Annotated in this window: 44 protein-coding genes and 1 pseudogene (1 of these 45 running past the window's edge); 31 read left to right on the top strand and 14 right to left on the bottom strand. The window is 70.2% G+C overall.

Annotation, left to right across the window (positions count from 1 at the left end; translation table 11 throughout):
- The 9 genes from ACAG20_RS14265 to ACAG20_RS14225 all read left to right on the top strand — a co-directional run.
- Positions 1 to 1,268, top strand: the 3' portion of a protein-coding gene (locus tag ACAG20_RS14265) for an ROK family protein (protein ID WP_370493001.1). It extends 1 nt beyond the left edge of the window; only the last 1,268 of its 1,269 coding nucleotides appear in the window; only part of the start codon is in view: it crosses the left edge, with 2 bases visible at positions 1 to 2; it ends in the stop codon at positions 1,266 to 1,268.
- Positions 1,269 to 1,290: 22 nt separating this feature from the next.
- Positions 1,291 to 2,619, top strand: coding sequence for a D-inositol-3-phosphate glycosyltransferase (mshA, locus tag ACAG20_RS14260; RefSeq protein ID WP_370493000.1), 1,329 nt, complete (start codon positions 1,291 to 1,293; stop codon positions 2,617 to 2,619).
- Entirely contained in the window at positions 2,616 to 3,143 is a 528-nt protein-coding gene (locus ACAG20_RS14255) for a YbjN domain-containing protein (protein WP_370492999.1), read from the top strand. The genes mshA and ACAG20_RS14255 overlap by 4 nt, the downstream gene beginning before the upstream one ends.
- A gap of 43 nt (positions 3,144 to 3,186) precedes the next feature.
- Positions 3,187 to 3,936 (top strand): phosphoglyceromutase, encoded by a 750-nt coding sequence (locus ACAG20_RS14250; protein ID WP_112686053.1) that lies wholly within the window; start codon positions 3,187 to 3,189, stop codon positions 3,934 to 3,936.
- 186 nt (positions 3,937 to 4,122) lie between these two features.
- Complete coding sequence (locus ACAG20_RS14245) at positions 4,123 to 5,304, top strand: sensor histidine kinase (RefSeq protein ID WP_370492998.1); 1,182 nt, start codon at positions 4,123 to 4,125, stop codon at positions 5,302 to 5,304.
- A 40-nt stretch (positions 5,305 to 5,344) separates the two neighbouring features.
- A complete protein-coding gene (locus ACAG20_RS14240) occupies positions 5,345 to 6,028 on the top strand; it encodes a response regulator (RefSeq protein ID WP_370492997.1) in 684 nt (227 codons plus the stop codon).
- 174 nt (positions 6,029 to 6,202) lie between these two features.
- A complete protein-coding gene (locus ACAG20_RS14235; protein WP_370492996.1) occupies positions 6,203 to 13,342 on the top strand; it encodes an SDR family NAD(P)-dependent oxidoreductase in 7,140 nt (2,379 codons plus the stop codon).
- Positions 13,339 to 18,732, top strand: a complete 5,394-nt coding sequence (locus ACAG20_RS14230; RefSeq protein WP_370492995.1) for an amino acid adenylation domain-containing protein — start codon at positions 13,339 to 13,341, stop codon at positions 18,730 to 18,732. The genes ACAG20_RS14235 and ACAG20_RS14230 overlap by 4 nt, the downstream gene beginning before the upstream one ends.
- Before the next feature lie 4 nt (positions 18,733 to 18,736).
- Entirely contained in the window at positions 18,737 to 19,729 is a 993-nt protein-coding gene (locus ACAG20_RS14225) for an SDR family oxidoreductase (RefSeq protein ID WP_370492994.1), read from the top strand.
- Positions 19,730 to 19,750: 21 nt separating this feature from the next.
- Here the strand turns inward: ACAG20_RS14225 and ACAG20_RS14220 are convergent, their stop codons facing one another.
- Entirely contained in the window at positions 19,751 to 21,304 is a 1,554-nt protein-coding gene (locus ACAG20_RS14220) for an HNH endonuclease signature motif containing protein (RefSeq protein ID WP_112686043.1), read from the bottom strand.
- Between the two features lie 116 nt (positions 21,305 to 21,420).
- Between ACAG20_RS14220 and ACAG20_RS14215 the strand changes: the two are divergent.
- Positions 21,421 to 21,552, top strand: a pseudogene (locus tag ACAG20_RS14215) (dimethyladenosine transferase); the annotation flags it as partial.
- Positions 21,553 to 21,566: 14 nt separating this feature from the next.
- On the opposite strand, the gene ACAG20_RS14210 reads toward ACAG20_RS14215, so the two are convergent.
- The 5 genes from ACAG20_RS14210 to ACAG20_RS14190 form a co-directional block, all read right to left on the bottom strand.
- The gene (locus tag ACAG20_RS14210; RefSeq protein WP_165825012.1) at positions 21,567 to 23,024 is read right to left on the bottom strand and encodes an amidase family protein; all 1,458 of its coding nucleotides are present in this window, start codon (positions 23,022 to 23,024) and stop codon (positions 21,567 to 21,569) included.
- Positions 23,025 to 23,114: 90 nt separating this feature from the next.
- Positions 23,115 to 24,476 (bottom strand): FAD-binding oxidoreductase, encoded by a 1,362-nt coding sequence (locus tag ACAG20_RS14205; RefSeq protein WP_370492993.1) that lies wholly within the window; start codon positions 24,474 to 24,476, stop codon positions 23,115 to 23,117.
- Between the two features lie 25 nt (positions 24,477 to 24,501).
- Positions 24,502 to 27,042: an FtsX-like permease family protein gene (locus ACAG20_RS14200; protein ID WP_370492992.1), complete on the bottom strand. Its 2,541-nt coding sequence runs from the start codon at positions 27,040 to 27,042 to the stop codon at positions 24,502 to 24,504.
- The gene (locus ACAG20_RS14195) at positions 27,024 to 27,815 is read right to left on the bottom strand and encodes an ABC transporter ATP-binding protein (protein ID WP_370492991.1); all 792 of its coding nucleotides are present in this window, start codon (positions 27,813 to 27,815) and stop codon (positions 27,024 to 27,026) included. Before ACAG20_RS14195 ends, ACAG20_RS14200 begins: the two co-directional genes overlap by 19 nt.
- 308 nt (positions 27,816 to 28,123) lie before the next feature.
- Positions 28,124 to 28,912, bottom strand: coding sequence for a hypothetical protein (locus tag ACAG20_RS14190; protein WP_370492990.1), 789 nt, complete (start codon positions 28,910 to 28,912; stop codon positions 28,124 to 28,126).
- Between the two features lie 72 nt (positions 28,913 to 28,984).
- Between ACAG20_RS14190 and ACAG20_RS14185 the strand changes: the two genes are divergently transcribed.
- From ACAG20_RS14185 to ACAG20_RS14145, 9 genes are all read left to right on the top strand, one after another.
- The gene (locus tag ACAG20_RS14185; RefSeq protein WP_370492989.1) at positions 28,985 to 29,974 is read left to right on the top strand and encodes a hypothetical protein; all 990 of its coding nucleotides are present in this window, start codon (positions 28,985 to 28,987) and stop codon (positions 29,972 to 29,974) included.
- Positions 29,971 to 31,041 (top strand): hypothetical protein, encoded by a 1,071-nt coding sequence (locus ACAG20_RS14180; protein WP_370492988.1) that lies wholly within the window; start codon positions 29,971 to 29,973, stop codon positions 31,039 to 31,041. The genes ACAG20_RS14185 and ACAG20_RS14180 overlap by 4 nt, the downstream gene beginning before the upstream one ends.
- Before the next feature lie 17 nt (positions 31,042 to 31,058).
- Positions 31,059 to 31,901 (top strand): sugar phosphate isomerase/epimerase, encoded by an 843-nt coding sequence (locus ACAG20_RS14175; protein WP_112688875.1) that lies wholly within the window; start codon positions 31,059 to 31,061, stop codon positions 31,899 to 31,901.
- 35 nt (positions 31,902 to 31,936) lie between these two features.
- Positions 31,937 to 32,797 carry a thioesterase family protein gene (locus ACAG20_RS14170; protein WP_112688873.1) on the top strand — a complete coding sequence of 287 codons (861 nt, stop codon included), beginning with the start codon at positions 31,937 to 31,939 and terminating at the stop codon, positions 32,795 to 32,797.
- A gap of 27 nt (positions 32,798 to 32,824) precedes the next feature.
- Positions 32,825 to 33,685, top strand: a complete 861-nt coding sequence (gene proC / locus ACAG20_RS14165) for a pyrroline-5-carboxylate reductase (RefSeq protein ID WP_370492987.1) — start codon at positions 32,825 to 32,827, stop codon at positions 33,683 to 33,685.
- Between the two features lie 139 nt (positions 33,686 to 33,824).
- Positions 33,825 to 34,082 carry a helix-turn-helix domain-containing protein gene (locus tag ACAG20_RS14160; protein ID WP_041316921.1) on the top strand — a complete coding sequence of 86 codons (258 nt, stop codon included), beginning with the start codon at positions 33,825 to 33,827 and terminating at the stop codon, positions 34,080 to 34,082.
- A 185-nt stretch (positions 34,083 to 34,267) separates the two neighbouring features.
- Entirely contained in the window at positions 34,268 to 34,369 is a 102-nt protein-coding gene (locus tag ACAG20_RS14155) for a 30S ribosomal protein bS22 (RefSeq protein WP_003402602.1), read from the top strand.
- Between the two features lie 87 nt (positions 34,370 to 34,456).
- A complete protein-coding gene (locus tag ACAG20_RS14150; protein ID WP_370492986.1) occupies positions 34,457 to 35,572 on the top strand; it encodes an SDR family oxidoreductase in 1,116 nt (371 codons plus the stop codon).
- A gap of 4 nt (positions 35,573 to 35,576) precedes the next feature.
- Positions 35,577 to 36,605: a lysophospholipid acyltransferase family protein gene (locus tag ACAG20_RS14145; protein ID WP_370492985.1), complete on the top strand. Its 1,029-nt coding sequence runs from the start codon at positions 35,577 to 35,579 to the stop codon at positions 36,603 to 36,605.
- 87 nt (positions 36,606 to 36,692) lie between these two features.
- On the opposite strand, the gene ACAG20_RS14140 is transcribed toward ACAG20_RS14145, so the two are convergent.
- From ACAG20_RS14140 to ACAG20_RS14130, 3 genes are all read right to left on the bottom strand, one after another.
- Positions 36,693 to 37,220, bottom strand: coding sequence for a MaoC family dehydratase N-terminal domain-containing protein (locus ACAG20_RS14140; RefSeq protein ID WP_370492984.1), 528 nt, complete (start codon positions 37,218 to 37,220; stop codon positions 36,693 to 36,695).
- A gap of 103 nt (positions 37,221 to 37,323) precedes the next feature.
- On the bottom strand, positions 37,324 to 38,220 hold the full coding sequence (locus tag ACAG20_RS14135; protein WP_370492983.1) for an HAD family hydrolase: 897 nt from the start codon (positions 38,218 to 38,220) through the stop codon (positions 37,324 to 37,326).
- A gap of 62 nt (positions 38,221 to 38,282) precedes the next feature.
- Entirely contained in the window at positions 38,283 to 38,732 is a 450-nt protein-coding gene (locus ACAG20_RS14130; protein ID WP_370492982.1) for a nuclear transport factor 2 family protein, read from the bottom strand.
- 36 nt (positions 38,733 to 38,768) lie between these two features.
- Here ACAG20_RS14130 and ACAG20_RS14125 point away from each other — a divergent pair, with 36 nt between their 5' ends.
- From ACAG20_RS14125 to ACAG20_RS14080, 10 genes are all read left to right on the top strand, one after another.
- Positions 38,769 to 39,029 (top strand): glutaredoxin family protein, encoded by a 261-nt coding sequence (locus ACAG20_RS14125; RefSeq protein WP_370492981.1) that lies wholly within the window; start codon positions 38,769 to 38,771, stop codon positions 39,027 to 39,029.
- A 179-nt stretch (positions 39,030 to 39,208) separates the two neighbouring features.
- The gene (locus ACAG20_RS14120; RefSeq protein WP_370492980.1) at positions 39,209 to 40,588 is read left to right on the top strand and encodes a glutamyl-tRNA reductase; all 1,380 of its coding nucleotides are present in this window, start codon (positions 39,209 to 39,211) and stop codon (positions 40,586 to 40,588) included.
- Between the two features lie 5 nt (positions 40,589 to 40,593).
- The gene (gene hemC, locus ACAG20_RS14115) at positions 40,594 to 41,529 is read left to right on the top strand and encodes a hydroxymethylbilane synthase (protein WP_112687478.1); all 936 of its coding nucleotides are present in this window, start codon (positions 40,594 to 40,596) and stop codon (positions 41,527 to 41,529) included.
- 44 nt (positions 41,530 to 41,573) lie between these two features.
- Positions 41,574 to 43,271 (top strand): uroporphyrinogen-III synthase, encoded by a 1,698-nt coding sequence (locus tag ACAG20_RS14110; RefSeq protein ID WP_370492979.1) that lies wholly within the window; start codon positions 41,574 to 41,576, stop codon positions 43,269 to 43,271.
- A 91-nt stretch (positions 43,272 to 43,362) separates the two neighbouring features.
- Entirely contained in the window at positions 43,363 to 44,334 is a 972-nt protein-coding gene (hemB, locus tag ACAG20_RS14105; RefSeq protein ID WP_370492978.1) for a porphobilinogen synthase, read from the top strand.
- Positions 44,331 to 44,762: a hypothetical protein gene (locus ACAG20_RS14100; protein ID WP_370492977.1), complete on the top strand. Its 432-nt coding sequence runs from the start codon at positions 44,331 to 44,333 to the stop codon at positions 44,760 to 44,762. Before hemB ends, ACAG20_RS14100 begins: the two co-directional genes overlap by 4 nt.
- 56 nt (positions 44,763 to 44,818) lie before the next feature.
- Entirely contained in the window at positions 44,819 to 45,823 is a 1,005-nt protein-coding gene (locus tag ACAG20_RS14095; RefSeq protein ID WP_112687470.1) for a PHP domain-containing protein, read from the top strand.
- Positions 45,824 to 45,874: 51 nt separating this feature from the next.
- Complete coding sequence (locus tag ACAG20_RS14090; RefSeq protein ID WP_370492976.1) at positions 45,875 to 46,429, top strand: hypothetical protein; 555 nt, start codon at positions 45,875 to 45,877, stop codon at positions 46,427 to 46,429.
- Positions 46,423 to 46,713: a hypothetical protein gene (locus ACAG20_RS14085; RefSeq protein ID WP_370492975.1), complete on the top strand. Its 291-nt coding sequence runs from the start codon at positions 46,423 to 46,425 to the stop codon at positions 46,711 to 46,713. The genes ACAG20_RS14090 and ACAG20_RS14085 overlap by 7 nt, the downstream gene beginning before the upstream one ends.
- Positions 46,714 to 46,739: 26 nt before the next feature.
- Positions 46,740 to 48,821, top strand: coding sequence for a heavy metal translocating P-type ATPase (locus ACAG20_RS14080; RefSeq protein ID WP_370493119.1), 2,082 nt, complete (start codon positions 46,740 to 46,742; stop codon positions 48,819 to 48,821).
- Positions 48,822 to 48,884: 63 nt separating this feature from the next.
- Here ACAG20_RS14080 and ACAG20_RS14075 read toward each other — a convergent pair whose 3' ends face one another.
- Genes ACAG20_RS14075 through ACAG20_RS14065 form a run of 3 tightly spaced genes read right to left on the bottom strand, consistent with a single transcriptional unit; the run spans position 48,885 to position 51,796 of the window.
- Positions 48,885 to 49,715, bottom strand: a complete 831-nt coding sequence (locus ACAG20_RS14075) for an alpha/beta hydrolase (protein WP_370492974.1) — start codon at positions 49,713 to 49,715, stop codon at positions 48,885 to 48,887.
- 47 nt (positions 49,716 to 49,762) lie between these two features.
- Positions 49,763 to 50,749, bottom strand: a complete 987-nt coding sequence (locus ACAG20_RS14070; RefSeq protein ID WP_112687464.1) for an ATP-binding cassette domain-containing protein — start codon at positions 50,747 to 50,749, stop codon at positions 49,763 to 49,765.
- Positions 50,750 to 50,752: 3 nt separating this feature from the next.
- Positions 50,753 to 51,796 (bottom strand): ABC transporter permease, encoded by a 1,044-nt coding sequence (locus ACAG20_RS14065; protein ID WP_083037781.1) that lies wholly within the window; start codon positions 51,794 to 51,796, stop codon positions 50,753 to 50,755.
- 165 nt (positions 51,797 to 51,961) lie between these two features.
- Between ACAG20_RS14065 and ACAG20_RS14060 the strand changes: the two genes are divergently transcribed.
- Positions 51,962 to 53,350 carry a PPE domain-containing protein gene (locus ACAG20_RS14060; protein WP_370492973.1) on the top strand — a complete coding sequence of 463 codons (1,389 nt, stop codon included), beginning with the start codon at positions 51,962 to 51,964 and terminating at the stop codon, positions 53,348 to 53,350.
- 4 nt (positions 53,351 to 53,354) lie between these two features.
- Here ACAG20_RS14060 and ACAG20_RS14055 read toward each other — a convergent pair whose 3' ends face one another.
- Positions 53,355 to 54,788, bottom strand: a complete 1,434-nt coding sequence (locus tag ACAG20_RS14055) for a PPE domain-containing protein (protein ID WP_370492972.1) — start codon at positions 54,786 to 54,788, stop codon at positions 53,355 to 53,357.
- A gap of 108 nt (positions 54,789 to 54,896) precedes the next feature.
- Positions 54,897 to 56,126, bottom strand: coding sequence for a JmjC domain-containing protein (locus tag ACAG20_RS14050; protein ID WP_370492971.1), 1,230 nt, complete (start codon positions 56,124 to 56,126; stop codon positions 54,897 to 54,899).
- Between the two features lie 137 nt (positions 56,127 to 56,263).
- On the opposite strand from ACAG20_RS14050, the gene ACAG20_RS14045 reads away from it, so the two are divergent.
- Positions 56,264 to 57,671: PGRS repeat-containing protein (locus tag ACAG20_RS14045; RefSeq protein WP_370492970.1), on the top strand; the 1,408-nt coding region annotated here is incomplete at its 3' end.

Raw genomic sequence — 57,671 nt, 5'->3', positions numbered from 1 at the left:
TGCGCACTTCCCTCACCTCCGTCTCTCATCACCGCCCCCGCTCGCATCCGCGTGTGGTGGCTCCGTCGCTGCAATTGCCGGACAACGCAGGCGCCGCGGTTTTCGCCGCCGTTCGGCAGCGCGGCCCGATCGCACGTGAGGCCATCGCCGGTGCCACCTCACTGAGCGTCGCCACCGTCAATCGACAGGTCAGTGCATTGCTGGAGGCCGGGCTGCTGCTCGAGCGCGCCGACCTGGCGACCTCCGGGGCGATCGGACGACCGCGCCGGCCGGTGGTGGTCAACCACGAGCCGTTCCTGGCGCTGGGTCTGCACATCGGGGCCAAGACCACCAGCATCGTGGCCACCGACCTGCTCGGGCGCACCCTGGACGTCGTCGAGATCCCCACCCCGGCCAACGGTGCGGCGCCGGCGCTGGCGTCACTGGCCGCCAGTGCCCGCCGCTATCTGACCCGCTGGAGCAAGCGGCGCCCGCTGTGGGTCGGGGTGGCGACCGGCGGGGCGGTGGACGGCGCCACCGGCTACGTCGATCACCCGCGGCTGGGCTGGACGGCCGCACCGGTCGGGCCGGTGCTGGCCGAGGAACTGCGCCTGCCGGTGTCGGTGGCCTCTCACGTCGACGCAATGGCCGGCGCCGAACTGTTGCTGGGGGTGCGGCGCCCGGTCGCGGACAGCTCCACCAGCCTCTACGTGTACGCCCGTGAGACGGTCGGCTACGCGCTGGTGATCGGCGGGCGGGTGCACAGTCCGGCCAGTGGTCCGGGGACCATCGCCGGCCTGCCGGTGTCCTCGGAGCTGCTCGGTGGCTCCGGTCAGCTGGAATCCACTGTCAGCGACGAGGCGGTGCTGGCCGCGGCCCGTCGGCTGCAGATCCTGTCCGCCGGAACCGGCGCCGCGTCGGCCGCGGTGACCGGCCTGGTGCGGGAGGCGCGGGCCGGCGACGAGCGGGCGACCGCGCTGCTGACCGAACGGGCCCGGGCGCTCGGCGAGGCCGTCGCGTTGCTGCGCGACGTTCTCAACCCCGACGACCTGGTGGTCGGCGGCCAGGGCTTCACCGAATACCCGGAGGGCATGGTCGAGGTGGAGCGGGCGATTGCGGAGCGCTCGGTGCTGGCCGGCCGCACCATCCGAGTCACCGCGTTCGGCAACCGGGTCCAGGAGGCCGGCGCCGGCACGGTGTCGCTGGGCGGGCTGTACGCCGATCCGGTCGGCGCGATGCGCCGCTCGCGCGGACCCGCCGTAGCGGCGGTCCCGGAAGTGCCCGCCTGAGCAGAACTGCAAAGATGACGGGGTGGGGCGAGGAATCGGAACCGATGTGCGCCGGGTAGCGGTGCTGTCGGTACACACCTCGCCGCTGGCCCAGCCCGGCACGGGTGACGCCGGGGGGATGAACGTCTACGTGCTGCAGAGCGCGCTGCACCTGGCCCGCCGCGGGGTGGCCGTGGAGATCTTCACCCGGGCCACGTCATCGGCCGACCCGCCGGTGGCCCATGTCGCCCCCGGTGTGCTGGTGCGCAACGTGGTGGCCGGCCCGTTCGAAGGCCTGGACAAGAACGACCTGCCCACCCAGCTGTGCGCGTTCGCCGCGGGGGTGCTGCGCGCCGAGGCGGCCCACGAGCCCGGCTACTACGACGTGGTGCACTCGCACTATTGGCTCTCCGGTCAGGTCGGCTGGCTGGCCGCCGACCGCTGGGCGGTGCCGCTGGTGCACACCGCGCACACCCTGGCCGGGGTGAAGAACGCCGCGCTTGCCGTCGGGGACAGCCCCGAACCGCCGTTGCGGGCGGTCGGTGAGCAGCAGGTGGTCGACGAGGCGGACCGGTTGATAGTCAACACCGACGACGAAGCGCAGCAACTCGTCGCGCTGCACCGGGCCGACCCGGACCGAATCGACGTGGCACATCCCGGCGTCGACCTGGAGGTCTTTCGCCCGGGGGACAAGCAGCAGGCCCGCGCCGCGCTGGGACTGTCACCGGGCGAGCCGATCGTGGCGTTCGTCGGGCGCATCCAGCCGCTCAAGGCCCCCGACATTCTGCTGCGGGCGGCAGCCGCGCTGCCCGGGGTGCGCGTGGTGGTGGCCGGTGGCCCGTCGGGCAGCAGCGGGCTGGCCGCACCCGGCGGTCTGGTTCGGCTGGCCGGGGAACTGGGTATCAGCGATCGCGTGACGTTCCTGCCGCCGCAGTCCCGGGAGAATCTTGCCGCGTTGTTCCGGGCCGCCGATCTGGTGGCGGTGCCGAGCTACTCCGAATCATTCGGCCTGGTCGCCCTGGAAGCGCAGGCCTGCGGAACGCCGGTGGTGGCCGCGGCGGTCGGCGGATTGCCGGTGGCGGTGCGCGACGGCGTCACCGGGGCGCTGGTCGCCGGACACGACATCGACCAGTGGTCGAGCGCGATCGGCGGCCTGCTGCGGCTGGGTTCCGGGCCGCGCGGCTGGGCGATGCGCCGGGCCGCGGTCGCCCACGCGGCGACGTTCTCCTGGGAGCGCACCGTGGATGCCCAGCTGGCCAGCTACACCACCGCGATCGAAGAGTTCGCCGCGGCGCGCGGTGAGCGGATGCGGGTGGTCGGGTCGCCGCGGCGGCCCCGGCGCTGGCCGGCGCGACACGGGGCCCGGGCGTGAACCGCAGCAGCGATGTCCGGCAGCTCATCGAGGACACCCTGCAGGGCGCCGAGCTGACCTATTCGGAATTCCCGGGCTCACACGGCGGGCTGCCCGGGCTGGTCGTCGAACTTCCCGGCGAGCGCAAGCTCAAGACCAACACGATCCTCAGCGTCGGGGAGCACTCCGTGCGCGTCGAGGCGTTCGTCTGCCGCAAGCCCGACGAGAACCACGCCGGGGTCTACCGGTATCTGCTCAAGCGCAACCGCCGGCTCTACGGGGTGGCCTACACGCTGGACAACCTCGGCGACATCTACCTGGTCGGCCGGATGGCGCTGGCCACGGTGACCGCCGACGAGATCGACCGGGTGCTCGGGCAGGTGCTCGAAGCCGTCGACTTCGACTTCAACACCTTGCTGGAGTTGGGATTCGCCTCCTCCATCCAGAAGGAGTGGGAGTGGCGGGTCTCCACCGGCCAGTCGCTGAAGAACCTGCGGGCCTTCGAGCATTTGATCGACCAGGACGGCAAGGACGACGACGACTAGGACGACGACGAGTGACCCCGGAGCCCGTGAGACACTGACGCCCATGTCTGACACTGCCACGCTGGTGCTGCTGCGCCACGGCGAGAGCGAATGGAACGCCAGCAACCAGTTCACCGGCTGGATGGACGTCAACCTGACCGACAAGGGCCGCACCGAGGCGGTGCGCGCCGGTCACCTGCTCGTCGAGCACGATCTGCTGCCCGACGTGGTCTACACCTCGCTATTGCGCCGGGCGATCACCACCGCCAACCTGGCACTGGACGCGGCCGACCGGCACTGGATTGGCGTACACCGCACCTGGCGGCTCAACGAACGCCACTACGGCGCGCTGCAGGGCCTGGACAAGGCCGCGACCAAGGCCCGCTACGGCGACGAACAGTTCATGACGTGGCGGCGCAGCTACGACACCCCGCCGCCGCCGATCGAGCCGGGCAGCCGCTACAGCCAGGACACCGACCCCCGCTACGCCGACATCGGCGGCGGCCCGCTGACCGAATGCCTGGCCGACGTGGTGGCGCGTTTCCTGCCCTACTACACCGACGTCATCATCCCGGAGCTGCGCTCGGGCAAGACCGTGCTGATCGCGGCGCACGGCAACTCGTTGCGGGCCCTGGTGAAGTACCTCGACGGCATGTCGGATGAGGCCGTGGTGGGTTTGAACATCCCCACGGGCATCCCGCTGCGTTATGACCTGGACTCCGAGCTGCGTCCGAAGCTGGCCGGCGGCGTCTACCTGGACCCGGAGGCGGCCGCCGCCGGAGCGGCCGCGGTGGCCAGCCAGGGCGCCAAATAGCGGCGTTCCTGCGGCGGTCCCAGCTTCACCTCTCCTGCGTCGAGCCTCGCTGAACCGCCGGCCCGGCTCGTCCAGTGTGAATTCCGGGTGGAAATCCGGTGAAATCTTCGCCCTGAATTCACGTTCGGCGCACGTCATGGTCGATCGCTGGCCAACCGTCGGTCCCGGACTGCGTACGATTTTGCCGTGGCTGCGACTTCGGCGCTGACGCTCGCTGCTGCGTCGGCACTGCCGGCGCTCATCGTGGGCGTCGCGGCCGGTTTTTGGTTATCGCCCCGGTTTGCCGAGCGGCGCCGACGGGTCCACACCGAACGAGCCGGGATCACCGTCTCGCAAATGCTGCAGCAGATCGTGGCGCACGCATCGTTGGGGATCGTCGTCGTCGACAGCCACCGCGATGTCGTCTATCTCAACGAGCGGGCCACCGAATTGGGGCTGGTGCACGGCCGGCTCCTCGATGACGACGCCTGGGCGGCCGCGGAGCTCGCCCTGGACGGTGAGCAGCAGGTCGATTTCGACCTCTCGGGGGCCAAGCGGGCCGCCGGGGCCACCCGATCGGAGTTCTCGGCGGTGCGCGGCTACGCCCGGTTGCTGTCCGAGGAGGATCGCCGGTTCGCGGTGGTGATCGTCGACGACCAATCCGAACAGGCCCGGATGGAAGCCAGCCGGCGCGACTTCGTGGCCAACGTCAGCCATGAGCTCAAAACTCCGGTGGGGGCGATGGGCCTGCTCGCCGAAGCGCTGCTGGCCTCTGCCGACGACCCCGAGGCGGTACGGCCGTTCGCGGAGAAGGTGTTGCTGGAGGCGAACCGGCTGGCCAACATGATCGGCGAGCTGATCGAGCTGTCCCGGCTGCAGGGGGCCGACCCGCTGCCGGACCTGGGCGCCGTCGATGTCGACAGTGTGGTGCACGAGGCGATCTCGCGGCACAAGGTGGCGGCCGACAACGCGGAGATCACCATCACCACCGACGCTCCGAGTGGCTTCCGGGTGCTCGGCAACGAACCGCTACTGGTCACCGCGCTGGCCAACCTGGTGTCCAACGCCATCGCGTACTCCCCGCACGGGGCGCCGGTGTCGATCAGCCGGCGGAGCCACGACGGCTTCATCGAGATCGCCGTCACCGACCGTGGGATCGGCATCGCGCGCAAGGATCAGCAACGGGTCTTCGAACGGTTCTTCCGCGGTGACAAGGCCCGGTCGCGGGCGACCGGCGGCAGCGGGCTCGGTCTGGCGATCGTCAAGCACGTGGCGGCCAACCACAACGGCACCATCTCGCTGTGGAGCCAGCCGGGTACCGGTTCGACGTTCACCTTGGCGATTCCCGCCTACCAGGGCAATGTGGACCATGAGAAGGAGGAACAGTGATCACACCCGTCGTCGGTCACCCAGAGGAGGAGCAGCGGCGATGACACACGTCTTGATCGTTGAGGACGAGGAGTCGCTGGCCGATCCGCTGGCGTTCCTGTTGCGCAAGGAGGGGTTCGAGGCGACCGTGGTCACCGACGGAACGGCGGCGCTGGCCGAGTTCGACCGCTCCGGCGCCGACATCGTGCTGTTGGACCTGATGCTTCCGGGGATGTCGGGCACCGACGTCTGCAAGCAACTGCGGGCCCGCTCCAGCGTGCCGGTGATTATGGTCACTGCCCGCGACAGCGAGATCGACAAGGTCGTCGGTCTGGAACTCGGCGCCGACGACTACGTGACCAAGCCCTATTCGGCCCGCGAGTTGATCGCGCGGATCCGGGCGGTGCTGCGCCGTGGCGGCGACGACGAGGGCGGCGTCGGCGAGGGCGTGCTGGAATCGGGTCCGGTGCGCATGGACGTCGAACGCCATGTCGTCATGGTCAACGGCGAGCAGATCACCTTGCCCCTCAAGGAGTTCGACCTGCTCGAATACCTGATGCGCAACACCGGCCGGGTGCTCACCCGCGGCCAGTTGATCGACCGGGTCTGGGGTGCCGACTACGTCGGCGACACCAAGACCTTGGATGTCCACGTCAAACGACTACGGTCCAAGATCGAGGTCGATCCGGCCAATCCGGTGCACTTGGTTACCGTGCGGGGACTGGGGTACAAGCTGGAGGGCTGAGCTTCGCGCCGTCACCGCGGCTGGGTGATCTAACTTGCTCGTGCGGCTGTCGTCGCCGAAAATCACGAGATTGACGTCCTGCTTCTTAAGGTAACCTTAATCAAGGTTGCCTACGGAACTCTTGGGCCCAATTTTTTTCACCCATCTTCGTTAGCCATACGGGAGACGCGATCGATGAGCGGGCCGGACGACACGGTGCATACCCTCCGCACGCTGGTGGACCTGCTGATGCAGCGCGCCCAGCAGCGGGGAGATGCGCCGGCGTTCAGCTTCTCCCGTGACGGCGACGAGCAGGAGACCAGCCGGGCGTCCTACCGAGACCTGGACCGGCGTGCCCGCCAGATCGCCGCCGACCTGCAGGCTCAGGGAGCCGCCGGGGAACGGGTGCTGGTGCTGTGCCCGCCCGGCCTGGATTTCATCGCCGGCTTCTTCGGGTGCCTCTACGCCGGTGCCATCGCGATCCCGGTACACCCTCCGATGCGCGAACACCTCCTCCCGCGCGTCGAGTCGATCATCGCCGACGTCCAGCCCGGCTTCGCGCTCACCACCAGCGAGATCGAGCCGCGGATCAAGCCCGCGATCGACGCGCTGCCCGGCGGACAGGCGCTGCGGTGGACGATGACCGACGACACCGCCGCAGGCAGCGAGGCGGCCTGGGCGCCGCCGCAAATCGACGGCGACAGCATCGCGATGCTGCAGTACACCTCCGGGTCGACCAGCGCTCCCAAGGGCGTGGTGCTCACCCACGGCAACCTGATGCACAACCTGGTGACCATCGCCGAGGCCTGGGACGCCAACACCGACATGCCGCACGTGGTGGGGGTCTTCTGGCTGCCGCCCTACCACGACATGGGCCTGATCGGCGGGCTGCTGGAAACGCTCTATGTCGGGGGCCATTCGATCCTCATGCCGCCGACCGCGTTCATCAAGCGGCCGATGCGGTGGCTGGAGGCGATCTCACGGCACCGCGCCATGATCACCGCGGCACCCAACTTCGCCTTCGACATGTGCGTCGAGCTGAGCAGCCCGGCCGAGCGCGCGGCACTGGACCTGTCCAATTGGACGGTCGCGCTGTGCGGCGCCGAACCGGTGCGCACCGCCACCCTGGACGCGTTCGCCGAGGCGTTCGCACCGGCCGGCTTCAAGAAGGAATCGTTCTATCCGGTGTACGGCCTGGCGGAGGCCACCCTGCTGGTCTCCGGCGGCTCGGACCGCCCGGTGCCGATGGTGCAGCACATCGACCGGGTCGCGCTCGGCGACAACCGGGTCATCGACGTGCACGCCGAGGACCCCAACGTCGCGACCCTGGTGGGTTGCGGCAAGCCGCGCGGCGGTCAGCGGGTGATCATCGTCGACCCGGAGACCCGCCGGGAATGCGCCGCCGACCGGGTGGGGGAGATCTGGCTGGCCGGCGGTAGCGTCGCCCACGGCTACTGGGGGGCTCCGGAGTTGTCCGCGGAGACGTTCGCCGCGACGCTGTCCGACAGCGGCGAGGGTCCCTTCCTGCGCACCGGCGATCTGGGCTTCCTGCACTCCGGGGAGCTGTTCGTCACCGGCCGCCGCAAGGACCTGATCATCATCCGGGGTACCAACCACTACCCCAATGACATCGAGCTGACCGTGCAGCACATCAACCCGGGACTGCTGCGCGGCCGCGGTGCGGTGTTCTCGATCGCCCCGGAACCGGGCGCTGCCGAACAGCTCGTCGTGGTGCAGGAGGTCGACCCGAGCCGGATCGGTGCCGACGCCGTCGAGGACGTGATGCAGGCGATCCGCACCGCGGTAACCGAGAACCACTCCGTCCGCACCTACGCCGTCGTCCTGGTGCAGCCGCTGCAACTGCCCACCACCTCCAGCGGCAAGATTCAGCGCAGCGCCTGCAAGCAGCAGTACATCGACGGTGCGTTGCCGGTCGTGGCGCAGTGGCCGTCGGCCGCCTCACGGCCGCGGCCGCAGCCCGAATCCGAACCGCCCCCGGCGGCGCAGCCGGACCGGCAGGCGGCGGGAACTCGCACCGCGGCCGAGATCAGTGCCTGGCTCGTCGACCGGCTCGCCCAGGACCTCGAGTTGCCCGTCGCCGAGGTCGACCCGGCCAAGCCGTTCGCCTTCTACGGGCTGGATTCCATTCACGCCGTGCGGCTTTCGACCGCACTAGAGCAGTGGCTGGGCTGTGAGCTGGCGCCCACCATCGCCTACGAATACCCCTCGATCGACATCCTCTCGGACCACCTGGCCCGCGTCGCCAAGGACGAGCAGTCCGGCAGCCGGCAGCCGGAACCCACCGAGCGGCCGGCCGCCGACGAGCCGATCGCGATCGTCGGCATCGGTTGCCGGTTCCCGGGCGCCGACGGTCCCGAGGCCTTCTGGCGGCTGCTGTCGGACGGGGTGGACGCCACCGGTGAGGTCCCGGCCGACCGCTGGGACGTCGACGCGTTCTACCACCCCGATCCGTCGGTGCCGGGCACCGCGGTCACGCGCCGGGGCGGGTTCCTGGACCAGGTCGACCAATTCGACTTTCAGTTCTTCGGGATCTCGCCGCGGGAGTCGGCGCAGATGGACCCGCAGCAGCGGTTGCTGCTCGAAGTGGCCTGGGAGGCCCTGGAGGATGCCGGTCAGGTCCCCGACGCGCTGGCCGGCAGCCGCACCGGCGTGTTCGTCGGCATCTCCACCAACGACTACGGCTTCCTGCGGCTGGGTCAGCCCCAGCTCGTCGACGCCTACACCGGCACCGGCAACGCGCTGAGCATCGCCGCCAACCGGCTGTCCTACACCTTCGACTTCCACGGCCCGAGCCTGTCGGTGGACACCGCCTGCTCCTCGTCGCTGGTGGCCGTCGACCTGGCATGCCGCAGCCTGCGCGACGGCGAGTGCAGCATGGCGCTGGCAGCCGGGGTGAACGTGATCCTGTCGCCGGCGCTGGCGATCAACTTTTCCAAGGCCCGGGTGATGGCCCCCGACGGCCGGTGCAAGACGTTCGACGCCGACGCCGACGGGTATGTGCGCGGCGAGGGCGCCGGGGTCGTGGTGCTCAAGCCGCTGCGCCGGGCACTGGAGGACAACGACCCGGTCTACGCGGTGATCCGCGGCAGCGCCACCAACTCCGACGGCCGGACCAACGGCCTGATCGCCCCCAGCGGGCGGGCGCAGGAGCGCGTGGTCACCGAGGCGTTCCGCCGGGCGGGCCTGCCGGCCGGCGCGGTCCAGTACGTCGAGGCACACGGCACCGGCACGGCCATCGGTGATGCCATCGAGGCCAACGCGCTGGGCACCGTGCTGGCCGAGGGCCGGCCCGAGGGCAGCCGCTGCCTGGTGGGTTCGGTCAAGACCAACATCGGCCACCTGGAGGCGGCCGCCGGCATCGCCGGGCTGATCAAAGTGGCGCTGTCGCTGCAACATCGGGCCATTCCGGGCAGCCTGAACTACACCGAGCCGAATCCGCACATCCTGTTCGAGAGCCTGCCGCTGGAGGTGGTGAGCACGCTGACGCCGTGGCCGGCGGGCAGCCGCGCCGTGGCCGGCGTCAGCTCGTTCGGGTTCGGCGGCACCAACGCCCACGTGGTGCTCACCGAGGCCCCGCAGGTCCGCAGCAGCCACCCCGACGACGATGCGGCGCCGCGCGCCGAACTGCTGGCGCTGTCCGCCCGGTCGCCGGAGGCGCTGACGGCGCTGGTCGGCGAGTACGAGATGGCGCTGTTTTCCAGCGGTCTCGCGGGGGCCGGCGCACTGGCCGACCTCTGCTACACCGCCGGTGCACGTCGCGGCCACCACGACTACCGGCTGGCGGTGGTCGGCGACTCAGCAGCCGCGCTGTTCGAGTCGCTGTCGGCCTACCGGCTGGGTGAGTCCCGTCCTGGTCTGTCGGTCGGGCATTGCTCAGCTGGGCTCGCCGTCCGATCCCCCGCCGTGACGTTCATCTTCTCGGGGCAGGGTTCGCAGTGGCACGGCATGGCGCAGCGGTTGCAGGCCGAGGAACCGGTGTTCGCCGACGCGCTGGCCGGCTGCGACAACGCGCTGCACCCGCACCTGGGGCACTCGATCCTCAAGGAGCTGGCCCGCCAGAATGGCCCCGAGGACAAGTCCAAGCTCTCCGACATCGGCATCCTGCAGCCGACGATCTTCGCGATTCAGGTGGCGCTCGCCGCGCTGTGGCGGTCCTGGGGTGTCGAACCCGCCGCGGTGGTCGGGCACAGTCTCGGCGAGGTGGCGGCCGCCCACGTCGCCGGGGCGCTGAGCCTCGAGGACGCCGCGCGGGTGATCTGCGCGCGGGCCCGGATGCTGCGAGGCGTACGCGGCCGCGGCGCGATGATGGTCACCGAGACCACCCTGGCCGAGGCGCAGGAGCTCATCGCCGGTCATGAGCGCGAGGTCGCGGTCGCCGCCAGCAACAGCCACCGGTCGACGGTGCTCGCCGGCGAGCGCGCGGTGCTGGAAGAGCTGATGGCCCACCTGGCCAAGCGGGACCGGTTCTGCCGGTGGATCGAGGTCGACGTGGCCTCCCACAGCCCGCAGATGGAGGCCCTCGGCGCAGGCCTGCGCGGCAGCCTGGTCAAGCTGAAGCCGACCGCGCCGACGGTGCCGATGTACTCGACGGTCACCGGGGAACTGGTGGGCGAGCGGCTGCTGGACGCCGACTACTGGGTGTCCAACCTGTGTTCGCCGGTGCGGTTCTCAGCTGCGCTGCGCCGGCTGCTGGAGACCGGACACGACACCTTCGTCGAGGTCAGCCCGCACCCCATCCTGCTGACCGGGGCCCGTGAAGACGCCGAGCAGCTCCACCGCAGCGTGACGCTGCTGCCCTCGATGCGCCGTGACGATGAGGGCCGCTCGACCATGCTCGGCTCGCTGGGCGCCCTCTACACCCGGGGACACCCGGTGGCCTGGGAGCAGATCTACCCGCAGGACAGCCAGTGCGTTCCCGCGCCCAGCTATCCCTGGCAGCGAGTGCACTCCTGGCTGGACGCCGGCTCCATCGCCGCGCCGCGCCACGGCAGCACCGCAGCCTCGGGCGGCTGGCGCGGCCCCATCCGATCGGCCGCGCAGCCGGCAACGGTGCTGGCCGAGGTCGACGTGACCACCGGGGCGCTGTCGGCCGAGCAGCTGCGTGACTTGGCTTGCACGGCAGCCGAGTTGGCGTTCGGCCCGGGCAGCCGGTCGGTCGGCGAGCTGAGCCTGCGCGGCGCTCCGGCCGCTGCGGGCACCGTGCAGTTCGCGCTGACCGATGACGCGTTCGAGTGTTACGCCGGCGAGGCCGGCGGCCACTGGTCGCTGCTGGCCACCGGCACCCTCGTCACCGACCAGGCCGCGGAGCCGGTCGTCGTCGCCGCGGATCCGCGCGACCGCAGCTATGCGCTGCGCTGGCAACCCGCGTCGATCGTCGCCGACGGCTCAGGCCGGTCTGAGAACCGGACGGCCGAACCCGGCAGCTGGCTGATCCTGTCCGACGGCCCGGCGGCCGACACGCTGCGGGACCACCTGGAGGCGCAGTCGCAGTCCTGCGTGCTGGTGGAGGCGGTCGTCGGGCTCGCCGAGATCGAACGCGTGAGCGCGGACAGCTACCGCATCGACCCGGAGAAACCCGAACACTTCGCCGAGCTGCTGCGCGCGGCGTTCGGCGGCGACCGGCCGCCGTGTCGCGGCGTGGTGCAGCTGTGGAACCTGCTGATCTCCGACGACGAGTCGCTGGACACCGCGACCACCCTCGGGTCGCTGAGCGTGGTCCACCTCATCCAGGCCCTGACGCTGTCGGGCTGGCCGGAGTCGCCGCGGCTGTGGCTGGTGACCCGCGGTGCGCAACCGGCCGGCTGGGACGAGTCCGGGCCCGCCGCACCGGCGGTGGGGCAGGCGCCGGTGTGGGGACTGGCCCGCAGCATCGACCACGAACATCCGGAACTGCGCGCTACCGCCGTCGATTTGTCGACCGACAGCGGCACCGAAGAACTGCGTGCCCTGTTCAGCGAGATCTGGTCGGACAGCAGCGAGACCGACGTGGCGCTGCGCGGCCACCGCCGCTACGTTGCTCGGCTGGAGCCCTTGGAGAACCCGGCGGCGCTGTCCGAACAGCCCGGCGAGTTCGCGGCGCGCCCAGACGCCAGCTATCTGATCACCGGCGGCCTCGGCGCGGTCGGTGGCAAGATCGCTGGCTGGCTGGTCGAGCGCGGTGCCCGCCACCTGGTCCTGATGGGGCGCAGCGCGCCATCGGCCGCCGCCCGGGCGACACTGGACGCGCTGCGGGCCGCGGGCGCCGAGGTGACGGTCGCCCAAGGTGACGTGACCAATGCCGATGACGTCGCGGCGGTCCTGGCCACCATCGGTGCGACGATGCCGCCGCTGCGCGGCGTGGTGCATGCGGCCGGCACCGTCGACGATGCAATCCTGGCGCGCCTGGACGCCGCGAAGCTGCGCGCGGTGATGGCGCCGAAGGTGCAGGGCGCCTGGAACCTGCACACCCTGACCGTCGATGCCGAACTGGACTTCTTCGTGCTGTTCTCCTCGGCCGCGTCGGTGCTGGGTTCGCCCGGGGCCGCCAACTACGGGGCCGCGAACGCCTTCCTCGACGCGCTGGCCTGGCACCGTCGGGCGGGCGGCCGGCCGGCGCTCAGCGTCAACTTCGGCCCGTGGGCCGGATTGGGCATGTTCGCCAACTCCGAGTTGCACCGCCACTTCTCGCACTACGGTGTCGAAGGCATGCCGGCAGCGGCGTACTTCGCCGCGCTGGCGGCGCTGCTGGCCGGGCCGGCATCCCAAGCGACGCAGGTCTTGGTGCTCGACATCGACTGGGCGCGGTGGCGTCCCAGCGCGCAGTCACCGCTGCTGCGCGACCTGCAGGCGGCGGTGCCGGGCGGCCCGGCCACCGCGAGCGGGCTGTTCGAGGCCGTGCAGGCCGCCGATCCGGCGCAACGTCAGCAGCTGCTGGAGACCTATCTGCGTGACCTGGTCGCCGGCAAGCTGGGACTGGCCCCGTCGGGCCTGGATGTCACCGCGCCGCTGAACAATCTCGGGGTGGACTCACTGATCACCCTGGAACTGCGTATCCAGGTGGAGCGGGAACTCGGCATCGTGGTGCCGGTCGCGCGCCTGCTGGACGGGCCCAGCGTGGTCAGCCTGTCCAGCTGGCTCAGCGAGCAGTTGGCCGCCGGCGGCCACGCCGAGCCGATCCCGGTGCCCGGTACCGGTGCGGCGCCCGACGTCGGACTGCCGACACCGGAGGCGGACGTGCTCGCGCAGGTCTCCGACCTCTCCGACGAGGCAGTGGATGCGTTGCTGGCGAAGATGATCGCCGACGGCGAGCACGCCCAGGATGGGAGTAGCCCGTGACGGACGGACCCGATGGGCCCATCGACATCTCCGGCCTGTCGCCGGAGAAGAAGCGCGAACTGCTGGCTGCGCTGCTGACGGCCAAAGCACAGCAGCAGACATCCGAACACCAGCTGTCCTACGGTCAGCGGTCGATGTGGTTCGTCCACCGGCTCGCGCCCGACAGTGCCGCCTACACCGTCGCCTACGCCGGACGCATCGCCGCCCGCCTCGACGTGCCGGCCCTGGAGCGGGCCGCCCAGGCGTTGGTGGACCGGCATCCGATGCTGCGCACCAGCTACGCCGAGCGTGACGGCCAGCCGATCGGACTCGTCCACGCCCATTGGCCGGTGCGGATCGACACTCACCGCATCGGTGCGGACCCGGCGGAGCTGCAGCAGTGGATCCAGGCCGAGACCGATCGGCCGTTCGATCTGCGCAACGGCCCGGTGCTGCGGCTGACGCTGCTCGAACGCCCCGACGACCACGTGTTGCTGCTGACGGTGCACCACATCGCCGTCGACTTCTGGTCCATCGACGTCATCCTCGACGAGCTGCGTGCGCTCTACGCGGCCGAGCACGGCGCCGCCGTGCCGGAGGCTACCGCCGACCGCTACGTCGACTATGCCGCGCAGCAGACCGCGATGCTGAACGGTCCTGAGGGCGAACGGCTCTGGCAATACTGGCGGGACGCGATGAGCGGCGAGCTGCCGACACTGGCGCTGCCCACCGATCGGCCCCGTCCGGCGGTACAGACCTATGACGGTGCGCTGCACCGGTTCAGCGTCGACGCCGCCGTGACCGCCGGGCTCAAGCACGTCGCGCGGACGGCCGGCGCGACGCCGTACATGACACTGCTGGCGGCCTACGCGGTGCTGCTGCACCGCTACAGCGGCCAGGACGACCTGGTCATCGGCTCGCCGTTCGCCTGCCGCGACCGGGCCGGGCTGATGGGCCTGGTCGGCTATGTCACCAACCCGCTGCCGCTGCGCGTCGACGTGAGCGACGACCCGAGTTTCGCCGCGCTGCTGGGCCAGGTCAAAGACACCGTGCTGGGCGCCATCGCGCACCAGGAGTACCCGCTGCCGCTGCTCGTGGAGCGGCTGCGGCCGGCGCGCGACGCCGGGCGCACCCCGCTGTTCCAGGTGTCGTTCGCCTGGCAGCAGGTTCGGTTGTTCGACGAAAACACAGTCAACGGGGCAGGTTCCGACGCCGTCCTTCCGCTGGAGACGCTCTACATCGGCCAGGGCGGTTCGCCGTTCGACATCACCATGCAGGTCGGCGAACACCAGGACCAGCTGCAGCTGGCGCTGCAGTACAACACCGACCTGTTCGACGCCGCGACCATGGAGCGGATGGGCGAGCATTTCAGGCTGCTGCTCGACGGCATTGCCGCCGACCCGAACACCCCGGTGTCGCAGCTGCCGCTGCTCACCGACGCCGAACGCGCCCGGCTGCAGTCCTGGAACGACACCGCGGTCGACTACCCGCTCGCTTCGGCCCCCGCGGGCCTGCACGACATGGTCGCCGCCGCAGCCGCACGCACACCCGAGGCCGTGGCGGTGAGTTACGACGGCCGGGAGCTGAGCTACGCCGACCTGGACCGGCGGGCCAACGGGCTGGCACATCGGTTGCGCCGGTTCGGTGTCGGTGCCGGGGCCGGCACTGACGTGGTGCCGGTGCTGCTGGAACGCTCCGAAGACCTGGTGATCGCCCTGCTGGGGGTGCTCAAGGCCGGCGGCGTCTTCCTGCCGCTGGATCCCGCCCAGCCCGCCCGGCGGATGGAAGCGATGCTGGCCGACGTGCCGGACGCGCCGGTCTGCGTCACCCGCCGTGAGCAACTGGCCTATGTGCCAACAGATTTCACTGGCGCTCGGCTCTGCCTCGATCAGCCGTGGGCGGCGCCGGCCGAAGCGGATTCCGCGCCGGAGGTGACCGCGGCCGAGCTCGCCTACCTGATGTACACCTCCGGTTCCACCGGTACCCCCAAGGGGGCGTTGAACACCCACGCCGGTATCCGCAACCGGTTGCTGTGGATGCAGGACGCCTATCCGCTGTCCGCCGAGGATCGGGTGCTGCACAAGACCCCGATCAACTTCGACCCGTTCGTCTGGGAGATTTTCTGGCCGTTGATCGTCGGTGCGCGGGTGGTGATCGCCAAACCGGAGGGCCACAAGGACGCCGGCTACCTGGCGCGCACCATCGCCGAACAACACATCACCACAATGCATTTCGTTCCCTCGATGCTGCGGCGCTTCCTGGCGGAGCCCGCGGCCGCATCCTGCACCGGGCTGCGGCGGGTGTTCTGCAGCGGTGAAGCACTCACCGCTGACCTGCGCGACGCGTTCTTCGACGCGCTCCCGGCCGAGCTGTACAACCTCTACGGTCCCACCGAGGCCGCCATCGACGTCACGCACTTCCCTTGTGTGCGGGGCGAAACCGAGCCGGTCATTCCAATCGGGCGGCCGATCGCCAACATCGCCATCCACCTGCTCGACGCCGTGGGCAACCCGGTTCCGGTGGGCGTGCCGGGCGAGCTGTGCATCGGCGGCGTCGGCGTGGCGCGCGGCTACCTGAACCGGCCGGAGGCCACTGCCGCAGCGTTCGCCGACGACCCGTTCAGTGCGGTTCCGGGGGCGTTGCTCTACCGCACCGGCGACCTGGCCCGCTACCGCCCTGACGGCAACATCGAATACCTGGGCCGCCGAGACGATCAGGTGAAGATCAACGGTTTCCGGATCGAGCTCGGTGAGGTGGAGGCCGCGCTGGCCAACCACCCGGGCATCGCCGAATGCGCGGTCGTGGCGCGCAAGGACAGCTCCGGCAACACCCAGCTGATCGCGCATATCGTGCCGGTCGCGGCGCTCCCGGGCACCGCGGACCTGCGTCGGTTCCTGCTGGAACTGGTTCCCGCGGCGATGGTGCCCGCGGTGTTCCGCGCCACCGACCTGTTGCCGCTGTCGCCCAGCGGCAAGGTGGATCGGCGGGCGCTGCTGGCTCTCGACGCCGACCTGGATGCCGCGCCGACGGAGTTCGTCGCGCCGCGCAACGCCACCGAGGAGGCGCTCGCCCAGATCTGGCGCGAGGTGCTCGACGTGGACCGGGTCGGGGTCACCGACGACTTCTTCGCCCTCGGCGGCGCTTCCACCCAGGCGCTCGAGGTCGCGGTGCGGGCGGGTGAGCTCGGCATGGAGCTGCGCCCGGAGTCGATGTTCGTCTACGGCACCGTCGCCGAACTGGCCGCCGAGTTCGGCCCGATCGGCGGCGCCGCCCAAGCCGAGCAGCCCGCGGCGCCGCAGTCCCAGCCCGTGGTGGTCGCGCCCCAACCGGCCCCGGCGCCCCAGCCGGCCCCCGCGCCGGTGATCGCACCGGCGAAGGCCGGTCCGTCCCGCAACGTTGTCATCGAAAGCCTCGGCGTGTATCTGCCGCCGCGGGCGGTCTCCACCGAGCAGGTGCTCGCCGACTGTGTCAACGAGGTGAAGATTCCGCTGGAGCGTCTCACCGGCATCAAGAACCGGCGGATGGCCGGCGTTGACGAATTCTCGATCGACCTGGGCCGCAAGGCGATCGCCGACTGCCTGTCCCGGTCCAGTTACGCTCCCGAAGAGATCGACCTGGTCATCGCCTGCAACATCTCGCGCTGCGACGGCCCCGAGCACATGTTCACCTTCGAGCCCAGCACCGCCTCACAACTGCGCGATGAGCTGGGGCTGACCAACGCGGTGTGCTTCGACATCAACAACGCCTGCGCGGGCATGTTCACCGGTGTCAGCGTGGCCCAGGACTTCCTCAAGACCGGGCTGGTGCGCAACGCGCTGGTGTTCAGCGGCGAATACATCAGCCACATCACCGAAACCGCGCAGCAGGAGATCGAGGGCGCGATGGACCCGCGGCTGGCCTGCCTGACCGTCGGCGACGCCGGCGCGGCAGCGGTACTCGAACTCGGACCCAATGACCGGGTCGGCTTCCACGACCTGGACCTGGCCACCTACAGCGAATTCGCCAAACTGTGCATCGCCAAGGCCACCGAGGGCCCGCACGGTGGCGCCATCATGGTCACCGACTCGGTCACCCAGACCGCGATCGCGGTGAAGCACTCGGTGCCCTACGTCGCGGCGGTGATGCAGCGGCACGGCTGGCGTCCCGAGACGGCCGATCAGCTACTGATGCATCAGACCTCCGAGGCGTCGATCAACGACGCCATCCTGACCATCAACCGGGTGTTCGGCGCCGGGGCGGCCAGCCGGGCCAACACCATCTGCAACCTTGCAGAACGAGGAAACACCGCCACCACAACGCATTTCGTCGCACTGTATGACTACATCAACGCGGGCCGGATCAACTCAGGTGACAACGTGGTGCTGTCCATCACCGGTTCCGGGCAGACCATCGGCACCGGGCTCTACACCTTCGACGACCTGCCCGACCGGATGCGCCGCGCCGGCAACGGCCAGGCCGGGCAGCCCGCCCGCGGCACCCGGTCCCGCCGCCGGGAGCTGCCGGCGACGCCGCGGGTGCGGATCGAGGGGATCGGCATAGCTGTGCCGGATTCGGGGCCCGCGGGCCCGCGGGCCAGCTCGATCCGGTTCGCCGTCGACGCCGCGGCCGCCTGCCTGGACGACAGCGGGGTCGAGCGGACCGACGTCGGACTGGTCATCCACACCGGTATCTACCGCGATGACTTCCTGTCCGAACCGGCCGTGGCCACCCTGGTCGCCGGCGAGGTCGGGATCAACGCCGAACCCGAGTCCGCGGAGGCGCCCAAGACGTTCGCATTCGACATCCTCAACGGCGCAGTCGGTTTCCTCAACGGCTGTCACGTCGCGGCCGGAATGATCGGCGCCGGCCGGACAGGCCACGCCATGGTGTTGGCCTCCGAGGTGGAGAACAACACCCCGCAGAGCGGCTACCCGCGCACCGGGGTCACCGAGACCGGGTCGGCGATCATGCTGAGCCCCAGCGCCGGCCCGGAGGGCTTCGGCCGGTTCGTCTTCGCCCACCACCCCGAATACCGGGGCGCACTGCGGACCTACACCCAGGAGCGCGACGGCCGGATGTGGCTGCGGGTCGACCGCGATCCGAACCTGGCCGCCATCTACGTGAGCTGCCTGCCCTCGGCGGTCAAGCAGTTGCTGACGCTGGAGGCCTTGGAGCCCGAGGACGTCGCGCTGGTGTTCCCGCCGTATCTTCCGGGCGCCGCCCTCGACGAACTCGCCGCCGGCATCGGGGTGGACCGGTCACGGTTCATCGACCTCGCGGCGCAGGGCCACGCCAGTGACCCGTTCACCTCGACGCTGCCCTACCAGATCGCCGACGCGCGGCAACGCGGCCTGGCCAAGTCCGGCGACGTCGCGTTGATCATGGCCGTCGGCTCCGGTGTCGAGGTCGGCTGCACGACCTACCGGTTCTGATCTGATGCGCGCATTCGTCACCGGGGGAACCGGTTTCGTCGGCTCGAACCTGGTCGCCGCGTTGCTGGAGCGCGGCATGCAGGTGCGGGTGCTGCGTCGCTCCACCTCACCGATGGCGGCACTGGCCGGCCTGGAGTGCGAGACCCGCGTCGGCGACGTCAACGACGGCGTCGAGGCGCTCACCGAGGCGATGGCCGGCTGCGACTGGGTGTTTCACACCGCGGCGATCTCGGACTACTGGCGTTACCGCACCCAGACCCGGCTGTATCGCACCAACGTCGACGGCACCCGCGATATGGCCGCCGCCGCCCAGCGCGCCGGAGTCGAGCGTTTCGTCTATACCAGTTCGCTTGCCGCGCTGGGTATTCCGTCGCGGGGTCACGAGTTGGTCGAGACCGATGAGTTCAACATCCGCCCGAGGCAGTTCCCGTACGCGCACAGCAAGCACCTCGCCGAGGCGGAACTGCGCAAGGCGGCTGCGGCCGGCCTGCCGGTGGTGATCGTCAACCCGTCGGCCGTCATCGGACCCCGCGATGTCAACCGCATCGCCAGCGCCATGCTCGTCGAAGCGCAGCACGGCCGACTGTGGTTCGCCGCACCCGGCGGCACCAACTTCGTCTCGGTCGACGATGTGGTGGCCGGGCACATCGCGGCCGCCGAGCGGGGCCGGATCGGGGAACGCTACATCCTGGGCGGTGAGAACCTGTCCTTCCGTGCGGCATTCACCGAAGCCAACAAACTCTTCGGTCGGCGTCCACCGTCGGTCATGTTGCCGCGCTGGTTCATTCCGGTGGCCGCGGCGGGTGTCAGCGTGGCCCGCGCCGTCGTCGGACCGCGACTGCCGATCGACGCCCGCCAGATGCGACTGTCCACCGCGGACATCTTCGCCGACGCCACCAAGTCCCGCGAGGAATTGGGTGTGCCGTTCACCCCGTTCGCCACCGCGCTGCGGGCCGGCTACGAGTGGTACCGCGACAACGGCTACCTGGACCGCTGACCAACCGGCGGCAGCACGTCGTCATCCGGCTTCCGCCCAGTTGTCGTCCTCGAAGATGTGCCGTTGCGCGAGGCCCTCGACGGCCACAGCTTCGTAGGCAGCCTCGTCGAACAACGGGTCGTCGAATACCGGGTCGTCGCGCGGTGGCCATTCGTCGTCGGGTGGTGGTGGTTGCTCGTCGGGCGGATCATCGGGTGGCCGGTGGCGGTGGTAGTCGATGACGGCTTCGATGAAGTGGAAGGGATTGACTCGCGGCTGGCCGTGGTCGACTTTTGCCGGTGGGATCCATTCGACGCGGCCGGAGTCGCCGAGTCGGGTGACCCAGCCCTGCTCGCTGGCCATCCGATTATCCGGGGCACACGCCAGCGCGAGGGAATCGACGTCGGTTTGGCCGTTGTTCGCCCAATCCTGTTCCAGATGGTGCGCCTGGGAAAGATATCCCGACACCGTGCACCCGGGGCGGGTGCAGCCGCGGTCGCGGGCGTGCAACACGATGCGCTGGTCGGCAGAGGCGAGTCGTTTGGCCCGGCCCAGCCACAGCGCCCGACCTTGGCCGTCGAAGACACTCAGGTAGTGATACGCGTGGCCGGCCATCCGCAGCAGGTCACTCATCGGCAGCAGGCTGCCGCCGGCGGTGTGCGCCTTGCCGGCCGCAGCCTGCAGTTCGGCCAGCGTGGTCGAGACGATCACCGTGACCGGCAGACCATTGAGCTGCCCCAGATCTCCACAGGCCAGTACCGCCCGCAGTGCGGCCAGCAGCGCGTCATGGTGGCGTTGATCGCGGGTGCGGTGATCAGCCTGGATCTGCGCTTGGCTCGGCGTGCCACTGACACAGGGCGTTTCGTCGGCGGCGTTGCACATGCCCGGCGCCCCCAGTTTGGCCAGGATCGGCTCCAGGGTGGCCCGCAACTCCGGGGTGATCTTGCCGGACACGGTGCTCATCCCGTCGGTGTCCTGGCGACCCAGTCGCAGGCCGCGCCGGGCTTGGCGCTCACGGTCATCGGGCTCGTCGCCATCTTGATCCAGCACCGCGATTAGGTGTGCAGCCAGGCGTTGAAAGGTCTCCGGAGCGAACTCGGAGGCCAACGCCGCCAGATCGCGCTCGGCGCGCCCGCGATCGGAAGCACTCACTCTGGCGGGGATCTTCGCCATCGCCTTACGCGCGATCGCCACCTGCTCGGGGCCCACCCGCCCGTCGGCTTGGGCCGCTGCCAGCGCCGGAAGTACCGGTTCAAGGGGTTCGCCGGTGATGGAGGTGCGCGGGCCCAACTCGGCGGCCTCGTCCACCCGCCGGCGTACGTCCGCCGTACTGATTCGCAACCGCTCACTCAACGCTTTGGTCAGCGAACACCCTGCTAATACCTCATCATGGCCCTCAGCCACCAGCCGGGCCAAGATCTGGTGATCGATGGCCGGCGCCTGCCATGCCAACACTTCCCGGCGGGCCAGCACCTCCACCAGCTCCTCGGGGCTCAATGCATCAAACGAACACTGGGCCAACCGGGCATTAATCGCCTCCTGCTCATCGAGACACCCCATGATGGTGTCCCGATCGGCGAGCGCATCCCTACCCATAAACCGAACACTAGTTCGAGCATCCGACAAGAACCCGGGCTGATCAGTAGGCCTGATTCTAAGGGAATGGTGAGGAATTCGACTTACCTCAGTTCGGTGCTCAATCTGCCTCGGTGGAGACATTCGACTACCGGAACGGGGGTGCGCTCAAATTGAAGTTCTACGAGCTGACCCGGTCCGCCAGGACCAATGCCGCTGGCATTGAGGCGACACTGACGGGTTTGCGAGAGCGCTACCCGTTGGCGTAGCGCGCGACCGTTCGCTACCGGACCTGGGACAGCAACGCCTCGGTCGGCGGCCGGAGCTGAGCCCACGGCCGTACCGATTCGAGCTGTGCGGCAAGCGAAATCAGGGTTGCCTCGTCGTTGGCTCTCCCCACCAGGTGCACCGCCTCGGGCACGCCGTCGGCGTCGAAACCGGCGGGCACCGACATGGCCGGCTGACCGCTGTAGCACTGCGGGAAGGTGAAGGGGATGAACTTCAGCATCCGCAGCATCGCCCGGGTCGGGCCGTACCCCTCGAAGTAGCCCACCCGCACCGGCGGTATCGCCAGCACCGGTGTCATCAGGACGTCGAAGTCGGCGATCCGGCGCTGCGAGCGGGCGGTGATGCGGGGCTCGGCGGCGACCGCACGACGGGCGAGCCAGTCCGGAACCAGCCGGCTGGTCCGCGCCTCGGCCTGCATCCGCCGTTCCAGCAGTTCGGTTTTCGGGAGTCGGTCGATCTCATCGGCGAAGCCGTTCATGAACAGCGCGAGCACCGCGGCGATCCCCACCACCGGATAGACCGGGTCGCGTTCGACGACATCGTGACCCAGTGATCGCAACAACTCCGCGGTCTCAAGGACCGGGCGGCGCACCTCGTCGCTGACGTGCACCGGGACCACCGGCTTGAACGACATCGCGATCCGCAACCGCCGCGTCGGCGCCACCAGCGCGTCCATCAGCGGCGGCGCCGGCGGCGGTGACGGAATCTCGTCGTCGGGTTCGGGCCCGGTCATCGCGTCGTGCAGTAGTGCCGTGTCGACGACACTGCGAGCCAGCGGCCCGATGTGGTTGAGGCCGTGGAAGCGGTATGCCCGTTCGGGCGACTCCTTGGCGCTGATCCGGCCGCGCTGGCCCTTGAGACCGACCAACCCGCAGCAGGCGGCCGGGATTCGCACCGAGCCGCCGCTGTCGCTGCCGGTGGCGCCCGGCACCATCCCGGAGGCGACCGCCGCGGCCGAACCACCGCTGGAGCCGCCCGGGGTCCGATACAGATCCCACGGGTTGCGGGTCACGCCCCAGGTCGCCGATTCGCACACCGGGTAGGCGCCGAACTCCGAGAGGTGGGTCTTGCCGATGATCACCGCACCCGCGGCCCGCAGCCGGCGCACCGCGGCGCTGTCGGTGCTCGCCGGGCCGACATCGATTCCGGTGCCGCACATGGACGAAACACCGGCCACGTCGGTGTCGTCCTTGACCGCGATCGGCACACCGGCCAGCGGCAGCACCTCCCCGGCGGCCAACCGCCGCTCGATGCGCGCCGCCTCGTCCATCGCCCGGTCACCCAGCACCGTGCGGAACACGTTCAGCACCGGGTCGAGCCGGGCGATCCGATCCAGGTAGAGGGCCACCAACTCGCGCGGGGACACCTCCCGCTCACGCACCAGCTGTGCCAGGCGCGCAACACCGGCGAAAGCCAGCTCATGATCCTGCTCATGATCGTGCGCGGCAGACATCGTTGCGTCCTTTCCCCCGCGGACCACAATACCCATCGTGCGCTGGGCAAACGTGTGGCCGCGTTGGCGACACACTAAGAACTGCGAGCGTTAATCGGCGGGCGCGATGTTGTGGTTGAGCCTGAACCGATTCTGCGGGTCCAGCCGCGCCTTGAGTTCGGCGAGCCGCTGATAACCGGCATCGCCGAAGGTCGCCCGGATACGGTCCTGCCCTTCGTCGCCCACGAAGTTCAGGTAGGCGCTCGCCGGGCCGAGTGGGCGCAGGATCTCGAAGGCCTGCCCGGCCCACGCCGTGCACCGCGCGGTGTCGGCGGGGTCGGTCCAGGTCGTCATCAGATGGATGATGTACGGGTGGTCGCGGGCGACGACGGCCGTGGACTCCGGCGGAACGCGACTGGCGTACCCGCCGAGCCGGATCAGGTGCAGCCGGGTCTGCGTCGAGGGGCGTGACCGGCCGAGCAGCGCGATGCGCCGGATCGCCTCGTCGGTGAGCTCGGTGACGAACAGCGATTTCCAGTAGTTCAGCCAGCCGTACGGCGCCGTGTAGTCGAGGGCCTGCTGCCAGGTCGAGTAGTCCAGCGTGTGCTGCACCGCCACCACCGGCTTCGCCGCCGCGCCACGGACGTCGAGCAGGGCGCTGACATCGTTGCTGCCGATCGCGTCGGTCCGCGTTGAACAGGCCAGCACATTGACCAATGACTTGCCGGTGGTGAAGTCGGTGGAGAAATCCAGGATGGACGCCAGGTGGTCGGGTGCGTTGTCCATCTGGGCGCGGAAATGCTTGAGGGCCGCCTCGGCGTCGGTGTCGGGGTAGGACTGCACGCCGGCGGTCACCGCGTTCACGGGGTGCAGGCGCAGCACGAACTGCGCTACGACGCCGAAGTTGCCGCCTCCGCCGCGCAGCCCCCACAACACGTCCGGGTGCTCGGTCTCGCTGACGGTCAACACGTCGCCGGATGCGGTCACCAGTGTCGCACCGATCAGGTTGTCGCAGGTCATCCCGTGGGCGCGGGAGAGCCAGCCGATGCCGCCGCCGAGCGAGAACCCGCCGACGCCGGTCGTCGACACCACCCCGCCCGGGCAGGCCAGCCCGTGCCTGCTGGTCACCGGGTCGACGTCGCCCCAGGTGGCGCCGGCGTCGACATAGGCGATCCGCGCTTGCGCGTCGACCCGCACCCCGCGCAGCTGGGTCAGGTCGATGACGATGCCGCCGTCGGTGGCCGAATGACCGGCGACGCTGTGTCCGCCGCTGCGCACCGCGATCTCGGCTCCGGCGGCCACCGCGTAGCGCACGGCGGCGACGATGTCGTCCTGGGAGCGGCACTGCAGCACCAGGCGCGGCCGCTTGTCGATCATGCCGTTGAAGACCTGACGGACCTCGTCGTAGCGGGCGTCGCCCGGGGCGATGACTACGCCGGAGAATCCCGGCACGGTAGGGGCGGTCGCTGTCATGGCATCCTCGGTGTCGGCGGAGCTCTTACTCGTCGCGAAGTTCGGTCGCCGGAGTGGACCGCGTGCTCTTCCAGGCGGGAATGATGGCCGCGAAAACCGCGGCGACGGTGGCCAATACGGCGTAGAGCACCGCGTCCGACCAGGGGAACACCAGCGGGGTGATCAGGCCGACGTTGACCACGGCGGCCCGCCGGACCGCCTCGGAGATGGCGATCGACAGCACCGCCCCGAACAGGCCGCCGGCGGCGCCGGCGACGACGGCCTCGACGGTGGTGATGGAGAACACCCGCGCCCGGGTGGCCCCCAGCGCCTGGATCAGGGCCACCTCGCGCCTGCGCCGGATTCCGACCAGCAGCAGCGTCGAGAGCACCGAGATGAAGGCGATACCCAGCAGGCCGTACTTGAGGGTGTTCAGCGGCGTCAGATACCGGCCGATGGACGTCGCGATCTCCGAGGCGTAGCCGTCGGTGTCCACCGCGGTCACCGGCTGGTCGAACCGGGTGGCCCCGATGCTCTCGATGACCTGGCCGGCGGTGAACCCCGCTGCCGGCGTGGCGAAGATCAGGCCGGCGGGCTGCGGGCCGTAGATCTGCTCGGCGATCGTGTACGGCATGTAGATCCGCCGGCCGCCGTATTCGGGGGTGGCCACAATGGTGCCGATGCTCATCGCCTGCGCATCCAGTCCACTTCCAAATACCAGAGTGTCACCGATGTGGAGCTTCTTCTCCCGCGCGAGGACGCTGCCGATGACGACTTCATTGGCCTTCTGACTCGCCTCCGGGGATTGGCCGGCAAGTAATCCGAACGGAAATGTCGGCCGGTCCTGGGCCTGAATATGCGCCAGCGACCCGTCTTTGAGACTGATCTCGATTTCCGCCATCCGCTCGATCTTTTCCACCCCGGTCAACGCGTTCAGTTTGTTGACCGTCTGCGGGGCGAATCGGGCGTCCACGGGGCCGTAGTCGGCGAACTGCGTCGTGGTGATGGCAATGCGCCCGTCCGCCTGGGATTCGGCGACCCGGGTGGCGCCGATGTGAATCGCGACCAGGAACCCGGAGAGCAGGATCGCGACCACCACCGGCACTGCGATGGCGCCCGAGATCGCCGCGGTGCGCGAGCGGTCCGAGCGCAGCGCGTTGAGGGCGATGGTCAGCGTCGCCCCGCGCGACTTGTCCGGCCGCGGCCGCACGCTGGTGATGGCCTGCGCGCTCAGGTACGCCGTGGCCAGCAGCAGCCCGATGAGCGCGACCACCGCGCCCACGTCGGCGAGGATGGCCTGCCAGGCCACCAGGGCGCCGGACAGTGTCGCCAGCCGTGCCGCGATCACCCCGGCCAGCCCGATCGCCAGCAGCAGCAGCGCCCGGAACCAGATCTTGCGCCCGGTGGTCTGCTCCTGGGCCGCCCGGCCGGACAACTCGGCGGCGATCGGGGTGTTGGACGCCGACAGGGCAGGCCCGATCGCGGCCCCCACCGCAAGCAGCAGTCCGGCCAGCACGCCAACCACCAGGATCACCGGCTTGAGCACCACCGGCACGGTGACGCCGACGAAACGCTCGGTGAGCTCACTGGCGCTGGCCACGATGGGCTCCGAGATCACGATGCCGGTCAGCACACCCATCGCCGATCCCGCCGCCCCCAGCAGCGCGGCCTCGCTGAGAAACCCGGTCATGATCGAGGCGGGTGAGGCTCCCAGCGCGGAGGCGATCGCGATCTCGCGGCGGCGCTCCTCGACCGAGAGCCGGGTGATCTGGGTGATCAGGATGACCCCGACACCGATCGAGATCAGCGCGAAGATCCCCAGCAGCGGCAGCAGCACGTCGTTGACGTTGTAGCCCTTCGCCGGTTCGCTACGTGGCTGCACGCTGTAGGTGGGTCCCAGCGTGGTCTTCAGCCGCTGTTGGACCTCGCCGGCGTCGGCGTCGGCGGCCAGCGTCACGTACAACATGTCCACCCGGTCGCCCCGGGCGAACTGCACCTTGGCCATGCTCAGCGGCAGCACCGCCACCAGACCGTTGTTGACCTCGTCCAGGTCGGACACCCGCTGGAACTTCTCCATCGACAGCTGCCCGGCGTCGGTGACCAGGGTCGCCGAGGCGTCCAGGGAGTCGCCCAGTGACTGCGAGATCGCCGGCGGGGGTTCCTGCTGCCCGGCCTGGCAGACCTTCGGGTCGACGATCCACTGCGCCGAGCAGTCCACACCGAGGCCAAGCCCGTAGCTCTCGGTGCCATGGTCGCCACTGTTGCGGATCATCGTCACGCCGCGGATGACGGGCACCACCGCTCCCACCCCGGCGACCGACCGGGCGTCCTCGATGACCGCCGGACTGATGCCGCCGCGGGTGGCGGCGCCGACCACGCGCAGCGGTGCGGGACCGGCGATCTGGTAGCCGACGTCTTCCACCGCTTTCGACACGCTGGTGACCTCGATCATGACGGCCACCACCACCGCGACGCCGCCGCCCAACGAGAAAGCGGCGAGTGCGGCCCGGAATGCGTGTTTACGAACCGCCCGAAAATTGATGATCCGGAGCAGGCCGAATGTCGCGGCTAATGTCCCGCGAGCCATGTCACATTGTCGGGCGCGTGAGCCATTCCGCTGTCGGTCTCGATTTCACCGTCGAGAAGTGAAACCAGCCGGGGGGCGTCGTCGGCTATTTTCCGGTCGTGCGTCACCAGGACAATTGTCTGGCCGGCGGCATTCAGGTTGTACAGGGCGTCAATAACCCGCTGCCCGTTAACGGTGTCCAGGTTGCCGGTCGGTTCATCGGCGAGAATGACGTCGGGCTTCATGAAAAGTGCCCGCGCAACGGCGACCCGCTGTTGTTCGCCGCCGGACAACTCCGACGGGACGCGCTTGGATTTGGCGGCCAGCCCGACCTGGTCGAGCAGGCCCATCGCGTGGGCATGCTGCGAGCGGCCGGATCGGCCCGCCAGCAAGCCCGGCAGCATGACGTTCTCCACGACCGACAGCCCCGCCAGAAGGTTGAACGCCTGGAAAACGTAGCCGAGGGTTTGGCACCGGACGGCGGCCAGCTGCCGGCGCGACAGCTGCGAGACGCTGTGGCCGTTGACGAGCACATCTCCGGAGGTCGGCAGGTCCAGCAGGCCGAGGATGCTCAGCAGGGTCGACTTGCCCGAGCCGGACGGGCCGACCATGGCGACGAATTCGCCGCGGGTTATCTGGATATCGACGTTCCGCAATACCGGCGTCGCGGTATCGCCGTGACCGAACTGTTTGTTGAGTTTGCGCGCTTCCAGAACCACGGGAGGCCTGAGAACGACCGGCGGCGTGTGTCCGTTATGGTCGAGCTCCACGGTGTGGATGTCGGTCCTGATCATGAATCTCCAGCGGGCGTGTGTGATACGGGATCCTGCCCGCGTAGGGCGCGTTTCTCAATTGATTGCGCACTCCGATGATGCTGCGTTACCGGGGATGCCATCCCCGAGCATACCGACCTGTGCCGCCTGCCAAAAATCATTCGTCGGTGACTCCGAACACCATTGACTGCCCTGGTAGCCAGGTGTTGTCGGGCTCGCCGGCAGCCGCCGGCGACGCGGTTTCGCAGCAAAATAATCCTTGACCTGCGGGTTTTGTTCGTGGACGGCTGGCCGTCGAAGTGCACCAGGCTCCGGCTGCTCGGCGGCGGCTACTCGGCGGCGCGGGTGGCCGGGTGCACGGCAACCAGCCCGAGTTCGTTGCGCCGCTCGCAGACCGCGGCCAGTTCGGCGTAGGCCTTCTCGCCCAGCAGCTCGGTCAGCTCGGGTCCCAGGCTCTGCCAGACCTGCCGGGCGCCGACGTGGGCCGCCGGGTCACCGGTGCAGTACCAGTGCAGGTCTTCGCCGCCGGGTCCCCAGCCCCGGCGATCGAACTCGGTGATCGTGGTCTTGAGAATCTCGGTGCCGTCGGGCCGGGTCACCCACTCCTGGCTGCGCCGGATCGGCAGCTGCCAGCACACGTCGGGCTTCATGGTCAGTGGCTCCACACCGAGGCGGACCGCCTTGATGTGCAGCGCGCAGCCCGCGCCGCCGGCGAATCCGGGCCGGTTCAGAAAGATGCAGGCCCCCTTGACGGTGCGGGTACGCAGTTGCTCCTCGCCGTCGTTCTCGTCGTATTCCAGGTAGCCCTTCTTGCCCAACCCCTTGTCGCGGTACTGCCAGTCGGCGTCGGTCAGCTGCGCGACGGCGTCGTCGAGCTTGGCGCGGTCGTCGTCGTCGCACAGGAATGCGCCGTGCGAACAGCACCCGTCGTCGGGCCGGCCCGCCACGATGCCCCGGCAGGCCGCGGTGCCGAACACGCAGGTCCAGCGGGACAACAGCCAGGTCAGATCGGCGGCGATCAGATGTTCGGGGTTGTCCGGGTCGTAGAACTCCAGCCATTCGCGGGGGAAGTCCAGGCCGACTTCACGCCGCCGGGGGACGGGCTGTGCGGGGGTCACAAAACTCCACGCTAGACCACGAATTCGCGTTGTCTCGACTTGGTCGATTCCTCGCCCCACTAAGTTGGTTGCGTGCGATTAGGCGTGCTCGACGTCGGCAGCAATACCGTTCATCTCCTGGTGGTGGATGCTTACCGGGGCGGTCACCCGACCCCGATGAGCTCGACCAAGGCCACGCTACGGCTGGCGGAGGCCACCGACAGCTCAGGAAAGATCACCCGGCGCGGCGCCGACAAGCTGGTGTCCACGATCGACGAATTCGCCACCATCGCAGGTAGTTCGGGCTGCGCGGAGCTGATGGCGTTCGCCACCTCGGCGGTGCGTGACGCCTGCAACTCCGAGGACGTGCTGGCGCGGGTGCGCGCCGAGACCGGCGTCGAGTTGCAGGTGCTGGAGGGGGAGGACGAGTCCCGGCTGACGTTCCTGGCGGTGCGGCGCTGGTTCGGCTGGAGCGCCGGGCGGATCATCAACCTCGACATCGGCGGCGGTTCGCTGGAGATTTCCAGCGGCCTCGACGAGGAGCCCGAGGTGGCGTTATCGCTGCCGCTGGGCGCCGGCCGGCTCACCAGGGAGTGGCTGCCCGAAGACCCGCCCGGGCGGCGCCGGGTGTCGATGCTGCGGGACTGGCTGGACACCGAGCTGGCCCCCGCGGCCGCGACGGCTCTCGACGCCGGCCCACCCGACCTCGCGGTGGCCAGTTCCAAGACGTTTCGTTCGCTGGCGCGCCTCACCGGTGCTGCTCCGTCGGCTGCCGGGCCGCGAGTCCGCCGCACATTGACCGCCGCGGGCCTTAGGCAGCTCATATCATTCATCTCTAGGATGACCACGGCAGATCGTGCCGAATTGGAAGGGGTGAGCGCCGAGCGGGCCCCGCAGATAGTGGCGGGCGCCCTGGTGGCGGAAGCGAGCATGCGAGCGCTGTCGATCGAAACGGTTCAGATTTGCCCATGGGCGCTGCGGGAGGGCTTGATCCTGCGGCGCCTCGACCGTGAGGCCGACAGCGCGACCTTGCTCCAATCCTCGTCCGTGGGCATGGCCCGGCAAAGAGGGGGCGCCCAATGACCGAGCCCAAGCCCGACCCCCGCGACGTCGAGACGCGGCCGATCTCGGTTGCCGAGCTGCTCGCCAGGAACGGGACGATCGGTTCGCCGCCGGTGACCGGTCGCCGCCGGCGTCGGCGCGGCAACGCCGACGCCGTCACCGTCGCCGAGCTGACCGGCGAGATCCCGATCATCCGGGACGAGGACGGGCCGCCCGCGCCGGCGGCGGCCGAATCGCCGGACGGCGGCGAGACCTCCGACACCGCGGCGAGCGGCGCCCTGCCCATCGGTACGGCGCCCGGATTTGTCGACGAGGACAGGCCGGCCACCGGATCACGCCCGGTGGAACCGGACGACCGGCCCGCAACCGGGCCGCGACCGGTGCAACGGGCCGAACCCGCCCAGCGCTCGGCGCCCGAACCGCGCTGGCCCAAATCCCCGCCGCAGCCGCCGCGCACCGGCGGCCCGCAGCAGAGCCCCTACCCGCGGCCGATGCGCCGGTCGGATGTGCCCGCAGCGGGCAACGGGCGCCCGGCACCCGCCGACCGCTCCACCGGCTCCGGCGCCGAACGGATGCGTCCCGACCCGGTCGACACCTACACCGACGTCGAACTCGACGTGATGGACACCGATGTGCGCGAGGCCGACCTGGCGGTCGGGGACTCGGCCTACGTGCGCTCGGTCCTCACCACGGCCGGCAGCGCCGAGCGGCCGGTCCGGCAAGATTTCCAGGCGGACGGCGCGGACACCGAACTCGCCGATACCGCCGGCCCGGCCGACCCCGACGCCGCCGTCGCATCCGAGTCGGCCGACGATGACTACGTGGGCCGGCCAGGCGTGGTCGGCGGGCTGCTGGTGGTGCTGCAGTCGATGCTGGCGGTGGCGTTCGGCGGCGGGCTGTTCATCGCCTTCGACCAGTTGTGGCGGTGGAACAGCATCGTCGCGCTGGTGCTCACGGTGCTGGTCACGCTCGGCCTGGTCGCCGCCGTTCAGGCCGTCCGCAAGACCGTCGACATCGTCAGCACCTTGATCGCCGTCGCGGTCGGACTGCTGATCACGCTGGGGCCGCTGGCGCTGCACGCCAACTAGCCGTTCACTATTAGTCCGTGCGCCCCGCCATCAAGGTCGGCTTGTCGACGGCTTCGGTTTACCCGCTGCGGGCCGAGGCCGCCTTCGAGTACGCGGCCCGACTCGGCTACGACGGCGTCGAGCTGATGGTGTGGGGGGAGCCGGTCAGCCAGGACATCGGTGCCGTGGAGCGGTTGTCGCGCAAGTACCGGGTGCCGGTGCTGTCGGTCCACGCGCCGTGCCTGCTGATCTCGCAACGGGTCTGGGGCGCCAACCCGATCCACAAGCTGGAACGCAGCGTGCGGGCCGCCGAACGGCTCGAAGCCCCGACCGTCGTGGTGCATCCGCCGTTCCGCTGGCAGCGCCGCTACGCCGAGGGATTCAGCGACCAAGTCGCCGAATTGGAGGCCCGCAGTGACGTGGCCGTGGCGGTGGAGAACATGTTCCCGTTCCGCGCCGACCGGTTCTTCGGCGCCGATCAGTCCCGCGAACGGATGCGCCGCCGCGGCGGCGGCCCGGGAGCCGCGATTTCGGCGTTCGCGCCGTCCCACGACCCACTCGACGGCAACCACGCGCACTACACCCTGGATCTGTCGCACACCGCGACCGCGGGCACCGATGCGTTGGAGATGGCCCGCCGGATGGGCTCCGGCCTGACCCACCTGCACCTGTGCGACGGCACCGGACTGCCGGCCGACGAGCATCTGGTGCCCGGGCGCGGTGACCAGCCGGCCGCTGAGGTGTGTCACCTGCTGGCGGCCAGCGACTTCACCGGTCATGTGGTGCTGGAGGTGACCACCTCCCATGCCCGCTCGCCGCACGAGCGCGAGGCGCTGTTGATCGAGTCGCTACAGTTCGCCCGTACGCATCTGCTGCGCTGACCGGCTGCTGGTCGCTGAGACACAAGGAGGCCCGCGTGACCTCGTCCACGCTGTTCACCGACGCCATGGCCCTGGTGCGCATCGATGGCGGCGATGGCTCTGACGGTTGCGGCACCGGCGACGTGGCGTCGTTCGCCGGTGCGCTCAATGAGCACTGGACGATCGGCCCGAAGGTGCACGGCGGCGCGATGCTGGCGTTGTGCGCCAACGCCGCCCGCACCGCCGTAGCCGGCGACGGGACGGCACCGGACATCCAGCCGGTGGCGGTGTCCGCCAGCTACCTGTGGGCGCCCGATCCCGGTGCGATGCAGCTGGTGACCAGGATTCGCAAGCGCGGCCGCCGGGTCAGCCTGGTCGACGTCGAACTCAACCAGGATGAGCGCACCGCGGTGCGCGCCGTGGTCACCCTCGCCGAGCCCGAGCACCACGCGCCACCGCTGCTGTCGTTCAACCCGGTGGTGCCGTTGATGACGCCGGAGCCGCCGCCCGGCTTGGAGCCGATCGGTCCGGGTCATCCGATGGAACACATCGTGCACCTGGCGCACGGTTGCGATATCCGCCCGGCGCTGACCACGCTCGGCCCGCGCTCGGATGGCGGCCCGCCGGTGATCGAGATGTGGGTGCGGCCCAAGGGCGCCGCGCCCGACGTGCTGTTCGCACTGCTGTGCGGCGACGTCTCGGCGCCGGTGACCTACGCGGTCAACCGGATGGGCTGGGCGCCCACCGTGCAGCTCACCGCCTACCTGCGGGCCATGCCGGCCGACGGCTGGCTGCGGGTGATCTGCAGTTGCGTGCAGATCGGCCAGGATTGGTTCGACGAAGACCACACCGTGGTCGACTGCGAGGGCCGCATCGTGGTGCAGACCCGGCAGCTGGCCATGGTTCCCGACCGCTGAGCGAGTCGGGTCTGAAATGCTGTCGCCATGACCAGAATCGCGATCATCGGCGGCGGCAACATGGGCGAGGCGTTGCTGGCGGGCTTGCTGGCGGGCGGCCGGCCGGTCAAGGACCTCGTCGTCGCCGAACGCTTCGGTGACCGCGCCCGGCAGCTCGCCGAGAAGTATTCGGTGCTGGTGACCTCGGTCGCCGACGCGGTCGAGAACGCGTCCATCGTGATCGTCGCGGTGAAGCCGCAGGACGTGGAATCCGTCGTCGCCGAGTTCGCCAAGAACCTCACCGCCGCGTCGGAGAACAGTCCCGAGCAGGTCCTGGTGAGCATCGTGGCCGGTGTCACCACCGGGTACGTGGAGTCCAAGCTGCCGGCGGGCACCGCGGTGATCCGGGTGATGCCGAACACCCCGGTCAAGGTCGGCGCCGGCGCCAGCGCGCTGGCCAAGGGCCGGTTCGCCAGCAGCGAGCAGGTCGAGCAGGTCGCCGAGCTGTTCGAGTGCGTCGGCACGGTGGTGATCGTCCCGGAGGAGCAGATGGACGCCGTCACCGCCGTCTCAGGTTCGGGGCCCGCGTACTTCTTCTTGATGGTGGAGGCACTGGTGGATGCCGGGGTCGCGGCCGGGCTGAGTCGGCAGGGGGCCACCGATCTGGCGGTGCAGACCATGGCAGGGTCGGCGCAGATGCTGCTGGAGGAGCGCGGCGAGACGGCGGGGACGGCGAATTCGGTCATCGACACCGCTCCGGCTCAGCTGAGAGCCATGGTGACCTCCCCCGGCGGAACCACGGCGGCCGCGTTGCGGGAACTGGAGGCGTCAGGCCTGCGGACCTCGGTCGATCGGGCCGTCCGGGCCGCAAAAACCCGCTCTGAGCAGCTAAGAATCACATCGGAGTAATTCACTTATTTTTCACATATTGCCTCTCACCCGTCGCAGGAACCCCATTCGTCCCGCTATTCTCCTCTATGTCTGTGCGTGTGGGCGCAGCGGAGGGGAAGCCGCTGGGACTGCACGTGCCTGATTGAAATGGGTAACGATGACGTCTGCGAACGGGCCTTCGGCACGAGACTCCGCTGGCGGCCGGGCGGCACGGGATGCCGGCCCCGCCGACACGGGCCGGGCACAATTTCTCACCGTGGCCGAGGTGGCTGCGCTGATGAGGGTCAGCAAGATGACGGTGTACCGCCTGGTGCACAACGGCGAGCTGCCCGCGGTGCGGGTGGGACGGTCTTTCCGGGTGCACGCCAAGGCGGTGCACGACCTCTTGGAGACCTCCTTCTTCGACGCGGGCTGACCGCCGGTCGACAGGTAAGCGCCCCCCGGGCGTCACCGCACGGCGACGCCCGGGGTCGGCTGTGTCCGGGACCCGGTCAGGTGCCGGTTTTCTGCTCGGCGCCTGCCTACGGGTAAAGTGGCCGGGTCGATCAAGTTCGCCCAGCGCCCCTGTGGCGGCGCGGGCAGCAGCAGATAGCGGAGTTCATGGGTTCAGTCATCAAGAAGCGGCGCAAGCGCATGTCGAAGAAGAAGCACCGCAAGCTGCTTCGCCGTACTCGGGTGCAGCGCAGAAAACTCGGTAAGTAACTCCGCCGAGCCCGCGCCCGGGCCCCGGGCGGGGGAGGGGCGATCACCGCGGTATTGCTTTTCCGGACTGGCCGTTAGGCTGGCGGGGTGGACGAGGCCGGACCCCCGAACGACAGCACGCGAAGCGACGTCCGGCACTATCCCAAGGTTGTGTTGGTCACCGGCGCATGCCGGTTCCTGGGTGGCTATCTGACCGCCAGGCTGACGCAGAATCCCTTGATCAACCGGGTGATCGCGGTGGACGCGGTGATGCCCAGCAAGGCGATGCTGCGCCGGATGGGCCGCGCCGAATTCGTCCGCGCCGATATCCGCAATCCGTTTATCGCCAAGGTGATTCGAAATAGCGAAGTCGACACCGTGGTACATGCTGCCGCGGCGTCGTACGTGCCGCGCTCCGGCGGCGGGGCCGCCCTCAAAGAGCTCAACGTGATGGGTGCCATGCAGTTGTTCGCCGCCTGTCAGAAGGCGCCCACGGTGCGCCGGGTGGTGCTCAAGTCGACCTCGGAGGTCTACGGGTCCTCCTCGCGTGACCCGGTGCTGTTCACCGAGGACAGCACCAGTCACCGGCCGCCCACCCAGGGCTTCCCCCGCGACAGCGTCGACATCGAGGGCTACGCCCGCGGGCTGGGCCGGCGCCGGCCCGACATCGCGGTCACCATCCTGCGGATGGCCAACATGATCGGCCCGGCCATGGACACCGCGCTGTCGCGCTACCTCGGCGGCCCGCTGGTGCCGATGGTGCTGGGCCGCGACGCCCGCCTGCAGCTGCTGCATGAGCAGGACGCATTGGGAGCCCTGGAACGGGCCACCATGGCCGGCAAGGCCGGCACCTTCAACGTCGGTGCCGACGGCATCATCATGATGTCGCAGGCGATTCGCCGCTCGGGCCGGCTTCCGATCCCGGTGTTCGGGCCGGGACTGTGGGCGCTGGACTCGTTGCGGCGGGCCAACAACTACACCGAGATCAACCGGGAGCAGCTGAACTATCTCAGCTTTGGCCGGGTGATGGATACGACTAGAATGCGAACCGACCTCGGGTACAGCACCAAATGGACCACCGCCGAGGCATTCGATGACTACGTGCGGGGGCGAGGTCTCAGTCCGATCATCGACCCCAAATGGGTGCAGTCGGCGGAACGGCGCGCGGTGAGCGCGGTGCAACGACTGAGCGACATCGGTTTCAGCAGGGCGAGGGGAGGGTAACGCCATGGCTGGTGATTCCAGGGCCAAAGTCATTCCGCTGCACAAGAACTCGGGGTCCGTGCGTCGACACCCGTCGACGCTGGCCCGCCCCGACGACCGCGCGTCGGCCGAGCAGATCAGCGCCGTGGTCCGCGATATCGACGGGCGCCGCGGAGGCGCGGTGAACTCCGATGACGCCGGGGCGGCCCCGAGCGAGTTCGTCCGGCGGGTCGCCGGCCTCGCCGCGTTCCTGCGGGAGCGGATCACCGGCGACTACCAGGTCGACGAGTTCGGGTTCGACCCGCACTTCAACGAAGCCGTCGCGCTGCCGCTGCTGCGGGTTTTCTTCAACGACTGGTTCCGGGTCGAGGTCAGCGGCATCGAGAACCTGCCGGCCGACGGGCCCGCGCTGGTGGTGGCCAACCACGCCGGGGTGCTGCCGATGGACGCGCTGATGCTGTCGGTGGCAGTGCACGACCACCATCCGGGCCGTCGCGACCTGCGGATGCTCGGCGCGGATCTGGTGTTCGACCTGCCGGTGATCGGGCCGGCCGCCCGCAAGGCCGGCCACACCATGGCCTGCACCGCCGACGCCCACCGGTTGCTGGCGGCCGGCGAGCTGACGGCGGTGTTCCCGGAGGGCTACAAGGGTCTGGGCAAGCGGTTCAAGGACCGCTACAAGCTGCAGCGGTTCGGCCGCGGCGGCTTCGTGTCGGCGGCACTGCAGACCCAGGCGCCGATCGTGCCGTGCTCGATCGTCGGCTCCGAGGAGATCTACCCGATGATCGCCGACGTCAAGCTGTTGGCCCGGCTGCTGGGTGTGCCGTACTTCCCGATCACCCCGCTGTTCCCGCTGGCCGGTCCGGCGGGCCTGGTGCCGCTGCCGTCGAAGTGGCACATCGCCTTCGGGGAACCGATCGAGACCGGCGACTACGAGGCCGGCGCCGCCGACGACCCGATGGTCACCTTCGAACTGACCGACCAGGTTCGCGAGACGATCCAGCAGACGCTGTACCGGCTGCTGGCCGGCCGCCGCAACATGTTCTTCGGCTGACGTTCCCACCCGCGTGAGCGAGCGTGTTTGCCCGCAACACACCGCATGCGAGCGTTCAACTGCGCACGCTCGCCGCAGCGGCGAGGACTACTTCTTGCCCAGCGCCCGATCGCGCATCGCCTCAAGGGCGGCGATCGTCGCCGCCTCGGTGTCGGCGTCCTGGTTAACCGACTCGCCGAGCATGGTGACCACGCTGGTGACCACCGGCTTGCCGTCGGCGTCGGTGACCTCACTGCGAACCTCGCTGACCACCGTGCCGTGGGACTCGATCACCGAATCCAGGTAGGTGTCGAAGAACAGCTTGTCGCCGGCCACGATCGGCCGGTGAAAGGTGAACTTCTGGTCGCGGTGCAGCACCCGGGAGATATTGATCGGGATGTCGAACTTGTCGAAGATCTCCAGCTGCACCTGGCGGCCGGCGACCGCCAGAAACGTCAGCGACGCCACCAGCCCGGGGTGCCCGGCCTCAGTCGCGGCGGCCTCGTCGAAGTGGGCCGGATGCTCGTCTTTGACCGAACGGGCGAACTCGCGGATCTTCTCCCGGCCGACTTCGAAGTAGTCCGGGAACCGGTAGTGGGTACCAATGACCCCTTGCGACTGGGTGTGTACTGCCATGCCGGTTTACCCTCCGCTCCCCGTGGTGTTCGGCGGCGGAAGCTTATCAGCGAGCAGCTCAGGCGCGCTCGTTCCGGTGCGCCACGGTGCTTGATGCGGCAAGCTACGCGCGCTCGTTCCGGTGCGCCACGGCCGCCGCCAGGGCCCCGCCGACGGCCCCCAGCGCCAGCGCCGACGGCACCCCGATACGCGCCGCCCGGCGCGCGGTGCGGAAGTCGCGGATCTCCCAGCCGCGCTTGCGGGCCATCTCGCGCAACGCGGCATCGGGGTTGATCGCCACCGCGGTGCCCACCAGCGACAGCATCGGCACGTCGTTGAAGCTGTCGGAGTAGGCGGTGCAGCGCCGCAGGTTGAGCCCCTCCCGGATGGCCAGCGACCGCACCGCGTGCGCCTTGCCCGGCCCGTGCAGGATCTCGCCGACCAGCCGGCCGGTGAACACCCCGTCGACCGACTCCGCGACGGTGCCCAGCGCGCCCGTCAGCCCCAACCGGCGGGCGATGGTCTCGGCCAGCTCGTACGGGGTCGCGGTGACCAGCCACACCTGCTGGCCGGCGTCGAGGTGCATCTGCGCCAGCTCGCGGGTGCCGGGCCAGATCTTGTCGGCGATGATCTCGTCGTAGATCTCTTCGCCGAGCTCGATCAGCTCCGATACCGGCCGGCCCTCGATGAAGGCCAGTGCCTTGCGGCGGCCGGCCGCGACATCGTCACTGTTCTCCCGGCCGGTCAGCTGGAACTTGGCTTGGGCGTAGAGGAAGCCGACGACATCGCGGTAGGTGAAGTAGTTGCGGGCGGCCAGCCCGCGCCCGAAATGCACCATCGAGGAGCCCTGCACCAGCGTGTTGTCGACGTCGAAGAATGCCGCCGCGGTCAGATCGACCGGTGCCGGGGGGTCGGCGTCGAGCACGTCGGCCAGCGCCCGCTCGGCGCTGGCGTCGGCGACCACCGGGTCCAGCTCGGCGCCTGCTGCGGAATCCCCGTCGGTCGGGCCCGGTAAAGCCATCACCCGACTCCTTCCGCTGTGCACTGACGGCCGCTGCTGGGCCGCCACCAACCCTAACCGGACTAACTGCCGAATACCCCCAGGTGATCGCGTAGATCACCTTTGAGGTCGAGCATCGAGTAATCCCGGAAACTGAACCGCCAGACGCCGTCCACCCGCTCGAACTCGTCGTGATAACGGCCGGCTGCGACCACCTGCAGGGCAACGGCATCGGTCTGCTGCAGCACCGTGTAGTAGGACCGGCAGGTTGCGGTACCGGCCGCCTCGTCGATGTCGAGGATCGGGTTGGTGACGACGTGCTTGGTGCGCGGTGTGCCATCGGCGTGGATCTTGACCAGCCCGCGCCACAGCTGCAGCATCCCGGCGCTGTCGAGCACGGCATCGGCGTCGGGGCCGACCTTGAGCCGGGCGTGATCGAACAGCGCCGCGGCCGAATCCAAGTCGCCGGCATCCATCGACTCGGCGTAGCGGTACAGCAGGTTGGTGATCGACACCGCACTTGCGCCGGGCATGTCAAAAACATAGCCACCATGGGCCACACTGGGGCAATGACCCGCCCAGAGGTGCAGCTGCTGACCCGCGACGGCTGCGCGGTCTGCCTCAAGGTGCATGACCAGCTGGCGCAACTGGCCGCCGAACTCGGGTTCGACCTGCGCACCACCGACGTCGACGCCGCCGCCAGCGCCGGTGACACCGCGCTGCGGGCCGAATTCGGCGACCGGTTGCCGGTGGTGCTGCTCGACGGCCGCGAGCACAGCTACTGGGAGGTCGACGAGGCCCGGTTGCGCGCCGACCTGGCCGGCCGCTGACCCGCCGACGGTGCGGATTGCGGGCGCGACAAGCGGCGGACCGGGGACGAAACCGCACACTCCGACGGTGTCGAGCAGGCGAACAATCGAACAAATTTGGTGGCCCAGCGCTTTAGCCTCTACCGTGGAGACAAGTTTGTTCACGGGTGACAGCAAGGAGCGGACCAGGTGATCTTGCCGTGAGCGTCCTGCTCTTCGGGGTCTCGCATCGCAGCGCCCCCGTCTCCGTACTCGAGCAGCTCAGCACCGCCGAACCCGATCAGGTCAAGATCGTCGAGCAGGTGCTGGAATCGCCGCTCGTCACAGAGGCGATGATTCTGTCGACCTGCAACCGGGTCGAGATCTACGCCGTCGTCGATGCCTTCCACGCCGGGCTGTCGGCGGTCGGGCAGGTGCTCTCGGAGCACTCCGGCATGTCGATGACCGACCTGACCAAGTACGCCTACGTCCGCTACAGCGAGGCGGCGGTCGAGCACCTGTTCTCGGTGGCCAGCGGCCTGGATTCGGCGGTCGTGGGCGAGCAGCAGGTGCTGGGGCAGGTGCGCCGTGCCTACGCCTCCGCCGAGGCCAACAACACCGTCGGCCGGGTGCTGCACGAGCTGGCGCAGCGGGCGCTGTCGGTGGGCAAACGGGTGCACTCCGAAACCGGAATCGACGCCGCCGGCGCGTCGGTGGTGTCGGTCGCCCTGGATATCGCCGCGAAACAACTGGGCGAGAACGCATTACAGGGACGAACTGCGGTGGTGATCGGCGCGGGATCGATGGGTGCGCTGTCCGCGGCCCACTTGGTGCGCGCCGGCGTGGAGCGCATCCATGTTGTCAACCGCTCGCTGTCGCGCGGCCAGCGGCTGGCCCACAAGATCCGCGAGAGCGGCGCCGCGGCCGACGCCGTCAGTCTGGAACGGATGGCCGCCGCGCTGACCGACGCCGACGTCGCGGTCTGCTGCACCGGGGCGGTGAGTCCGGTCGTGTCGCTGGCTGACGTGCACCACGCCCTGGCCGGTGGCAGTCGCGACGAGGCGACCCAGCCGCTGGTGATCTGCGATCTGGGCATGCCGCGCGACGTCGACCCCACGGTGGCCGGACTGCCCGGCGTGCAGGTCATCGACATGGAACGGATCCAGCGCGAGCCGTCGGCGCAGGTCGCCACCTCCGACACCGACGCCGCGCACGGCATCGTCGCCCGCGAGGTCGCCACCTACCTGGCCGGGCAGCGGATGGCCGAGGTCACCCCGACGGTGACCGCGCTGCGACAGCGCGCCGCCGACGTGGTGACCGCCGAGCTGCTGCGGTTGGATCACCGGCTGCCGGGCCTGGACACCGCCCAGCGCGAGGAAGTGGCGCGCACCGTGCACCGCGTCGTCGACAAGCTGCTGCACGCCCCCACCGTGCGGGTCAAGCAGCTGGCCACCTCCCCCGGCGGCGACAGTTACGCCGAGGCGCTGCGCGAGCTGTTCGAGCTCGACCCGACCGCCGTGGACGCCGTGGCGACCGCCGGCGAGTTGCCAGTGGTGTCAGACGGACTCGACGTCGGCGCCGAAACCGGGCCGACCGGGTAGACGTTTTGGGAGAACTCATCCGTATCGGTACCCGGGCCAGTTTGCTGGCCACCACTCAGGCCGGGACCGTTCGTGACGCGCTGGTGGCCGCCGGACACCCCGCGGAACTGGTCATGATCAGCACTGTCGGGGACCGTTCGTCGGGACCGATCGCCGACCTCGGGGTGGGGGTGTTCACCGCCGCGCTGCGCGAGGCCATTCTCGACGGCCGGGTCGACGCCGCGGTGCACTCGCACAAGGACCTGCCCACCGCCGATGACCCGCGGTTTCTGCTGCCCGCGGTGCCGGCGCGCGAGGACCCCCGGGACGCGCTGGTGGCGCGCGACGGACTGGTGTTGGGGGAGCTGCCGGCGGGCGCGCTGCTGGGCACTTCGTCGCCGCGACGGGCCGCACAGCTTAGAGCACTGGGTCTCGGTTTGGAAATTCGCCCCCTACGAGGCAACCTAGATACCAGGTTGAACAGGGTAAGCAGCGGAGAACTCGACGCCATCGTGGTAGCCCGAGCGGGTTTGGCCCGTATCGGACGCCTCGACGCGATCACCGAGACGCTGGAGCCGGTGCAGATGTTGCCGGCTCCGGCCCAAGGTGCCCTCGCGGTGGAGTGCCGCGCCGGCGATACCGGGCTGGCGGCGTTGCTGGCGGAGTTGGATGACACCGACACCCGCCAGGCGGTTACCGCGGAGCGGACCCTGCTCGCCGAACTGGAGGCGGGTTGTTCCGCACCGGTGGGCGCGATCGCCGAGGTGGTCGAGTCGATCGATGAGGACGGCCGGGTCTTCGAAGAGCTGTCGCTGCGCAGTTGCGTGGCGGCGCTGGACGGATCCGACGTGATCCGCGCGTCCGGCATCGGCAGTCCGGACCGAGCCCGCGAACTGGGCCTCTCGGTCGCAGCGGAACTGTTCGAGTTGGGTGCGCGCGAGCTCATATCGGACGCGCGGTGAAGACAGCCGCGTTCGGAAGTGGCTGAAGTGACTGGGAGTAGGGAATGGCTCGCCAAGTGAGCGTGCGAGGGCAGAAGCCCAAGCCGGGCCGCATTGTGTTCGTCGGTTCGGGTCCTGGCGACCCGGGCCTGCTGACGGCGCGGGCGCGGACGGCGCTGACGAACGCCGCGCTGGTGTTCGTCGACCCCGACGTGCCCGAGGCGGTGCTGGGGCTGGTCGGCACGGACCTGCCCCCGATCGCCGGGCCGGCGCTGCCGGACCCCAAGGCGGACAAGACCGGCACCGCCGATGACGGCGCCGACGCCGAAGCCGCCGCCGCGATCGTCCCGGGCGGGCCCGACATCCGTCCCGCGCTGGGCGAACCGGCCGAGGTGGCCAAGACCCTGACCGCCGAGGCACGCTCGGGCGCCGACGTGGTGCGTCTGGTGGCCGGCGACCCGCTGTCCGTCGACTCCGTCATCACCGAGGTCAATGCGGTAGCCCGCACCACCGTGCAGTTCGAGATCGTGCCGGGGCTGCCCGCGACCAGCGCGGTGCCCACCTACGCCGGCCTGCCGCTCGGCTCGTCGCACACCGTCGCCGATGTCCGCGACCCGCACGTCGACTGGGCCGCCCTGGCTGCGGCCCCGGGCCCGCTGATCCTGCAGGCCACCACCTCGCACCTGCCCGAGGCGGCCCGCACGCTGATCGAATACGGCCTCGCCGACGCCACCCCGTGCGTGGTCACTACCTCGGGCACCACCTGCGCACAGCGCTCGGTGGAGGCCAGCCTCAGCGCGCTGACCGACCCGGCGTCGCTGGCCAGTATCGACCCGGTCATCCTGCCCAACGGTCAGGAGACCGCCGCCGGTCCGCTGGTGGTGACCATCGGCAAGACGGTGAACAACCGGGCCAAGCTCAACTGGTGGGAGAGCCGCGCGCTGTACGGCTGGACGGTGCTGGTACCGCGCACCAAGGATCAGGCCGGCGAGATGAGCGACAAGCTGGTCGGGCACGGTGCCTCGCCTGTCGAGGTGCCCACCATCGCCGTGGAGCCGCCGCGCAGCCCCGCCCAGATGGAAAGGGCCGTCAAGGGTTTGGTCGACGGCCGCTACCAGTGGGTGGTGTTCACCTCGACCAACGCGGTACGTGCGGTGTGGGAGAAGTTCGGTGAGTTCGGCCTGGACGCCCGCGCGTTCTCCGGGGTGAAGATCGCCTGTGTCGGCGAAGCGACCGCCGAGCGGGTCCGGGCGTTCGGGATCAGCCCGGAGCTGGTGCCCGCCGGGGAGCAGTCCTCGCTGGGCCTGCTGGATGAATTCCCGCCCTACGACGACGTTTTCGACCCGGTCAACCGGGTGCTGCTGCCGCGCGCCGACATCGCCACCGAGACGCTGGCCGAGGGGCTGCGTGAGCGGGGCTGGGAGATCGAGGACGTCACCGCTTACCGCACGGTGCGGGCCGCACCGCCGCCGGCGACCATCCGGGAGATGATCAAGACCGGCGGATTCGACGCGGTGTGCTTCACGTCGAGTTCCACGGTGCGCAACCTGGTCGGCATCGCCGGCAAGCCGCACGCCCGCACGATCGTGGCCTGCATCGGCCCCAAGACAGCCGAGACGGCAGCGGAATTCGGGTTGCGCGTCGACGTGCAGCCGGAGACGGCCGCAGTCGGTCCGCTGGTCGACGCGCTGGCCGAGCACGCCGCCCGGTTGCGTGCCGAGGGCGCCCTGCCGCCGCCGCGTAAGAAGAGTCGCCGGCGCTGATTGCGAGTGCGGCGATGACCTGGCTCACGGTGGCGCTGCGTCCACGGCGGAGAAGTGCGAGTAGCATCCGCCCTCACCGCAGCGTCAGCGCATGATCGAGCGTCCGCGCCGGCTGCGGTCCACGCCGGCGCTGCGTCGCCTGGCGGCCGAGACCTCTTTGGAGCCGCGGCATCTGGTGTTGCCGATGTTCGTCGCCGACGGGATAACCGACGCTCGCCCCATCCCTTCCATGCCGGGGGTGTATCAGCACACCCGGGATTCGCTGCGGGCCGCGGCCGCCGACGCGGTGACCGCCGGGGTGGGTGGCCTGATGCTGTTCGGCGTTCCGGCCGAGGCGGACAAGGACGCCACCGGCGCTGCGGGCATCGACCCGGATGGGATCCTCAACACCGCGTTGCGGGAGCTGGCTGCCGATCTCGGGGACGCCACCGTGCTGATGGCCGACACCTGCCTGGATGAGTTCACCGACCACGGCCACTGCGGCGTGCTCGACGACCGCGGCCGGGTCGACAACGACGCGACGGTGGACCGCTATGTGGAACTGGCGTTGGCGCAAGCGGATTCCGGCGCACACGTGGTCAGTCCCAGTGGGATGATGGACGGCCAGGTCGCCGCCATCCGCGACGGGCTGGACGCGGCCGGGCACAGCGACGTGGTGATCCTGGCTTACGCGGCGAAATTCGCGTCAGCGTTCTACGGCCCGTTCCGCGACGCGGTCGCCTCCAGTCTGCAAGGCGACCGCCGCAGCTACCAGCAGGAACCGGGCAATGCCCGCGAGGCACTGCGCGAGGTAGCCCTCGACCTCGCCCAGGGCGCCGATATCGTCATGGTCAAACCCGCCATGAGCTACCTGGATGTGATCGCGGCTGCGGCGGATCTCTCGCCGGTCCCGGTCGCCGCCTACCAGGTGTCCGGGGAGTACGCGATGATCGCCGCGGCCGCCGCCAACGGCTGGATCGACGGGCGGGCCGCCGCGCTCGAGTCGCTGATCGGCATCCGGCGCGCCGGTGCTGACATCGTGCTGAGCTACTGGGCGGCCGAAGCGGCGGGCTGGCTGGCATGACGGGTCCGGATGTCGGGTCGCAGCCACCGGCGGCGACCCGGCCCGCCGATGTCGAGACCGGGTTCTGGCTGTGGCTGGCCGCCCTGCCGTTGATGACGATCGGATACGTGGTGAGCCTGCTGGCTGCCCCGGAATTCGCCGAGCTGCCGGTGACTTACCCGATCATCGGTCTGACCGCGTTGGTGATGGTCGTGGTGGTGGCGACCTTCCTGGTGCTGATGCGCTCCGGGTACCGGTGGGCCCGCACCGTGCTGACCGGCGGGGCGATCGCGTCGGTGGCGTACGCGATGAGCGGGCTGACACATCCCGATGCGCGGCCGGCGGTCGCGGTGACCGTCGCGGTCACCGGCATCGTCGGATCGGTGCTGATCGCCGCCGGGATGTTCCTGCTGCACCGCTCCGACGCCCAGGAGTACCTGACCCGCTAGCCGTGCACACGACCGCTTCCCCTCGAGCGGGGTCGCGCTCACGGCAGACTGGGGTGATGGATCCGGTGGAGGCGCTGCGCCAGATCGCGTTCTACAAAGACCGGGCCCGTGAGGACCCGCGTCGGGTGATGGCCTACCGCCGCGCCGCCGACGTCATCGAGGCGCTGGGCGACGATGAGCGGCGCCGTCACGGCGTGGCCGAGAGCTGGCAGTCCCTGCCGGGGATCGGACCGAAGACCGCCGCGGTGATCGCGCAGGCCTGGGCCGGCGCTGTGCCCGACGCCCTGCTGCGGTTGCGCGACGAGGCGGCGGATCTGGGTGGTGGGGTGTTGCGCGCGGCGTTGCGCGGTGACTTGCATCTGCATTCGGACTGGTCGGACGGCTCAGCGCCGATCGAGGAGATGATGACCACCGCGGCGGCACTGGGTCATGACTATTGCGCGCTGACCGATCATTCGCCGCGGCTGACCATCGCCAACGGGCTCTCGCCGCAGCGGCTACGCCACCAACTCGAGGTGATCGACGGGCTGCGGGAGCAGTTTGCGCCGCTGCGGATCCTGACCGGCATCGAGGTCGACATCCTCGACGACGGCAGCCTGGATCAGGAACCGGAGTTACTGGAGCGACTCGACATCGTGGTGGCCAGCGTGCACTCCAAGCTGGCGATGGAGTCGGGCGCGATGACGCGGCGGATGGTACGCGCGGTCTCCGATCCGCGGGTCAACGTGCTCGGGCACTGCACCGGGCGGCTGGTGACCGGTGGGCGCGGCCGGCGGCCGGAGTCGCAGTTCGACGCTGAGGCGGTGTTCACCGCCTGTCGCGAGCACAACACGGCGGTGGAGATCAACTGCCGCCCGGAACGACGGGACCCACCCACCCGGCTGCTGCATCTCGCACACGAGTTGGGGTGTCTGTTCAGTATCGACACCGACGCGCATGCTCCCGGGCAGCTCGACTTCCTCGGCTTCGGTGCCCAGCGCGCGCTTGACGCCGAGATTGCGACCGAGCGGATCGTCAACACCTGGCCGGTCGAGGAGCTGCTGGGCTGGGCGACGGCCTGAGAGTTCTGGTCGCGCACCGGGCGGCCCAGCGCCACGTTAGGCTGACCCGACATGTCTGAACCCGAGCCGACGGCACCGCCCGCACCGCTGTTCTTCGAATGCGGTGCCAGCTGGTATTGGGTGCTGTTCGGCCCGCTCGCCGGCGCACTGTTGCTGCTGATCCAGAACTCCGGCGGCGGTGAGTTCCAGCCGCTGATCCCGGTCATCATGATGGCGCTGGTCTCCGGCATGCTCGCCATTCAGGTGAAGGCGGCGCGGATCCACACCTCCGTCGAGCTCACCCGGGACACGCTGCGGCAGGGCACCGAAACCCTGCGGCTCGCCGAGATCGTCATGATCTACCCCGAGGCCAAGCGGCCGACCGGCTGGGGCAAAGCCCAACCGGAGAAGTGGCAGGAATCCCGGGCGCTGGGCGAGTTGAGCGGGGTGCCACGCCGTCGGGTGGGCATCGGACTGCGGCTGAGCGGGCGCCGCACAGTGCAGGCCTGGGCGCGGGATCACCGCAGGCTGCGTGCCGCGCTGACCGAATTGCTTCCAGAGGCGATTCCGCCCGGCGAGCTCACCCGGCCCGACGTCGACGACGACGCCGAAGAATCGTCATGGTGAGCACTCCGGTGGTCCGGGGGTGTCTCGAGCTCATCCTGGCCGGCGCCGCCGCGCTGGGTTGCGCGGTGAGTTGGGCGCGCGTTCGCTACCTGGTCCTGGTCGCGCCGGTGATCGACGGTGAACCGGCCACCACCTCGGTGACCTACCAGCCGCGCATGTTGCTGCTGGCGCTGCTGTTGGCCACGGCCGCCGGTGTGCTGGCGGTGATCGGTACGGCGCGGCTGCGCCGGGCCCGTCGCCGATCCGAGCCCGTATACCCCGCGGGGGTATCATCGGCGGGGTGATCACCACCGACCTGGAACTACGCGGGATGACCTGTGCGTCGTGCGCGGCGCGGGTGGAGCGCGGCCTGAACGCGCTCGACGGGGTGCACGCCACGGTGAATTTGGCGGTGGAGCGCGCCCACGTCGAGCATGACGACACCGTCTCGGCCGATGAGCTGCTGCGGGCCGTGGAATCGGCCGGCTACCAGGCCGCGGTGATCGGTGCAGCGCACGAGCACCCGGCCGAACACGCAGACGTGCCGGCCGGGCAACTGCGTCCCCGGCTGATCGGTTCGGCGCTGCTGGCCGCGCCGGTGGTGGCGCTGTCGATGGTGCCGGCCTGGCAGTTCAGCGGCTGGGGCTGGGTGGTCTTCGCGCTGACGGTCCCGATCGTGGTGTGGGGCGGCTACCCGTTCCACCGTGCCGCGCTGGCCAACGCCGCCCATGGCGCCGCCACCATGGACACCCTGGTGTCGCTGGGCACCGTGGCGGCCTTCGTGTGGTCGGCGGTCGCGGTCCTCACCGGGGCCGGCCACTTGTATTTCGAGGTGGCGGCGGTGGTAACCGTCTTCCTGCTGACCGGCCGCTACGCCGAGGCGCACGCCAAACGGTCGGCGGGCGCGGCGCTACGCGAACTGCTGGAACTCGGCGCCAAGGACGCCGCGGTGATGCGGCGCGGCCCGGACGGGCTGAAGGAGACCCGTGTGCCGGTCGCCGACCTGCGGGTGGGCGATGTCGTCGTGGTCCGGCCGGGCGAGCGCATCGCCACCGACGGCATCGTCATCGACGGCGCCACCGCGCTGGACACCTCGGCGATGACCGGTGAGTCCCTGCCCGTCGACGTCTCCGAAGGCGACCCGGTACTGGGCGGCTCTCTCAACACCACCGGACTGGTGCTGGTCCGCGCCACCAAGGTGGGCGCCGACACCCAGCTGGCCCGGATGGCCAAGCTGGTCACCGACGCCCAGGCCGGCAAGGCGTCGATCCAGCGGCTGGCCGACCGGGTGTCGGCGGTGTTCGTGCCGGTGGTGCTGGTGATCGCCGCGCTCACCCTCGCCGGGTGGCTGGTGGCCGGGCAATCCGCCGCGGCGGCGTTCACCGCCGCGGTGGCCGTGCTGATCATCGCCTGCCCCTGCGCGCTGGGGCTGGCCACCCCGACGGCCATCCTGGTCGGCACCGGCCGCGGCGCGCAGCTGGGCATTCTGATCAAGAACCCGCAGGTCCTCGAGGCCGTCAAGGACATCGACACCGTCGTGTTCGACAAGACCGGAACGATCACCACCGGCGTGATGGCCGTCGGCGGCCTCGCGGTCGACCGCGGCGAGAACCCCGACACCGTGCTGGCGCGCGCCGCCGCCGTCGAATCCGGTTCCGAGCATCCGATCGCCGCGGCGATCGTGGCCGGTGCCAAAGCGGCCGGGCTGCCGATCGGGCGGGTGAGCGAGTTCGCCAGCCGGACCGGGCACGGGGTGAGCGGGGTGGTCGACGGGGTGCGCGTCGAGGTCACCCGATCGGCGGCCGCCCATGAGACCGGGACCGCCGTCGAGGTCTGCTGGGACGGCCGGACCCGGGGGACGATCACGCTGACCGACACCGTGCGATCGAGCAGCGCCGCGGCCGTGGCGGAGCTCAAGGCCATGGGCATCACCCCGATGCTGCTCACCGGCGACGGCGCGGCCGTGGCCCGCAAGGTCGCCGGCGAGGTGGGGATCGACCCGGCCGATGTCATCGCCAACGTGCTGCCCACCGACAAGGCCGACGCCGTCAAGCAGCTGCAGGCGCAGGGCCGGCGGGTGGCGATGGTCGGCGACGGCGTCAACGACTCGGTCGCGCTGGCCACCGCCGACATCGGGATGGCGATGGGCACCGGCACCGACGCCGCCATCGAGGCCGGCGACCTGACCCTGGTCCGCGGTGACCTGGGCACCGTCCCTACCGCGCTGCGGCTCTCGGCGCGCACGCTGAGCATCATCCGGCAGAACCTCGTCTGGGCGTTCGGCTACAACGTCGCCGCGATTCCGCTGGCGGCGGCGGGGTTGCTCAACCCGATGATCGCCGGTGCGGCGATGGCCGCGTCGTCGGTGCTGGTGGTGACCAACAGCCTGCGGTTACGGCGGTTCGCGCGGTAGCGTCCGGGAATCGTCTGACCAACCCGGTCAACGCTGACCCGGTTCGACGGCGACCGCTCGAACTCAGGAATCCAGCCAGGCCAACTGGGCGGGCAGTTGGGCCCGCCAGTAGGACACGTCGTGCCCGCCCGGTGAGAATCCGCCCGCCGGCGGTGGATTCAGCTGTCCGACGAAGCTTCGGGTCGCGTAGTAGAAGCTGTCCGACGTGCCGCAATCCACCCGCAGCGGGATGTGGGCCAGCTGCGGCACCAGGGTGAACGGCGAGTTCGTCCGCCAGTCGTCGACACTGTCGAACGCCCCGGCCGGCGCGCCGAAGTAGGTCATGTAGATCGCCGGGCTGATCGCGCAGATTCCGGCGGTCCGCGCCGGGCCCAGCCGGGTGCCCAGCAGCATCGCGCCGTAGCCGCCCATCGACCAGCCCATGAACCCGACCCGCGAGGTGTCGATGCCCTTGTCGGCCAGCATCGGGATCAGCTCGCCCAGCACCATCGCCCCGGCGTCCTCGCCGGAGCCGTGTGGGCGCCAGTAGCTGTTGCCGCCGTCGACGGCCACCACGGCGAACGGCGGCCGCCCCGACGCGGTCAGCTTCGCCAACTCCTCCTCGACGCCGAGCTCCATCACCCAGGCGGCGTCGGCGTCCTTGCAGTGCAGCGCGATCACCGGGCGCAGCGGCGCGGTCTGCCCGGGCGGCCGGGCGATGATCCAGTTGGTCTCCACCCCGCCGCGGGCCGCGGACACGAACGACCCGGATTCTCGGGTGGGATAGGCGTTCCCGGTGGCCCGCGACACGGCCGGCTGCCGCCCCACACCCGCTCCGAACAGGCCCGCAGCCCCCGCGGCACCGACCCCAAGGCGCAACGCAGCCCGGCGGGTCACATCAGCCATGACGGCCATTATTTCCCGGCCCGCGTCGCGGTTGGTCAGGCACGCCGCGCCACCGATCAGGTTGATGCGGGTTCGTTAGAAACGTCAGGCGGCGGCTGGCCGAACTGTTGGCGGAACGCCTCGACGGTGTAGCTCACCACGGTCGCCTCGCGGGGCGCACGGACCGTCGCCGAGCGGGGGATACGGACCATCGGCCCGAGTTGGCCGGCGTAGTTGTCCGGTTTGCCGATCTTGAGCAGGCCGCCGCCGCTCCCGGAGGACTCCGGCGCGATCTCCACCTCGCCCTCGGTGACGACGTAGATCAGGTCCTCCACGGTGCCCTGCTCCAGCAGCACTGCGCCGGGCCCCAGTCGCACCGGCGCCTGCTGGGCCCGCGCCGGCGTGGCGGTGGGTGAGAGCTGGATGACGATGTCGGCCAGCGGCACGATCCGGGTGTCGTGGGTGGCCACCACCACGACGCGGTCCCCGGCGGCGAGCACCCGCAACAGTTGCACGACCTCGCCGGCCCGGACGAAGTCCAGTTGCGCAGTGGGTTCGTCGGCCAGGATCAGTGGCGGGTCCAGTGCCAGGGCCCGCGCCACCGCAACCCGTTGCTGCTGTCCGCCGCTGAGCTGGCCGGGCCGGTGGTGGGTCCGGTCGGCCAGTCCGACGCGGGTGAGCAGGTCCCGGGCGCGTTCGGTGGCCGACCACTGCGTCCAGCCGGCCGCCCACATCGGCACCATCACGTTCTCCAGCGCGGTCAGGCTCGGCACCAGGTTGAACGCCTGGAACACGATACCGACGGTGCGGCGCCGGTAGGAGGTGATTTCCCGGCGGCTCAACGCGGTGACCTCGGTGGCGCCGAACCGGATCTGGCCGCTGGTCGGGCTGAGGATGCCGCCCAGACACGACAGCAGGGTGGTCTTGCCGCAGCCACTGGGCCCGAGGACGACCACCAGTGAGCCGGCCGGAATCTCCAGGCTCAAGCCGTGGATCGGCCGGATCGGTTCGCCGCTGCCGGTGGCGTATTCGATGACCAGATCGTTGATCCGCAGGTCTCCCATGGCCTACGGCCCCCCGAACGCCAGCACCGGGTCGACGGCCACCGCGTGCCGCAGGCCGGCCAGGCTGGCCAGCAGCCCGATGCCCACCGCGGTCAGCACCAGCAGCGCGAACGACGAGGTGGTCACCGCCACCAGCATCGGGAACAGCGGGCCGATCGCCACGGCCAGCGCCCCGCCGAGCACCGCCGCGGCCACCGCCACGGCCACCGCCTGCAGCGCCAGCCCGGCCAGCACCATCCCGGTGGTGACCCCCAGCGCCTTGAACACCGCGAAGTCGCGGGTGCGCTCCAGCGCCGAGAGGTAGATCAGCGAGCCCACGATCAGCGCGGCGACGCCCCACAGCAGCACCGACATGTACGACAGCGCCATCTGTGCCCCGGCCAGCGGGCGCACCATGTCGTCGACGGCGGCGGCCCGATCGACCACCCGGTAGCCCTCCGGCACCTCGGCCGGGGTGCCCCGCAGGCCGATCGCCGAGGCCACCGGCTGCCCGGAATACATCAGCCGCTGTGCGCCCGCCACGGTCAGGAAGGCGTTGGGCTGCCCGGCCAGCGTCGTCGACTTCCCCACCAGCCCGACGATGCGCAGCTTGCCCGCGCCCAGTTCGACGTCATCGCCGACGGCGCGCTTCAGCGTGGCCGACATCGCGATCTCGTTGGGCTCGGTCGGTGCGCGCCCCGCGGTGATCGGCGGCATCGCGGCCTTGGGCACCCCGTAGACATTGACGTTCAGCGGCGACTCGCCGTCCTGCAGGATGGTGTTGCCGTAGACCACCGGCAGCGCCGCCTCGACACCGGAGATCGCGGCGACATCCCCGGCCTCTTTCTGCGGGAACCGTGACGAGCCCATGAACGGACCGACCGCGGCCGTCTGGATCAGGTAGCTGTCGATGCCCAGTGAGTCGACGACGTGCTCGGCCTCGACCCGGAAGCCGTGGGTCAGTCCGGCTAGCACCAGGGTCAGGGCGAACACCATCGCGGTGCCGACGGCGGCGACGATGAACCGGCGCAGCCGCCACTGCAGGTCGCGCAACGCGGTGATCAGCATCCGCACGCGCGCATGTTATCGCAGCGTGCGGCTGTGACCGGCATCCCAGCAGGTCGCCGGACCCGCCCTCCGCATATCCACAATCCCCGGCCTGCCGGCAGCTTTTCGGCTACAAATACACTCACGCCGGTCTACATCGGCCCGCGCCCAGGGAGGGGGTCAGTGATGAATTACGCTGCCCTGCCGCCGGAGGTCAACTCGCTGCGCATCTATACCGGCCCCGGTTCTGCCCCGATGCGGGCCGCCGTCGCGGCCTGGGGCGCGTTGTCCGCGGAACTGCATGCGGCGGTCACCTCGTATGAGTCGGTGATCGCCGAGCTGACCGGCCAGGCCTGGCTGGGACCGGCGTCGCTGGCGCTGGCGCAGTCCGCGGCGCGGTATGCGAGTTGGATGGCCGCCACCGCGGCGCAGGTCGACCACACGGCGGCGCAGGCGGCCGCCGCGGCCGCCGCCTACGAGGCGGCGTTCAGTGCGACGGTGCCGCCTACCGTGGTCGCCGCCAACCGGGCGCAGCTGCTGCTGCTCGTCGCCACCAACGTGCTGGGCACCAACACCGCGGCGATCGCCGCCAATGAGGCCGCCTACGGCGAGATGTGGGCGCAGGACGCCGCCGCGATGTACTCCTACGCCGCGGCCTCGGCCGCCGCGACCGGGCTGCCGCCCTTCCAGCAGCCACCGCAGACCAGCAATCCGGCCGGACCGCTCAGTCAGGCCGCCGCGACCGGGGCGGCCGAAGCCACCTCGTCGTCGTCGAACGTCCAATCGCTGCTGAGCGAGCTGGCCTCGGGGATCTTCGGAGCGCCGAACAACTCGATGCTGCAGGCGGCGGCGGCGACGGTGCCCGGGGCGGCACAGGGCCTCGAGGACCTGATCACGCTGCCGAGTCTCAGCGACATCGCGGGGCTGAGCGCGGCGCAGGTGGTCTCGCTGGTGCTGGCCTCGGGCGCCTGGATGGCGGCCGACGCCAGCACGCGGGAGATTCTCTACCAGCAGGATCGGCTGGAACAGGTCGAGTACGAGATCCTGCACAACATCGACCTGTTCTCGCCGCTGACCCCGTCGCGACCGGGTGGCTTCATCGGCGATGCGCTGTCATCGGCGAATACGGTGTCGATGTCGGCGTCGATGGGGGAGGCGATCTCGGCGGGGAAACTGTCGGTGCCGATCAGCTGGGCCGCCAACGCCCCGGAGATCAAGACTTTGTCTTACACAACGCCGCTGGCCGGCCCGGGTGTAGGCGCCGCACCGGCCGGTTCGCTGGCCGGCGCCGGCAGTGCCTTCAGCCAGATGGCGCTCGCGGGCATGGGCGGTAGCGCCCTGGCCGGTTCGGTCAGTCGTGGGCGCGGGGGCGCGGACGCGGCGCCGAAAGTCCAGCTGCCGCAGCCCGCGGCCACCACTGCGCCGGCCGCTCCCGGGGACGGCGAGGGTGCCGCCCCCGGGCCGACGGCGATGGGCATCGCCGCCGAGATCCGCGAGTTCGCCGAATTACGCGATCGCGGGTTGATCACCAACGACGAGTACAACGAGCAGAAGATGCGCCTGCTGGGCCAGTGACCGGTCAGCCGGGCGCCGGGTCGTCGGGCATCTCCCAGGTGTGCGGCAGCATCGGCGCCGCCGGGCCCGCGATACTGTCGGTCAGGGTGGTCAATCCCGTTACCGCAGAACCCGTCTCGCGCTGAACGGTGCCCGCGAAACCCAGCCGGCCCGCGCCGCTGGCCCGGTCGCCCTGGTCGAGATATTCGTAGCGGTTGCCCGGATCGGTCAGGCTCTCGCGCTGCCGGCGTCGCCGCGCCTGACTGGCCGTCGCGGTGGTCGCCGCCGCGGCAGCGGGCGCCTGCGACCGCTGGGCCGCCGCGGGCGCGGCGACGCGCATCTTCGCCGGCGCACCGTAGGACGGTCCGCCGCCGACCAGGTACGGCAATGCCGCCGACTCGGTGCCGGTGATCGGCGGCGGCATCGCCGGGACACCGGCACCGGCGGTCGCCGCCGGTGCCAGGGTGGGCGGGGCCATAGCCGGCGGAGCCGCCGGCGCGGGGGCCGGCGGGGCCGCCAGGCCGGCCGGAGCGGCGACGACGGGCACCGGTGGAGCCGGGGCGGGCAGCGCCGGCGTTGCCGGCACGTTGCTTCCGGCCAAGCCGGCCAGTCCGGCGACACCGGCGAAGCCGGCCAGTGGTGACGCGGGCGCGACCAGCGCGAGCATGGTCTCGGTCAGCGACGTCACGGCCGGCGCTATCCCCAGCACGATCTCGCCCGCGTAGTGCGGCGCGATCGTCATCAGCACCGGGTCGCTGATCAGGCTGACGAGCGGGTTGTTGCCGGCAAGATCGGCCTGGATGGCCTCGTTGATCTCGGCGAGCCGAGTCGTCCACCAGCTCTCCTGGTAGATGTTGCCGAAGTCCTGGGTGGGCGCCTGGTCGGACCGGTGCTGGTGGTCGCGGTGCTGCGGGGTATCGGGGTTGAGCACCGTCGGGGCGGTCGACGCGGCCGGCGCGGACGCCACCGCGGCGCCCGCCACCGTCTGATAGGTCGACATCGTGGTGGCCGCCTGCACCCACATCCGGGTGTAGTCGGCCTCGTTGAGCGCGATCGGGATGGCGTTGACGCCGAAGAAGTTCGTCGCCACCAGCACCGCGTGAAGGGCGTGGTTGGCAGCCAGTTCGGCCAGTGTGGGCATGGTGGCCAGCGCGGACGTGTAGGCGGTGGCGGCGGTTTGGTGTTGGGTGGCCAATGTCATGCTGTCGGCGCCGGCCTTGGTCAGCCAGGCCAGATACGGAACATTCGCCGCCACATAGGATTCCGCACTGGGACCCTGCCAGGATCCGGCCTGCACCGCGGAGAGCATGGCGGAGAGTTCCTGTGCCACCGCGGTGTATTCGGCGCTCAACGCCTCCCACATCCCGGCGGCCGCCAGCAGCGGGCCCGGGCCCGGACCGTTGCTCAGCAATGCCGAGTGCACCTCCGGTGGTGAAGCGATCCAGATCGGCTCCGTCATTGCTGCCTTTCCTCACCCGGGTGGTAGTCGAATACTAATCCTCAAATCGCGATCATCTCCTGGAAATATCCTCTGAATGCGGGAGCATAAGGCCAATATTATCCGCATTCATGGACTCGATGGTGCGCTGGCGGCCGCCCGCACCAGAAAGCCGCTCATCATCAGGCTCCGGACCAACTCGAGCTGCTGGACGGCAGTCAGCCCGGGTAGTTCACCGACCCGGAAAGATTCGGTGGCATCGGACAGAAACCGCATCGCGGCTTCATGATCCGGGCGGGCGCTGACGATCAACTGGGCGAACTGCAGGCCGACGCCGTCCGCCGTCCGGGTCACCCGGGAGTACAGCGGCTGCTGCTTGCCCACCAGGGTGTCGGCATCGATCCCGACGGTGTCGGCGACCTGTCCGACCACCGGGCAGCGGGCGCGGCGCACCAGCAGATCCTGCATGGCGCCAAGGCCTTCCGCCAGGGCAGCGGGGGTTTCGACCGCGGCGAGCGCATCCCGGACCAGTGCGCCCAGGCCGGCTTGCACCTGTGGGTCGTCCAAATGCCTTGCGGGCAGCCGGGTGTGCACGACGTCGTCGCGCAGGCTCAACAGCTGCAGCGTGTGTGTCAGCAGCGTGAGCACCGTCGGCACGTGGATGCCCACCGTCAGATGGACCGACGACTCCGACGTCGCCTCGGCCGAATGCACCCGTCCCCGAGGCACATACAGGGTGTCCCCGGCGCTCAGCCGCAGGCTGCTGGGCTCGGGCAGGCCGGCCGGATCGACCTCGTGCAGCTGCTGCATCAGGTGCGGCGGAATCGGCTCGTCGCCGTAGAAGTACCAGGTCTTGTGGCCCCGGATCTGCAGCGCCAGCACGTCGTGGTGGTCGTAGTGCGGCAGGAAACCCACGGCGGACGGCGGGGTGACGTAGGCGTTGACGTGGGTCGGGAAATTCAGTTCGACCTCGACGCCGTGGGCCAGCGTCGACATCGGGCGCAGGTACTTCTCGATGTTGTTGCAGATGAGCGTGTAGCCGTTGTCCAGCTCCGCGTGGATGCGGCCCAGATCCAGGGTGCCGTCGGCGAGCGTGTACTGCTGCGGCGCCAGATGATCGGCTCCGCGCACCAGCCGCACCGCGGACGGCTCGGTGCACAGCGACTCCAGCAGCTGCTCGGCCGTCGCGAGCGGTGACAGCCGGTCGAAGTAGTCGGCGCGGTCCCGGCCGATGTGGTGCAGCGCGGCGCCCCACAGCTCCTCGAGGAAGGTCTGCACCGTCACCGGCGCCAGCAGCCAGCCGAGCGAGGACTCGAATCCTGGGAACTCTCCGAAACCATTGCCGGCCGACACCGGCACAAAAATACACCTGCGATGGCCAAGTGTTCACCCAGCGGGTGCGGGTTGTTACCGGCAATTCGATCCTCAGATACTGACGAGCAGCGATTTAAGGTCCGCAGTTGTGGCACGGGAGTCGCCCTGGTTACAGTCGGAGAATGCCCCGTCAGCGCGCTGAGAATCGAACCCATCGCCCCGGCAGTCGCGTGGTGGGCGCCGCGACATCGGTTGGCACGTTCCTGGCGCTGGGGCTGAGCCCGGTCGCCACCGCGCCGGCCCGAGCCGACTTCGACGACCTGTTCTCGCTGGATCAGTTCTTCGACGATTTCGCGCTGGCCGACCCGGGCGCGGCCGCCGGGGACACGCTGGATCTCGGCCAGCTGGGCACCGACATCTATACCTGGACATCGGTCGTGGAGGTCGTTTTCGCCGGGCTGGTCCAGAATCAGCTCTACGCCACCATCCACGACCTGGGCACGCTGTGGATGATGGGTCCCGGCGCCTTGATCGACCCGATCATCAACCCGCTCTTCGCTTTTGACGGCGCCTGCGGCCTGATCTGCGATGGGGTCGACGGAACCGTCGACCATCCCGACGGCGGTGACGGCGGTTGGCTGTTCGGTGACGGCGGCAACGGCTACGGCGCGGGCAGCGACGAGAACATCGCCGCGGGGGTGACCGGCGGCGACGGCGGCGACGCGAAGATGATCGGCAACGGCGGCTGGGGCGGCGACGGCGGCGCCGGCGGCGACGGCGGCGCCGGGGGGACCGGCGGCTGGCTGCTCGGCAACGGCGGCGAAGGCGGCTGGGGCGGAGACGGTTTGGACAGCATCACCGGCCCGGCGGGCGACGGCGGTACCGGCGGGCTAGGCGGCGACGCCATCTCCGTGTTCGGCGCCGGCGGTCGCGGCGGGGACGGCGGCGACGGTGGCTGGGGCAACGGCGGCGGCGACGGCGGCCGCGGCGGTGACGCCGGCGACGGCGGAAACGGGGTGGCCGGCTTCGGCGGCCCGGGCGGCTCCGGCGGTTACGGCGGCAACGGCGGCGCCGGCACCGCGGATCACCCCAGCGGCGGCAACGGCGGTGATGGCGGGGCCGCCGGCAATGCCGGCGACCTGGTGTTCATGGGCAACGCCGGGCCGGGAGGCTTCAGTGCCCCGGGTGGTAACGGCGGTGACGGCCTGGCCGGTTCGCCGGACGGCGACGGCGGCAACGGCGGCCGCGGTGGCGACGGGGGCGCCGGCGGCTACGGCGGTGTCCCCAGCCACGGTCGGGCCGCGGGCGCCGGCGGAAACGGCGGTGCGGCCGGATCGTGGTCCGCCACGGCCGGTAATGGTGGCGACGGCGGTGACGGCGCCGGGGGCATGCTCGGCCACCCCTATGCCGGCGAGAGCGGCGCCGGCGGCAAGGGCGGCACCGGTGGGGCCGGTGGTGCCGGTACGGCCGATCATCCCGACGGCGGAGCCGGGGGCCTCGGCGGCAACGGCGGTGACGCCGGTAGCGGCGCCGCCGCGACCGCCGGCGGCGCCGGGGGCACCGGCGGTGCCGGTGGCGCCCCGGCGGCCG

Origin of the sequence: Mycobacterium sp. pW045 (genome assembly GCF_041287085.1) — a bacterium.
In the GTDB taxonomy this organism is placed as follows: domain Bacteria; phylum Actinomycetota; class Actinomycetes; order Mycobacteriales; family Mycobacteriaceae; genus Mycobacterium; species Mycobacterium algericum_A.
The sequence above is the reverse complement of the archived record's forward strand: the minus strand, read 5'-3'. Positions and strand labels throughout refer to the sequence as shown.

Excerpts from the sequence above, each read along its gene's own strand:
- ACAG20_RS14250 (WP_112686053.1), top strand. The coding sequence starts at position 3,187 with ATGTCTGACACTGCCACGCTGGTGCTGCTGCGCCACGGCGAGAGCGAA.
- ACAG20_RS14240 (WP_370492997.1), top strand. The coding sequence starts at position 5,345 with ATGACACACGTCTTGATCGTTGAGGACGAGGAGTCGCTGGCCGATCCG.
- ACAG20_RS14235 (WP_370492996.1), top strand. The coding sequence starts at position 6,203 with ATGAGCGGGCCGGACGACACGGTGCATACCCTCCGCACGCTGGTGGAC.
- ACAG20_RS14225 (WP_370492994.1), top strand. The coding sequence starts at position 18,737 with ATGCGCGCATTCGTCACCGGGGGAACCGGTTTCGTCGGCTCGAACCTG.
- ACAG20_RS14220 (WP_112686043.1), bottom strand. The coding sequence starts at position 21,304 with ATGGGTAGGGATGCGCTCGCCGATCGGGACACCATCATGGGGTGTCTC.
- ACAG20_RS14210 (WP_165825012.1), bottom strand. The coding sequence starts at position 23,024 with ATGTCTGCCGCGCACGATCATGAGCAGGATCATGAGCTGGCTTTCGCC.
- ACAG20_RS14205 (WP_370492993.1), bottom strand. The coding sequence starts at position 24,476 with ATGACAGCGACCGCCCCTACCGTGCCGGGATTCTCCGGCGTAGTCATC.
- ACAG20_RS14200 (WP_370492992.1), bottom strand. The coding sequence starts at position 27,042 with ATGGCTCGCGGGACATTAGCCGCGACATTCGGCCTGCTCCGGATCATC.
- ACAG20_RS14195 (WP_370492991.1), bottom strand. The coding sequence starts at position 27,815 with ATGATCAGGACCGACATCCACACCGTGGAGCTCGACCATAACGGACAC.
- ACAG20_RS14180 (WP_370492988.1), top strand. The coding sequence starts at position 29,971 with ATGACCGAGCCCAAGCCCGACCCCCGCGACGTCGAGACGCGGCCGATC.
- proC (WP_370492987.1), top strand. The coding sequence starts at position 32,825 with ATGACCAGAATCGCGATCATCGGCGGCGGCAACATGGGCGAGGCGTTG.
- ACAG20_RS14160 (WP_041316921.1), top strand. The coding sequence starts at position 33,825 with ATGACGTCTGCGAACGGGCCTTCGGCACGAGACTCCGCTGGCGGCCGG.
- ACAG20_RS14155 (WP_003402602.1), top strand. The coding sequence starts at position 34,268 with ATGGGTTCAGTCATCAAGAAGCGGCGCAAGCGCATGTCGAAGAAGAAG.
- ACAG20_RS14145 (WP_370492985.1), top strand. The coding sequence starts at position 35,577 with ATGGCTGGTGATTCCAGGGCCAAAGTCATTCCGCTGCACAAGAACTCG.
- ACAG20_RS14140 (WP_370492984.1), bottom strand. The coding sequence starts at position 37,220 with ATGGCAGTACACACCCAGTCGCAAGGGGTCATTGGTACCCACTACCGG.
- ACAG20_RS14135 (WP_370492983.1), bottom strand. The coding sequence starts at position 38,220 with ATGGCTTTACCGGGCCCGACCGACGGGGATTCCGCAGCAGGCGCCGAG.
- ACAG20_RS14130 (WP_370492982.1), bottom strand. The coding sequence starts at position 38,732 with ATGCCCGGCGCAAGTGCGGTGTCGATCACCAACCTGCTGTACCGCTAC.
- ACAG20_RS14125 (WP_370492981.1), top strand. The coding sequence starts at position 38,769 with ATGACCCGCCCAGAGGTGCAGCTGCTGACCCGCGACGGCTGCGCGGTC.
- ACAG20_RS14110 (WP_370492979.1), top strand. The coding sequence starts at position 41,574 with ATGGCTCGCCAAGTGAGCGTGCGAGGGCAGAAGCCCAAGCCGGGCCGC.
- hemB (WP_370492978.1), top strand. The coding sequence starts at position 43,363 with ATGATCGAGCGTCCGCGCCGGCTGCGGTCCACGCCGGCGCTGCGTCGC.
- ACAG20_RS14100 (WP_370492977.1), top strand. The coding sequence starts at position 44,331 with ATGACGGGTCCGGATGTCGGGTCGCAGCCACCGGCGGCGACCCGGCCC.
- ACAG20_RS14095 (WP_112687470.1), top strand. The coding sequence starts at position 44,819 with ATGGATCCGGTGGAGGCGCTGCGCCAGATCGCGTTCTACAAAGACCGG.
- ACAG20_RS14090 (WP_370492976.1), top strand. The coding sequence starts at position 45,875 with ATGTCTGAACCCGAGCCGACGGCACCGCCCGCACCGCTGTTCTTCGAA.
- ACAG20_RS14085 (WP_370492975.1), top strand. The coding sequence starts at position 46,423 with ATGGTGAGCACTCCGGTGGTCCGGGGGTGTCTCGAGCTCATCCTGGCC.
- ACAG20_RS14080 (WP_370493119.1), top strand. The coding sequence starts at position 46,740 with ATGACCTGTGCGTCGTGCGCGGCGCGGGTGGAGCGCGGCCTGAACGCG.
- ACAG20_RS14075 (WP_370492974.1), bottom strand. The coding sequence starts at position 49,715 with ATGGCCGTCATGGCTGATGTGACCCGCCGGGCTGCGTTGCGCCTTGGG.
- ACAG20_RS14070 (WP_112687464.1), bottom strand. The coding sequence starts at position 50,749 with ATGGGAGACCTGCGGATCAACGATCTGGTCATCGAATACGCCACCGGC.
- ACAG20_RS14065 (WP_083037781.1), bottom strand. The coding sequence starts at position 51,796 with ATGCTGATCACCGCGTTGCGCGACCTGCAGTGGCGGCTGCGCCGGTTC.
- ACAG20_RS14060 (WP_370492973.1), top strand. The coding sequence starts at position 51,962 with ATGAATTACGCTGCCCTGCCGCCGGAGGTCAACTCGCTGCGCATCTAT.
- ACAG20_RS14055 (WP_370492972.1), bottom strand. The coding sequence starts at position 54,788 with ATGACGGAGCCGATCTGGATCGCTTCACCACCGGAGGTGCACTCGGCA.